41 protein-coding genes (1 of these 41 running past the window's edge) are annotated in these 57,671 nt (G+C 60.1%); 20 read left to right on the top strand and 21 right to left on the bottom strand.

Annotated elements, in window-relative coordinates; translation table 11 throughout:
* The 11 genes from BKD70_RS21265 to BKD70_RS21215 form a co-directional block, all read right to left on the bottom strand.
* Window positions 1–555, bottom strand: partial view of a glycosyltransferase family 39 protein gene (locus BKD70_RS21265; RefSeq protein ID WP_047274364.1) — the start only. 1,053 nt of this gene lie to the left of the window's left edge; the window shows 555 of its 1,608 coding nt (coding positions 1–555); the start codon lies at window positions 553–555; its stop codon lies beyond the left edge, outside the window.
* A gap of 75 nt (window positions 556–630) precedes the next feature.
* Window positions 631–2,007, bottom strand: a complete 1,377-nt coding sequence (locus BKD70_RS21260; protein ID WP_047274366.1) for a UDP-glucose/GDP-mannose dehydrogenase family protein — start codon at window positions 2,005–2,007, stop codon at window positions 631–633.
* Window positions 2,004–2,411, bottom strand: coding sequence for a 4-amino-4-deoxy-L-arabinose-phosphoundecaprenol flippase subunit ArnF (gene arnF / locus BKD70_RS21255; protein WP_047274368.1), 408 nt, complete (start codon window positions 2,409–2,411; stop codon window positions 2,004–2,006). The genes BKD70_RS21260 and arnF overlap by 4 nt, the downstream gene beginning before the upstream one ends.
* Window positions 2,408–2,752, bottom strand: coding sequence for a 4-amino-4-deoxy-L-arabinose-phosphoundecaprenol flippase subunit ArnE (arnE, locus tag BKD70_RS21250; protein ID WP_047274370.1), 345 nt, complete (start codon window positions 2,750–2,752; stop codon window positions 2,408–2,410). The genes arnF and arnE overlap by 4 nt, the downstream gene beginning before the upstream one ends.
* A complete protein-coding gene (gene arnT / locus BKD70_RS21245) occupies window positions 2,749–4,401 on the bottom strand; it encodes a lipid IV(A) 4-amino-4-deoxy-L-arabinosyltransferase (protein WP_047274372.1) in 1,653 nt (550 codons plus the stop codon). Before arnT ends, arnE begins: the two co-directional genes overlap by 4 nt.
* The gene (gene arnD / locus BKD70_RS21240; protein ID WP_047274373.1) at window positions 4,398–5,282 is read right to left on the bottom strand and encodes a 4-deoxy-4-formamido-L-arabinose-phosphoundecaprenol deformylase; all 885 of its coding nucleotides are present in this window, start codon (window positions 5,280–5,282) and stop codon (window positions 4,398–4,400) included. Before arnD ends, arnT begins: the two co-directional genes overlap by 4 nt.
* Window positions 5,282–7,273 (bottom strand): bifunctional UDP-4-amino-4-deoxy-L-arabinose formyltransferase/UDP-glucuronic acid oxidase ArnA, encoded by a 1,992-nt coding sequence (arnA, locus tag BKD70_RS21235; RefSeq protein ID WP_047274374.1) that lies wholly within the window; start codon window positions 7,271–7,273, stop codon window positions 5,282–5,284. The genes arnD and arnA overlap by 1 nt, the downstream gene beginning before the upstream one ends.
* Window positions 7,270–8,283, bottom strand: coding sequence for an undecaprenyl-phosphate 4-deoxy-4-formamido-L-arabinose transferase (arnC, locus tag BKD70_RS21230; RefSeq protein WP_047274376.1), 1,014 nt, complete (start codon window positions 8,281–8,283; stop codon window positions 7,270–7,272). Before arnC ends, arnA begins: the two co-directional genes overlap by 4 nt.
* A 614-nt stretch (window positions 8,284–8,897) precedes the next feature.
* On the bottom strand, window positions 8,898–11,027 hold the full coding sequence (locus BKD70_RS21225; RefSeq protein WP_047274378.1) for an FAD-dependent oxidoreductase: 2,130 nt from the start codon (window positions 11,025–11,027) through the stop codon (window positions 8,898–8,900).
* Window positions 11,028–11,053: 26 nt separating this feature from the next.
* On the bottom strand, window positions 11,054–11,881 hold the full coding sequence (locus BKD70_RS21220) for an alpha/beta fold hydrolase (protein WP_047274380.1): 828 nt from the start codon (window positions 11,879–11,881) through the stop codon (window positions 11,054–11,056).
* A gap of 17 nt (window positions 11,882–11,898) precedes the next feature.
* On the bottom strand, window positions 11,899–13,230 hold the full coding sequence (locus BKD70_RS21215) for an MFS transporter (RefSeq protein WP_047274382.1): 1,332 nt from the start codon (window positions 13,228–13,230) through the stop codon (window positions 11,899–11,901).
* A gap of 310 nt (window positions 13,231–13,540) precedes the next feature.
* On the opposite strand from BKD70_RS21215, the gene BKD70_RS21210 reads away from it, so the two are divergent.
* From BKD70_RS21210 to BKD70_RS21145, 14 genes are all read left to right on the top strand, one after another.
* Entirely contained in the window at window positions 13,541–14,275 is a 735-nt protein-coding gene (locus BKD70_RS21210; protein ID WP_047274384.1) for an SDR family NAD(P)-dependent oxidoreductase, read from the top strand.
* 21 nt (window positions 14,276–14,296) lie between these two features.
* Entirely contained in the window at window positions 14,297–15,070 is a 774-nt protein-coding gene (locus tag BKD70_RS21205; protein WP_047274386.1) for an SDR family NAD(P)-dependent oxidoreductase, read from the top strand.
* Window positions 15,071–15,116: 46 nt separating this feature from the next.
* On the top strand, window positions 15,117–15,746 hold the full coding sequence (locus BKD70_RS21200; protein ID WP_047274388.1) for a nuclear transport factor 2 family protein: 630 nt from the start codon (window positions 15,117–15,119) through the stop codon (window positions 15,744–15,746).
* A gap of 9 nt (window positions 15,747–15,755) precedes the next feature.
* On the top strand, window positions 15,756–16,829 hold the full coding sequence (locus BKD70_RS21195; RefSeq protein WP_047274390.1) for an alkene reductase: 1,074 nt from the start codon (window positions 15,756–15,758) through the stop codon (window positions 16,827–16,829).
* Window positions 16,826–18,688: a long-chain-acyl-CoA synthetase gene (locus BKD70_RS21190; RefSeq protein WP_047274392.1), complete on the top strand. Its 1,863-nt coding sequence runs from the start codon at window positions 16,826–16,828 to the stop codon at window positions 18,686–18,688. Before BKD70_RS21195 ends, BKD70_RS21190 begins: the two co-directional genes overlap by 4 nt.
* Window positions 18,681–19,766, top strand: coding sequence for an MBL fold metallo-hydrolase (locus BKD70_RS21185; protein WP_047274396.1), 1,086 nt, complete (start codon window positions 18,681–18,683; stop codon window positions 19,764–19,766). Before BKD70_RS21190 ends, BKD70_RS21185 begins: the two co-directional genes overlap by 8 nt.
* Window positions 19,767–19,846: 80 nt before the next feature.
* On the top strand, window positions 19,847–21,517 hold the full coding sequence (locus BKD70_RS21180; RefSeq protein ID WP_047274398.1) for a DUF1302 domain-containing protein: 1,671 nt from the start codon (window positions 19,847–19,849) through the stop codon (window positions 21,515–21,517).
* A gap of 73 nt (window positions 21,518–21,590) precedes the next feature.
* Window positions 21,591–22,802 (top strand): thiolase family protein, encoded by a 1,212-nt coding sequence (locus BKD70_RS21175; RefSeq protein WP_047274400.1) that lies wholly within the window; start codon window positions 21,591–21,593, stop codon window positions 22,800–22,802.
* A gap of 5 nt (window positions 22,803–22,807) precedes the next feature.
* On the top strand, window positions 22,808–23,752 hold the full coding sequence (locus BKD70_RS21170; protein WP_047274402.1) for an OB-fold domain-containing protein: 945 nt from the start codon (window positions 22,808–22,810) through the stop codon (window positions 23,750–23,752).
* Window positions 23,753–23,904: 152 nt separating this feature from the next.
* Window positions 23,905–24,795, top strand: coding sequence for a VOC family protein (locus tag BKD70_RS21165; protein ID WP_047274404.1), 891 nt, complete (start codon window positions 23,905–23,907; stop codon window positions 24,793–24,795).
* A 10-nt stretch (window positions 24,796–24,805) separates the two neighbouring features.
* On the top strand, window positions 24,806–25,681 hold the full coding sequence (locus BKD70_RS21160) for a CoA transferase subunit A (protein ID WP_047274406.1): 876 nt from the start codon (window positions 24,806–24,808) through the stop codon (window positions 25,679–25,681).
* Window positions 25,682–25,692: 11 nt separating this feature from the next.
* Complete coding sequence (locus BKD70_RS21155) at window positions 25,693–26,490, top strand: CoA-transferase subunit beta (RefSeq protein WP_047274408.1); 798 nt, start codon at window positions 25,693–25,695, stop codon at window positions 26,488–26,490.
* A 17-nt stretch (window positions 26,491–26,507) separates the two neighbouring features.
* Window positions 26,508–27,413 carry an enoyl-CoA hydratase gene (locus BKD70_RS21150; RefSeq protein WP_047274410.1) on the top strand — a complete coding sequence of 302 codons (906 nt, stop codon included), beginning with the start codon at window positions 26,508–26,510 and terminating at the stop codon, window positions 27,411–27,413.
* Window positions 27,410–28,483 (top strand): nitronate monooxygenase family protein, encoded by a 1,074-nt coding sequence (locus tag BKD70_RS21145; protein ID WP_047274412.1) that lies wholly within the window; start codon window positions 27,410–27,412, stop codon window positions 28,481–28,483. Before BKD70_RS21150 ends, BKD70_RS21145 begins: the two co-directional genes overlap by 4 nt.
* Here the strand turns inward: BKD70_RS21145 and BKD70_RS21140 are convergent.
* From BKD70_RS21140 to BKD70_RS21120, 5 genes are all read right to left on the bottom strand, one after another.
* Window positions 28,480–29,589: a Gfo/Idh/MocA family protein gene (locus BKD70_RS21140; RefSeq protein WP_047274414.1), complete on the bottom strand. Its 1,110-nt coding sequence runs from the start codon at window positions 29,587–29,589 to the stop codon at window positions 28,480–28,482. The genes BKD70_RS21145 and BKD70_RS21140 overlap by 4 nt on opposite strands.
* A gap of 93 nt (window positions 29,590–29,682) precedes the next feature.
* Window positions 29,683–30,450, bottom strand: a complete 768-nt coding sequence (locus BKD70_RS21135) for an SDR family oxidoreductase (RefSeq protein WP_047274416.1) — start codon at window positions 30,448–30,450, stop codon at window positions 29,683–29,685.
* Between the two features lie 24 nt (window positions 30,451–30,474).
* The gene (locus BKD70_RS21130) at window positions 30,475–31,542 is read right to left on the bottom strand and encodes a phosphotransferase family protein (RefSeq protein WP_047274418.1); all 1,068 of its coding nucleotides are present in this window, start codon (window positions 31,540–31,542) and stop codon (window positions 30,475–30,477) included.
* Window positions 31,543–31,743: 201 nt separating this feature from the next.
* Window positions 31,744–32,058: an SCP2 sterol-binding domain-containing protein gene (locus BKD70_RS21125; protein ID WP_047274420.1), complete on the bottom strand. Its 315-nt coding sequence runs from the start codon at window positions 32,056–32,058 to the stop codon at window positions 31,744–31,746.
* Window positions 32,059–32,113: 55 nt separating this feature from the next.
* Entirely contained in the window at window positions 32,114–32,827 is a 714-nt protein-coding gene (locus tag BKD70_RS21120; protein ID WP_047274422.1) for a histidine phosphatase family protein, read from the bottom strand.
* A 206-nt stretch (window positions 32,828–33,033) separates the two neighbouring features.
* On the opposite strand from BKD70_RS21120, the gene sohB reads away from it, so the two are divergent.
* Window positions 33,034–34,056 carry a protease SohB gene (gene sohB, locus BKD70_RS21115; RefSeq protein ID WP_047274424.1) on the top strand — a complete coding sequence of 341 codons (1,023 nt, stop codon included), beginning with the start codon at window positions 33,034–33,036 and terminating at the stop codon, window positions 34,054–34,056.
* A 162-nt stretch (window positions 34,057–34,218) separates the two neighbouring features.
* On the top strand, window positions 34,219–39,333 hold the full coding sequence (locus BKD70_RS21110) for an NEL-type E3 ubiquitin ligase domain-containing protein (RefSeq protein ID WP_047274426.1): 5,115 nt from the start codon (window positions 34,219–34,221) through the stop codon (window positions 39,331–39,333).
* 57 nt (window positions 39,334–39,390) lie between these two features.
* Here the strand turns inward: BKD70_RS21110 and BKD70_RS21105 are convergent, their stop codons facing one another.
* Together BKD70_RS21105 and BKD70_RS21100 are read right to left on the bottom strand one after the other, a co-directional pair.
* Window positions 39,391–39,885, bottom strand: coding sequence for a DUF934 domain-containing protein (locus BKD70_RS21105; RefSeq protein ID WP_047274429.1), 495 nt, complete (start codon window positions 39,883–39,885; stop codon window positions 39,391–39,393).
* Window positions 39,869–41,527, bottom strand: coding sequence for a nitrite/sulfite reductase (locus BKD70_RS21100; RefSeq protein ID WP_047274431.1), 1,659 nt, complete (start codon window positions 41,525–41,527; stop codon window positions 39,869–39,871). Before BKD70_RS21100 ends, BKD70_RS21105 begins: the two co-directional genes overlap by 17 nt.
* 483 nt (window positions 41,528–42,010) lie before the next feature.
* Here BKD70_RS21100 and BKD70_RS21095 point away from each other — a divergent pair, with 483 nt between their 5' ends.
* Window positions 42,011–43,117, top strand: coding sequence for an ABC transporter substrate-binding protein (locus tag BKD70_RS21095; protein WP_047274433.1), 1,107 nt, complete (start codon window positions 42,011–42,013; stop codon window positions 43,115–43,117).
* Here the strand turns inward: BKD70_RS21095 and BKD70_RS21090 are convergent.
* The gene (locus BKD70_RS21090; protein WP_047274435.1) at window positions 43,099–43,311 is read right to left on the bottom strand and encodes a DUF2970 domain-containing protein; all 213 of its coding nucleotides are present in this window, start codon (window positions 43,309–43,311) and stop codon (window positions 43,099–43,101) included. The two genes, BKD70_RS21095 and BKD70_RS21090, sit on opposite strands and share 19 nt — an antisense overlap.
* 137 nt (window positions 43,312–43,448) lie before the next feature.
* Here BKD70_RS21090 and BKD70_RS21085 point away from each other — a divergent pair, with 137 nt between their 5' ends.
* Window positions 43,449–49,856 (top strand): dermonecrotic toxin domain-containing protein, encoded by a 6,408-nt coding sequence (locus BKD70_RS21085; RefSeq protein WP_047274437.1) that lies wholly within the window; start codon window positions 43,449–43,451, stop codon window positions 49,854–49,856.
* A 91-nt stretch (window positions 49,857–49,947) separates the two neighbouring features.
* Here the strand turns inward: BKD70_RS21085 and metH are convergent, their stop codons facing one another.
* A complete protein-coding gene (metH, locus tag BKD70_RS21080) occupies window positions 49,948–53,658 on the bottom strand; it encodes a methionine synthase (RefSeq protein WP_047274439.1) in 3,711 nt (1,236 codons plus the stop codon).
* Window positions 53,659–53,810: 152 nt separating this feature from the next.
* Between metH and BKD70_RS21075 the strand changes: the two genes are divergently transcribed.
* A complete protein-coding gene (locus tag BKD70_RS21075) occupies window positions 53,811–56,108 on the top strand; it encodes a fatty acid cis/trans isomerase (protein ID WP_047274441.1) in 2,298 nt (765 codons plus the stop codon).
* Between the two features lie 110 nt (window positions 56,109–56,218).
* Window positions 56,219–56,803 (top strand): Fe-S biogenesis protein NfuA, encoded by a 585-nt coding sequence (nfuA, locus tag BKD70_RS21070; protein ID WP_047274443.1) that lies wholly within the window; start codon window positions 56,219–56,221, stop codon window positions 56,801–56,803.
* Between the two features lie 94 nt (window positions 56,804–56,897).
* Here the strand turns inward: nfuA and cobM are convergent, their stop codons facing one another.
* Entirely contained in the window at window positions 56,898–57,644 is a 747-nt protein-coding gene (cobM, locus tag BKD70_RS21065) for a precorrin-4 C(11)-methyltransferase (RefSeq protein WP_047274445.1), read from the bottom strand.
* Between the last annotated feature and the right edge of the window lie 27 nt (window positions 57,645–57,671).

Here is a 57,671-nt window from a genome sequence, read left to right as displayed (position 1 = left end):
GGGGCCGCGCAAGGCAAACCCCAGCACCAGTAAGGCCAGCACACCGGCGTGTCGGCGCGGCGCACCCAAATGGTCGTGGGCGTAGGCCAGGTAAAAAACACCGAGGCTGACCGCCGCCAGCATCTGGTCCAGTGACACGGCGCGGGTTTCGGTGATGAACGTCATGCTCAGTAACAATAACGCTACGCTCATCACCGCCCACTGCCGCGAATGCGGGGCGACCAGGCGCCAGGTCAGGGTCACGATTGTCGCGCAGGCAATCGCAGTCGGCAGCCAGGCCGTCAGCCGGGTGACTTCATCGAACGGCACGGAGAGTAGCCAGATCAAAAACGTCGACGTGGCGCTGTAGTCGGGGTACGGCTGGCCATAGGTGGTGGGAAAGACGCTGGGGCCGTGACGCAGCATTTCTTGGGCAAATAGCACAAAGCGCGAGTCAAAGCCGATGGTCGCCTGAGTGTGCTCACCCAGCACAAACAGCAGCAACGCCAGCGCTCCGGCTATCAGGGACTGCCTGCGCTGAATGTGTAACGCCGGACGGGAGCTATGGGCAGGCATATTGAGTTTCCTTGACCCTGAAAAAGTGCACAAAAAAACGCCGCCACTGTTGCCAATGGCGGCGTTGCAGGCGCCTTAAAGGCGTACAGCCGACGGCATGGCGCCGGGCGAAACCGGCAAGTTGCAGGATTCGCCGCGCCCCATCGGGAAATACTGCAACCCGGCTTTGGCCAACCGCTCACCGTCGTACAGGTTGCGCCCGTCGAAAATCACCGGGGTTTTGAGGCGCTGTTTGATCAGCTCAACGTCCGGTGCTTTGAACTGCTGCCACTCGGTGCACACGATCAGTGCGTCGGCCCCGGTCAGGGTGGACTCCGGCGTGCCCATCAGGCTCAGGCGCGGCTCGTCCCCATACAGCCGCTGGGTTTCTTGCATGGCTTCCGGGTCGAAAGCGCGAACATGCGCGCCCGCAGCCCACAATGCCTCCATCAGCACGCGGCTTGGCGCGTCACGCATGTCGTCGGTGTTGGGTTTGAACGCAAGGCCCCACAAGGCAAACGTCTTTCCGGCCAGATCACCGTTGAAGAAGGCGCGGATGCGCTCGAACAGCTTGTGCTTTTGCCGCTCGTTGATGGCTTCGACGGCTTGCAACAAGTCGCTGGAGCAGTTGGCTTGCTTGGCGCTCTGGATCAGCGCCCGCATGTCTTTGGGAAAGCATGAGCCGCCGTAGCCGCAGCCGGGGTAGATAAAGTGATATCCGATGCGTGTATCGGCCCCGATGCCCAGGCGCACAGCCTCGATGTCGGCCCCCAAGTGTTCGGCCAGCTCGGCGATCTGGTTAATGAAACTGATCTTGGTGGCCAGCATGCAGTTGGCGGCGTATTTGGTCAGCTCGGCACTGCGCAGGTCCATAAACATGATGCGGTCATGGTTGCGGTTGAACGGGGCATACAGGTCACGCATGACCTCGCGCACCTCTTCGCGTTCGCAGCCAATGATGATGCGGTCCGGGCGGCGGCAATCGGAAACGGCTGAGCCTTCCTTGAGAAACTCGGGGTTGGACACCACGTCAAATGGCAGCGTGCGGCCACTCTGTTTCAAGGCGTTATTGATGTGCAGGGTCAGCGCGTCGCCGGTGCCCACGGGGACGGTGGATTTCTCCACCAGAATCACCGGCTCTTCGCGGTGACGGGCCACGGCATCGCCCACGCAAAACACCGCGCTCAGGTCAGCCGAACCGTCTTCGCTGGGCGGGGTGCCGACGGCAATGAACAGCACCTGACCGTGCTCCACGGCCAGCTTTTCATCACTGGTGAACCGCAGGCGCTTGCTGTCGAGGTTCTCGCGCACCAGGGCGCTGAGCCCCGGTTCAAAGATGCTGACGTGGCCTTGCTGCAACAACTCGACCTTGTGTTGATCGATGTCCATGCAGATCACATCGTGACCGACTTCCGCCAACACCGTCGCCTGCACCAGGCCTACATAACCACTACCGAATACACTGATTTTCATGCGCAGTTCCTGGAACTTGGGGGACGTCGAGAGTTGATGGTGAGCACGCCGAGAATGACCAGCGTCACGCCCAGGGTTTTTGAAAGCGTGAAACTTTCATGGAACATCGGCAGGCTGGCGGCCAGCAGGTACACCAGGGCATAGCTGATGCTCAGTAACGAATACGCGCGACCCAGCGGCAGGTCGCGCAACGCCAGCAACCAGCACAGCATCGACAGCGCGTACGCCACGATGGCGCCACTGACCACGGCCACTGCGGCCAGCGAGACCTCGCCATGACGCAGCGCGTCCAGCCAGTGGGTCGGCTCCGGCAAACGCGTCATGCTCCAGCGCATGCCCAATTGGGCGCTGCTGACCAGTACTACACTGGCGCTGGCAAAGGTGAATCCACGGCGCAGGCTCATGCGTGTTGCCCCAGCAGTGCCACACCGGCGATCACCAGCCCCACGCCACACCAGTGGCGCAGGTCGATGTGTTCCTTGAACAGGTAATGCGCCACCAGGGTAATCAGCACAAAGTTCAGGCTGAGCATCGGGTAGGCCACCCCGACCTCCAGCCGTTGCAGGACCAACAACCACACCAGCAGGCCCAGCCCGAGGCACAGCAACGCCAGCCACAACCAGGGCGAACGCAGCTTGGCGGCAATGCCTGCGTCCACCCGGCGCCAGCCTTCGACTGCATATTTCTGGGCGATCTGGCCCGCGCAGGTCAGCACACAGGCCATGAGCAACAACACAAGGGTCATGGCGCGCTCTGCGGGAAGATCAGAATCACCATGTTGCCTTCGTCATAGCGCTTGGCATCGTTGGGCAGCATGTCCATTTCATGGCTTTCATCGCTGTTTTTTACCCGCATTACCACACCTACGGGGCCTTTGAGGCGGGCGGCACTGAGCCATGGACCGACCTCGGCCAGGCCGATGCTTTTGCCTTGGGCGTCGTCGTAGGTCAGGCCGTATTTCACTTCGCCCTGGGTGTTGTACAACGTCACATCCGGACGGCGCAGGCGCCAGGCCAGCGCCGAGGCCGCGCCCAGGTCGTTGCTGAGCAATGAAGTGGCCGGCGTCAGTTCCTCGATGTGTTCCAGCACGAACTGGTCGGGCATTTTGTTGTGTACCACGCTGCTGGGCATGGCCGCCGGCAGCAACAGAACCAGCGCGCCCATGCTCAGGGCCGGCGCCGCCCACAGCGAGAGCGGGCGCCACAGTTGCACGGCACCGGCGACGATCCAGGTCAGCAGCACGATCACCAGCAGGGTCATGTGCAGCGGTTCGTTGTCGTAGAAGGGCTTTTTGATTTGGAAGTAGATCAACGCCACCAGACCCACCCCTGCCAGCAACAGGTTGACCAGTGCATTGGTGCGCAAGGCGCCGGTTTGCGCATGCTCCACGCGTTGCATCAGTGCGTGACCCAGCAGCAATGCCAGCGGCAGCATGCACGGCAGGATGTAGGTCGGCAGTTTGCCTTTGCTCAGGCTGAACAGGGCCAGCGGCAGCAGCATCCACAGCAGTACAAACACCACCTTGGCGTTGCGCCTGTTGTGCCAGGCATCCTTGAAGGTCACGGGCAGCAAAGCGGCCCACGGCAAGCTGGATACCACCAGCAGCGGCAGGTAGAACCACCACGGACGGCCATGCTGCGCATCCTCACCGGCAAAACGGCGAATGTGTTCATGCCAAAAGAAAAAACGCCAGTAGTCCGGTTCCTGGGCATGCACCGCCAGCACCCAGGGCAGCGACACCAGCGCCGCCACCAGCATGGCCAGCAGGCCGAACTTGACCATTTCGACAAAGCGTTTCTGCCAGATCATGTAGGGCAGGGCGATCAGCACCGGCAGCAAAAACGCCAGAAAACCCTTGGTCATGAAGCCCATGCCGCACGCAAAGCCCAACACGGCCCAGCTGATGACGCGCTCGCGCCCGCTGCGGCTGTCCACGGCAAACCACAGCGCCACCAGGCTCAGGTTGACCCAGAAGGTGAATTGCGGATCGAGGTTGGCGTAGCCCGCTTGCCCCGCGATCAAGCCGAACGTCATGTAGATCAACGCGCAGGCCACGCTCTTGCGTGGGTCGTTCCACAGGCGCCGTGCCACACAGTAGGCCAGCAACACGCTGAGGCCGGTGGCCAGCGCCGACGCAATGCGCACGCCAAACAGGTTTTCGCCAAAAATGGCCTGCCCGAGGGCGATCATCCAGTAACCGGCGATGGGCTTTTCGAAGTAGCGCAAGTCCATGAAATGCGGCGTGACCCAATTGCCATCAATCAGGATCTGCTGACCGATTTGCGCATAGCGGGATTCGTCCGGGATCCACAGGCCGTGGGTGCCCAGCGGCACTAGATAGAACGCGACAAACGCCAGTATCAGCAACGGGATTGCCCAGCGATTGAGGGTCATGGTTGCTGCACTCCCAGCCAGCCTTCACGGCCTTCCAGCACGCCACGGCTCAATTGCCCGGCGGGGATGCTGTCGGGATTGGCCGGTAACAGCGCGCGCAAGGGCTGGAAATGAATGTCGCGGGCGCGTGCCTGCGCCAGCAGTTGCCGGAAGTCGTTTGCCATAAGAATCCCTTCTACTTCTGCATGGATGGTGTAGGCATTCAGCGTGTGCGGGCTGAAGCGATCAAGAATGTAGGCGTTGAAGTCGGCCGCGCTCAGGTGCGGCCCCACGACTTCATCGAAGGTCGGTAAGTCCACAGGGATTTGCGGCGTGCCCAACTGGCCATCGGCCAGACGAGGCCGGAACAGGCTGTGACCGCGGCAATCACTGTTGTAACGAAAGCCAAAGGCCTGCTTGGCCTCAACCACGCGTTCATCGGCGCGCCAGCCCGCGGCGGCCGAACACTCGACCGCCTGGCCGGTGATGTCACTCAGGGTGTCGACACCCCGGCGGATCTGCTCGATCAATTGCGCCTGCGACCAACGCCCGGCGTTGGCTTGCCAGCCGTGGTGATCCCACGCGTGCAAGCCCACTTCATGGCCCGCGGCCAGGGTCTGGCGCATCAGGTGCCCCAGCTCCTGGCCAATCGGTTTGCCCGGCCAGGCGGTGCCCGCCAGCAAAATGTCCCAGCCATACAGGCTGGCGGCTTTGGAACGCAGCATTTTCCAGAAGAACTGGGGCTTGATCAGCCGCCACAGATGGCGTCCCATGTTGTCCGGCCCCACGCTGAAGAAAAACGTGGCTTTGATCTGAGCTTCATCCAGCAATTCGAGCAGTTGCGGAACCCCTTCTCGGGTTCCGCGGTACGTGTCGACGTCGATACGCAGGCCTGCTTGCATTAGCGTTTTTCCGCGATTTCTACCATGGCTTCACGCAGGAAGAAGTCCAGAGTCTTGCCAATGGTTTCGCTCAGTTCGGTGGTCGGTGTCCAGTCGATCAGGCGACGGGCGTTTTCAACGCTCGGTTTGCGGTGACTGACGTCCTGATAACCGGTGCCGTAGAACGACTGGCTCTCAACGTCGCGGAAACCGGCGAACGGGGGGAAGTTGTCGCGCAGCGGGTGGGCTTCGAACTGACGCAGTAACTCTTCGCCCAGTTGACGGATGCTGGCTTCGTTTTCCGGGTTGCCGATGTTGATGATCTGGCCGTCGCACTTGCCGTCGCGGTTCTCGATGATGCGCGCCAGTGCTTCGATGCCGTCGGCCACGTCGGTGAAGCAACGCTTTTGCTCACCGCCATCCACCAGACGGATCGGCGTGCCTTCCACCAGATGCAGAATCAGTTGGGTAATGGCGCGCGAGCTGCCCACCCGTGCCGAATCCAGACGGTCCAGACGCGGGCCCATCCAGTTGAACGGACGGAACAGGGTGAATTTCAGGCCTTTCTGGCCGTAAGCCCAAATCACTCGGTCGAGCAACTGCTTGGACACCGAGTAGATCCAGCGCTGCTTGTTGATCGGGCCGACGATCAGGTTGGAGGTGTCTTCGTCGAAATTCTTGTCCTGGCACATGCCATACACTTCGGACGTCGACGGGAAAATCACCCGCTTGTTGTATTTGACGCAGTAGCGCACGAGCTTGAGGTTTTCCTCGAAGTCGAGCTCGAACACCCGCAGCGGGTTACGGGTGTACTCGATCGGCGTGGCGATGGCCACCAGCGGCAAGACCACGTCGCATTTTTTGATGTGGTACTCGATCCACTCGGTGTGGATGCTGATGTCGCCTTCCACAAAGTGGAAGTTCGGGTGGCTGCGCAGGCGGTCAATGGCGTCGGAGCCGATGTCCAGGCCATACACTTCGTAGCGGTCGTCTTGCAGCAGGCGCTCGGACAGGTGGTTACCGATAAACCCGTTGACCCCGAGGATCAGCACGCGGGTGCGGCGGGCAGGGCGCCCGGATTCACTGCCGCGCAGGCGCGAGCCGTCCACCAGACCCAGTTCGCGGGCCAGTTGCGGGCCGCTCAGGTACAGGCCGTCGGCGTTGCGTTGACCGGCGGTGATGACAAGCGAGTCTTTGCCGCAGGCAATGCGCAGGGGCTCACAGCTGATGACGTGGCCCGGCGCCAGCCCTGCATTGCCCGGCATCACCTCGGCGGCCCAGACAATCAGTTTGTGCTCGCCCACGGCGCAGAACGCGCCCGGATACGGTTGAGTCACCGCCCGCACCAGATTGAACAATTCTTCAGCCGGACGCGCCCATTGCAGCAGGCCATCAGCGGCGGTGCGACGCCCGAAGTACGTGGCTTTGGATTCGTCTTGCGGGGTTTCGGTCAGCTTGCCTTCCGGCAGCAGGGGCAAAGTTTCGGCCAACAAGGCTGCCGCGCTTTCGCGCAGCTTGGCGTGCAGGCTCAGCGCGGTGTCGCTGCGTTCGATGCTGACCCGCTGCTGGGCCAGAATGGCACCGGCATCCGCGCGTTTGACCATGCGGTGCAGGGTGACGCCGGTCTCGGTTTCACCGTTGACCAGCACCCAGTTGGCCGGGGCGCGGCCACGGTAGCGCGGCAGCAACGAGCCATGCAGGTTGAAGGCGCCCTGGCTGACGCTGGCGAGCAGTTCTTCGCCCAGCAAATGGCGGTAGTAGAACGAGAAGAGGTAATCGGCGTTCAGTTTGCGAATGCGCTCGACCCACAACGGGTGGTTGGCGTCTTCCGGGGCATGCACCGGGATGCCTTTGCGCGCGCACAGCTGCGCAACCGAACCGTAAAAGTTGTTTTCCTTCGGGTCGTCAGCATGGGTGAACACCGCTGCGATTTCATACCCGGCGTTGAGCAAAGCATCGATGCCGGTGCAGCCAATATCGTGATAGGCGAAAACTACGGCTTTCAAACTCATGATTGGACCTGTGTCGAGGTGGAAATAGAAGAAGGGGTCGTCGAAACGTCAGCCTTGGCCGGCTCGGCGCGCACGATTTTTTCGATAAAGAAGCGTGGCCGGGCCCGCACATCGCTGTACATGCGGCCCAGGTATTCACCCAGCAGGCCCATGCCAATGAACTGTCCGCCGGTGAACACAAACAGCACCGCAAACAGGACGAACGTGCCGTCACCGGCCCAGGTCGCCCCAAAGATCAGGCGCAACACGATCAACAGGATGGCGAACAGCCCGCCCAACAAAGCCATGCTGAAGCCGATGATGCTCAGCAGGCGCAACGGCGTGGTGGTCATGCAGGTGACCAGATCGAACATCAGGTTGATCAGGCGCATCGGGCTGTACTTGGAATCGCCGTGCTCGCGCTCGGCATGTTCGACCAGCACTTCAGTGGTGTGCCGCGCGAAGCTGTTGGCCAGAATCGGAATGAACGTGCTGCGTTCGCGGCACGCCAGCATGGCGTCGACGATGGTACGGCGATAGGCGCGCAACATGCAGCCGTAGTCACTCATGGCAACCCCGGTGGAGCGCTGCACGGCCAGGTTGATCAGGCGTGACGGCCAGCGGCGCCAGGCTGAGTCCTGACGGTTGTTGCGCACGGTGCCGACCACGTCGTAGCCCAGCGCGGCCTGAGCCACCAGGCGCGGGATTTCTTCGGGCGGGTTTTGCAGGTCGGCGTCCAGCGTGATAACGACATCACCTCTGGAATGTTCGAAACCGGCCATGATTGCGGCGTGCTGGCCATAGTTGCGGTTCAAAATCACCGCCACCACGGGGCTGCCTTCGCGCTCGGCCGCTTCCTGGAGAATGCTGGCCGATTCATCGCGGCTGCCGTCATCCACCAGCACAATTTCATAGGGTTGCGACAGTTGCGCACACGCCGCTTCAGTACGACGCAACAACTCAGGCAAACTTTGTTCTTCGTTGTAGACCGGAATGACGATAGACACACACTGGATGGGGTAGGGTTTCAAAGTATTCGTTCCAGTCAGTTTCAATGGCACAAGACGGCAAGTCTTAACTCAACACGCACACACGGGCACTGCACATAACACCCACAGGGATTAAAGCCTATTGCGGACAAAGGTAAAGCCCTCAACGGCGTTATCTACATGATTTGCCTACGAACTCTTGGCGCGGTTGGGTTCGGGTAGCGCATACGGTAAACGCACTTTTGTGAAAAACCTATGAAAGACAGATCAACAGAACCTGTTTCCATCAGGCAGACAGGTGCTATTCAGGAAAGTAATTATCGCGTGCGAAGTTAGCGTGGGGTGTTTGATTTTTAGGCGCTTAAAAGTCGGGCGTGTTCATGAGGGATTTAAATGCCCGGCACGCTAAGTCAGTTAACAACGTTTAAGACGGCATTAACGGTTTTTAAAAAACAGCGTCCACCTGCGGGTATGTGAATCGGATCACATGGATGGACGCTGTGGGCAGGGGTTAGTTCAAACCCCTCCAGCCGTGGGCCTTGGAAAGCGCCACTGAGCGCTGTCGGGGGCGTGGTGGCGAGCATCCGTGCTCAGGGGCCGCTGCTTGATGGGCAGGTCAGCCCATGGCGCAGCGAAAAAACACGCCCGTGTCAGTTTCAGGCATCCCGTCCGGCTTGATGCCCGGCACGGATGGCCCCTTCGATATAACCAATATTCTGGCAGTCGCCGATGCTGCGCGCCGGCAACCCGGCATGGGTCAATGCGTCGAGCAGGCGGGTGTCGGGTTGCGCGCCAATGGCCAGGACCACCGAGTCGGCGGGGCTTGTGCCAGGTTGGCCATCCGCCAATTGATAGTGGACCGCCCCTCCGTCGATCGACGTCACGCTGGCCCCGGTGATCAGCTCACCGCCATGGGCGCGGATTTCATGCAGCACACGCCAGCGCCGCACAATGGCCAGTTCCCGGCCCAAGTGGCTGCCGCTTTCGAGTACGCAGACCTGACGGCCGCGGGCGATCAGGAACTCCGCCAGCTCCAGCCCCACCAGCCCGCCGCCGATGATGGTCACGCGCTTGCCCAGCGGCATCCAGACCCTGGACAGTTTCTGCATCGCCTCGCTGCTGTCGGTCACGCCCGCCAGGCTGCCGGCTTTCATCAGGGTGCGTTGGGCGAACGACAGTTTGCGCCGGGCAATCTCCTCAGCCCGGTCGCCGGTCATCAGCCGACGCAACTCATCGCCGCTCCATACGTGGTCCTGATCGGCGCCGGGAATCGACGGTGCGGCGCGCTCGGCCCCCACGGCCACCAGCACCTGATCGGCTGCCAGATCCCGCAACAGCGCCGGGGACGCTTGGGTATTGAGGCGAATATCCACCGCCGAACGTTCGAGCTGCGCACGCAGGTTGTCCAGCAAACGGGCGTTTTCGGCATACGCCAGCCCCGCGAAAAACAGCGTGCCACCGAGGCGGTCGCTGCGTTCCAGCAAGGTCACGCGGTGCCCCCGGGCACTGGCCACCCGCGCCGCCTCCATACCGGCCGGGCCAGCGCCGACCACCACGATATGTTTGGGCTGCTCGCACGGCGTGATGACGTACTCGAACTCGTGCCCGGTCATGGGGTTGACCGCGCATTTGACCCGCGCGTTGACGAAAATCTGGCTCACGCACACGTAGCAGTAAATGCACGGGCGGATGGTGTTTTGTTGGTTGTTGAGCAGCTTGTTGGGCAAGTCGGGGTCGGCCAGCAGTTTGCGGGCCATGGCGATGAAATCGCAGTCGCCACGCTTCAAGGCGGCCTCTGCGGCCTCGGGTTCGATGCGCCCGACGGCAATCACCGGCACGTCCACGCTGCGCTTGAGGGCCGCGGTCCACTCCATAAAGCCGCTTGGCTGATGCACCAGCGGCGCTTCGGTGAACACTTCGCCGCTGGTGATGCGGGCGCTGGCCGACACACTCACCGCGTCCACGCCTGCCGCTTGGGCCATGCGCGCCACCGCTTTGGCGTCCTCCAGATCAATGCCGCCGGGGGTGTGCAGCTCCTGGGCATCGAGCCGCAGCCACAGCGCGAACTCGGCGCCGACCCTGGCACGCACCGCTGCGATGATCTCCAGCAGCAAGCGGGCGCGGTTTTGCAGCGTGCCGCCGTACTCGTCGTCGCGTTTGTTGTAATACCCCGACAGGAACCCGGCAATGATGTAGCCATGGGCGGCATGCAGTTCCACGCCGTCAAAACCCGCGCGTTTGGCGCGCTCGGCGGCGCTGGCGAACCAGTCGGTCATTTGTGCGATGTCGGCACGGTCCATGACCCGGATCGGTGAGCCTTCAGCGCGACGCTTCATCGAGCTGACAAAGTTGGCCAGTTCTTCGGGGGTCAGGGCGGCCATCATGTCGCTGTGCAACACCGGCGGCACCGAGGGCACCCACAGCTGGCGACCTTCGGCCATGTCCCGCACCGAGGTCTTGCCCGCGTGTTGCAACTGCATGGCGATCTTGGCGCCGTGTTGGTGGACCCGTTCGGCCAGCCGGCTCAGCCCCGGCAAGAACGCATCGCTGGACACGCCCACCTGATAAGGCTCGGCGGTGCCAGCAGGGAAGGCCACCGAACACACGCCCATGATCAGCAGCCCGGCGCCGCCACGGGCACGCGCTTCGTAATAGGCCTGAATGCGTTCGCCGCAATGGCCATCGGCTTCTGCGAAATTGGAGCCCATGGGCGCCATGATGATGCGGTTGCGCAACGTCAGTGAACCGATGCGACCGGGTGCCAGCAACTGAGGGAATGTTGTCATTGTCAGGTCAGTCCAAGCAGGTGGGTTTATTCGTTCAAAAACGCCAGGCACGTTTTATTGAACAGTTCCCGGTGTTCAACCTGCACCCAATGGCCACAGCGATTGAGCAGGGTGAAGCGCGCATTCGGCGCATGTTGCAGCACCTTCAAGGCCCCGCTCGCCGGGTTGAAGTTATCGTCGGTGCCCCAGAACCCCAGAATCGGGGCCTGTATGGCTTCAAGTTGCTGGGTCATGTTCGGCACCATCATCGTGCTGAACAGGTTGCGCGGCTGGTGCGCGGCCACGGCCACGCGTTCGGCCAGCAGCTTGTCGTCCAGCTGCGAGCTGTCAAACAGTTGCAGGCTCATGATTCGGCGCATGTGCTCGATGTCCAGCGGGCCTGCGTTGTACAGCTCGACCATGCGCTGGATGCCGATCATCTCGAAGTAGGTTTCCCGCTCTTCAACGCCGCCGGGTGCCATCAGGATCAGCTTTTCAACGCGGTGCGGTTCAGCCAGCGCCAGGCCCAGGGCAATCGCGCCGCCTAACGAGTTGCCGAGCACGGTGGCGCGGGTGACCCCGACCGCCTTGAGAAACCCCGACAGGGCGGTGACGAAAAAATCCAGGTTGTACTGCACGTCTTCCGGCTTGTCGGAGCGGCCGAAGCCCGGCAAGTCCACCACCAGATTGCGAAAGCCAGCGGCTGCGAACGCCGGGTAATTGCCTTTGAAGTTGCTGAAACCGCTGGCTCCCGGGCCGCTGCCATGCAACCACAGCACCACCGGGCCGCTGCCTTCATCCAGAAAGTGCAGGCGCAGGCCACTGTCCAGCGTGACGAAATGCCCAATCGGCAGGGGCAGGTCTTGTTCGGTCATGACTCAATCTCCAAAAATCAGGCTGTGACCGCTTTGGCCAAAGGCGCGGCGGCAGGGGTCGGATGGATCAATTGATTGCGGTAGCGGGGCAAGGCCAGGGCCAGGAACACCGACGCCAGGACCAGCAACGACACGCATGAGGCGAGGGCATAACGCAGTCCTTCGTTGCCCAGACGGTGTGCAAAACCGTCACTGAGCATGCCGATCAGCAACGGCCCGACACCGACCCCCAACAGGGTCATGGCCATCACAAAAATCGAGGTCGCCTGTGCCAGTCGCGTGGCCGGGAACAAGTGCGAAATGGCGCCCAGGCACGGAGTTGCCCACCATGTGCCGAAGAAGCTGAACACCGAATAAAACAAAAACGCGGTGGGCACGGGGGTGTTGCCGACATAAAACGCCGTGCCGGTGGGCCACAGGAAATACGCCAGTGCGAAGGGAATGCTGATGAGTGTGCCCAGCAGCGGCACCCCGATTTGCCAGCCCTTGTCGCGGCGTGCCAGGCGGTCGCACAACACCCCGCAGGTCAGGGTGCCGAGCGTGGCGCCCGCACCGCCCGCCACCCCGGCCAGCAAACCGGCGTCTTGCAGGCTCAGGCCATGGGAGCGAATCAAAAAGCTTGGGCTCCAGGTGCCGATGGCGTAACCCGCGATGGCCGCCGAGCCGCCCGTGAGCACAATCCACACGAACGAGGGTACTTCAAACAACTGGCGTAGGGTCACGGCCCAATGGTCCTGAACCACATCGGCCGGTTTGACCAGCTGTGCGGGTTTAGGCGCCCGCACGGTGAGCAACAGCAGCAAGCCGAGAAACACCCCCGGTGCGCCGATGATCACAAAGGCATTGCGCCACCCGTAATGCTGAGCGATCCAGCCACCGAGCCCGAGGCCGAAAATCGCCCCGAGGCTGGAACCGAGCATCAGCACCGAGAGGGCGGTTGAACGACGCTCCGGGGGGTACAAGTCCGACACCATGGCCATCGACGGCGCCGTGCCCCCGGCCTCACCGATGGCCACGCCGATACGCGCGACCACCAGCATGCTGAAGCTGGCCGCCAGGCCGCAGAACATCGTCATCACGCTCCAGGCGATGCAGCTGAAGGCAATCACCGATTTACGTCCGACCCGGTCGGACAGGCGCCCGAGGGGGAAGCCGAACAGGGTGTAGAACACCGCAAATGTGACGCCCGACAACAGGCCAATGCCGGTGTCGGAAATGCCGAATTCGGCCTTCACCGGTTCGATCAGAATCGCCATCAGCAAGCGGTCGATGTAGTTGAAGACGTAAATGGCGGCCAGTACGCCTAATGCGTAATGCGTTCGCCAGGTGGGGCGCAAGGGTGTGCTCACGGCGGGTTCTCCCGGTTTTTGTTCTAGTGGGAAGGGTTATTTCACAGGCGGGTCGAAAACAGCATCGTCCGTTCAGACCACCTTCGGCACGCAGGCTGTTTGCGCGTCTGTGCGGCCTGCCATGCCAGCTTGCCCGGAGTCGATGCCCGAGGCTGCGAACCCCGTCACGGCGTTGTGAGCCCGCCGAACTCGGGGTTAGTCCCATCGGACGATGTTGCGCGCTGGCCTGCAGTCAATGATTGCTCCCCAATCCCGCCGTCAGCCGTTCCGCGCTGCAGTCGGGCAGCACTCTGGCAAGCGGGAGAAACGTATGAAGCTGATCAATAAAGTGGCATTTGTAACCGGCGCAGGCCAAGGCATGGGGCGCGCCATCGTGCGCCACTTTGCCGAACAGGGCGCCCATGTGGTGGCCGCCGACATCAACCTTGAGGCAGCGCGCCAGACCATCGAAGGGCTGGGCGACAACGCCATGGCCGTGGACTGCAACGTGGCAGACAGCGACTCGGTCGCCACCGCCATGGCGGCGGTGTATGCCCGCTTCGGGCGTTTTGATGTGCTGGTGAACAACGCCGGTATCGGCTCCATCGATGCTTTCGCTGACACCCCTGACGAACATTGGCAGCGTGTCATCGGCGTCAACCTGACCGGCCCGTTTTTTTGCAGCCGCGAGGCGGTGAAGCTGATGCTCAAGGCCGCAACGCCGGGCGTGGTGATCAACATTTCCAGCACCGCCGCCATCACCGGCGAAGGGCCTAGCCATTACTGCGCGGCCAAGGCCGGGGTAATGGGCCTGACCCGCAGCATGGCCCGTGAACTGGCAGGCCAGGGTATTCGCGTGAACACCATCGTCCCCGGCCCGACCAACACGCCAATGATGGCGGACATCCCGGACGACTGGATGCACAGCATGCTCAAGGCCATCCCGCTGGGGCGCATGGGTGAAACCGAAGAAATTGCCCGGGTCGCCGCATTTTTGGCCAGCGATGACGCCAGTTTCATCACCGGGCAAAACCTCGCGGTTAACGGCGGCATGGCGTTCATCTAACAGCGGATTAAGGAGCAGGTCATGGGCAGTCGTTTACAAGGCAAAGTTGCATTGATCACTGGCGCCGGTTCAGGCATTGGCGCGGCCACCGCGTTGCGGTTTGCCGAGGAGGGCGCGCTGGTCGTGCTTTGCGGGCGCCGGATCGAACCGCTTGAAGCCGTCGCCGCGCAGGTGCGCGATGCCGGCGGTCGAGCCGAATGTGCCGTGGCGGATGTGAGTCAGGAAGCCGCCTTTGTGGCGGCCATTGAGGCCGCGGCCGCGCGCAATGGGCGGTTAGACATTCTGGTCAACAACGCGATGGCCTACAGCTGGGGTGCGATTGACAGCACCTCGACCGCTGACTGGCACTCCAACTTTTCCACCACCGTGGACGGTACGTTCTGGGGCACACGCACCGCCATGGGCCTGATGCGTGCGCAGGGCAGCGGTTCGATCATCAATATTGCGTCGATCTGCGGGGTGTTCGGCACGCCGTGGATGGCCGGTTATTCAGCGGCCAAGGCGGCGGTGATCAACTTCAGCCGCGCGGCGGCCAGTGAAGGGGCCAGCCACAACATCCGCTGCAACGTGGTGATTCCGGGCGTGGTGGAAACACCAGCCACCGGCGGCATGCTCACCGACGACAAGACCCGCCACAACACCGAAAAACTCATTCCGCTCAAACGTGTCGGCCAACCCCGCGAGGTGGCCAACGCCATTTTGTTCCTGGCCAGCGACGAGGCGTCGTACATCACCGGCGCGAGTCTGCCGGTCGATGGCGGGCGCAGCAGCGAGCTGTACACGGTTCTGGAATAGCCCCACCGGGCAACCGTTTTTAAAGATCGTTTGAAGGACACCGCTTATGGAACAGAACGCCTTGCTCGCCCGTCTCGACCGGCTGGAGTCGATCGAAGAAATTCGCCAGTTGGCCGGCAAATATTCGTTGTCGCTGGACATGCGCGACCTTGATGCGCACGTCAATCTGTTTGCCGAAGACATTCGCGTCGGGCGCGAGAAAACCGGGCGGGCGCACCTCAAAGCGTGGGTCGACGACACGCTGCGCCATCAGTTTCAGGGCACCTCCCACCATCTGGGCCAGCACCTGATTGAATTCACCGACGCCGATCATGCCATTGGCGTGGTGTATTCCAAGAACGAGCATGAAACCGGCCCCGAGTGGGTGACCATGCAAATGCTGTATTGGGATGACTACGAACGCATGCAGGGGCGCTGGTATTTCCGCCGTCGCCTGCCGTGCTACTGGTACGCCAGCGATTTGAACAAGCCGCCGATCGGCTCGCAAAAAATGCGCTGGCCGGGGCGCGAACCCTACGCCGGCACCTTCCATGATTTGTTTCCGTCCTGGAACGACTTTTGGGCCAACCGCCCGGACAAGGATCAGTTGCCCGAAGTGGCCGCTGCCGCGCCCCTGGAACACTTTCTTGCCACCCTGCGCCGTGGGGCTGGCGCACCGTCGATTCGCGTGCGCTGAGGAGCTGCCATGAGCATTTTGTTTGAGCCTGTGCGTTTGGGTGAGTTGCAGTTGGCCAACCGCATCGTGATGGCGCCGATGACCCGCAGCCGCGCCGATGCCAACGCGGTGCCAACGCCTGAGATGGTCGAGTATTACCGCCAGCGCGCGTCTGCCGGGCTGATCATTGCCGAAGGCACCGCGCCGTCGGCCAGTGGCCTGGGCTATTGCCGCACCCCGGCGATTTACACCGCGCAACAGATTGCCGCCTGGAAAGCCGTGACCGAGGCCGTGCACGCCGAGGGCGGCCTGATCGTGTTGCAACTGATGCACGTGGGCCGGGCCGCGAGCGCGCACAACAAACCCGCCGGGGCGGCCACCGTCGCGCCTTCGGCGTTGCGGGCCCGCACCCAGTTGTTCACCGACGTGGCGGGGCTGGTCGATACCGACGAACCGCAAGCGTTGTCGTTGCAGGACATCGCCCAGGTGATCGAGGAATACCGGCAGGCCGCCCTGAATGCCCGCGCAGCCGGGTTTGACGGCGTTGAGTTGCATTGCACCAGTGGTTACCTGCCGATGCAGTTCATGGCATCGGGCAGCAACCGGCGTGAAGACCGCTACGGCGGCTGCGTGGAAAACCGCGTGCGGTTCCCGGCCGAGGTGCTGGCGGCCATGGCGTCGGCGATCGGTGCCGGGCGCGTCGGGCTGCGCTTGTGCCCGGGCAACCCGTTCAACGACATCAGCGATGACGACCCCTTGGCCACGGCCGAGGCCTTGTGCAGCGCCGCCGAGCCGCTGGACCTGGCCTATGTGCACATCATGCGCTCGCCCTTGCCGACCCTGGATGCCTTTGCCCTGGCGCAACGCTATTGCAGCAGCGGGCTGATCCTCAATGACGGCTTTGACGGCCCGCGCGCAGAAGCTGCCTTGCACGCCGGGCAGGGCGAAGCGGTGTCGTTTGCGCGGCACTTCATCGCCAACCCGGACTTGGTGCATCGCCTGCGCCACGGCTTGGCGCTGGCACCGTTCGAGCGCAAGACCCTGTATTCCCCAGGCCCCGAAGGCTATAGCGATTACCCGTGTGCAGAGGCGGTGGCGCCATGAACGACATGACCCATATCCATACGCCCCTGGCCACCTTGCAACCGCCGGTGCCGCGCGAACACACCCAGGCCCTGCTGGACCGGCGTGCGGCCGCCAGCGCGCAGATCAAACCATCGGACCTCTACACCCTGGCCGACCGCCTTGAAGCGCAGGCGCTGCGTTTTGCAGAGCGCCCGTTTTTGATTTACGGGGGCCAGACCTACACCTATGCCCAGGTCGATGCCCAGGCCAATCGCATGGCCCACGTGTTTTATGACAACGGTTTGCGCCCCGGCGATGTGTGTGCGATTGCCATGGAAAACCGTCCGGCGTTTTTCTTCAGCTGGTTCGGGCTGGTCAAGCTCGGCGCAGTGGCCGCGTTCATCAACACCCAGGTCAGCGGCAAACCGTTGGTGCACGCCCTGGAATCCACCGCCGCCAAGGCCGTGGTCGTGGGTGAAGAATGCCTGGGCAATGTCTTGAGCACCGACGGCTTGCCTGACGTGCCGTGGTGGTTGATCCTCGACCCGGAAAACCCCAGCGACGCGGCATTACCGGCCTGTGTTGACGAGAGCCTGGCCGTGCAGCTGGAGCGCGCACCGGCCACGGCGTTCCCCCGTGACGGGCGCGCCAGCATCCCGGCCGAAAGCACCACCTTGCTGATTTTTACGTCGGGCACCACCGGGCTGCCGAAGGCGGCGCGTTACAGCCATATGCGCTGGCTGTCGTCGGGTGATGTGATGAAAGTGACCCTCGGCGCCACCTGTGAGGACGTGTTCTATTGCTGCCTGCCGCTGTACCACGGCGCCGCGGCCACCTCGGTCACCTCCACCGCTTTGCGGGCCGGGGCGAGCATTGTGGTGCGGCGCAGATTCAGCGTCCGTGAGTTCTGGCACGACGTGCGTCAGCACGGCATCACCACCTTTCAGTACATCGGAGAAATCTGCCGTTACTTGCTTAACCGGCCGGTGGTCGCAGGCGAGCGTGAGCACAGCTTGCGCTACATGCTCGGCGCGGGGCTGACGCCTGACTCCTGGCAACGCTGGATCGAGCGCTTCGGGCCGATTCAGGTGTTCGAGGGCTGGGGCTCCACCGAAGCCAACGCCAACCTGATCAACGTCGACAACTACGTCGGCTCGTGCGGCCGGGTGCCGGACTGGAGCCGCACCAATCTGCGACTGGTGCGCTATGACATCGAAAACGACATCCACCCGCGTGACGCACAAGGGTTTTACCAACTGTGCCAGCCGGGCGAAGTGGGCGAGGCGATGGGGTTTATCGTCAACCATCCGCAGGTCGGCGGTGGACGCTTTGAGGGCTACACCTGCGCGCACGCCACCGAAAGCAAGATCCGTCGCGATGTGTTTGAGCCGGGGGACGCGTACTGGAGCTCGGGCGATCTGTTGCGTTATGACGACGACGGTTACTTCTATTTCGTTGACCGCATCGGCGACACGTTCCGCTGGAAGAGTGAAAACGTGTCCACGCTGGAAGTGGCCGACACCCTGAGCGATTTGCCGGGGCTTGAGTTGATCAACGTCTACGGCGTGCAAGTGCCCGAGCACGAAGGGCGGGCCGGGATGGCCGCCATTCTGATGCAAGACGGGCATTGTTTTGATCCGCAGGCGTTTTACGACCTGACCGAAGCCCGTTTGCCGCGCTATGCGGCGCCCGTCTTTGTGCGGGTTTCGGCAGCGGCCGACCTGACCAGCACTTTCAAATTGCGCAAGGTGGATTTGCAGCGTCAGGGCTATGCGCCGTGCCTGTTTGCCGACCCTTTGTTTGTGCGTGACGACAGCAGCGGCACCTACCAGCCGTATTCATTGCAGGTGCTGGCGCGCGCGGGATTGCCGCCGTTCGTGAGCAGCGACCATGAATGACGTCGACGCCCTGGGGCATGAATGGCGCGACGGGCTGAGCTACCCGTGGCCGCACCCGCCTGCCAACGGTCAGGTGCAGACGGTGGCCGAAGGCGTGCTGTGGCTGCGCATGCCGCTGCCGTTCGGGCTGGACCATATCAACCTGTATTTGCTGCGCCATGGCGAGGGCTGGGTGGCGGTGGACACCGGTCTCAACACCCCGCAATGCCGTGAGGTGTGGGCGCAGGTGTTTGCCGGGGCGATGGCGGGCCTGCCGCTCAAGGCGGTGATCTGCACGCATTTTCACAGCGATCACACGGGCGTGGTGGGGTGGCTGGCCGAGCGCTTCCGCTGCCCGGTGTTGATGACCCTGGGGGAGTTCGACGCGTTGCACCACGGCCCGCCCAGGGCCACGACCCCGGACTGGGCGTTTCTCGATTTCTACCAAAAGGCCGGTTTCAGTGCCGCGCAAACGGCCGCGCTGCTGCCGTTGATTCAGAGCGAGCATTTTCGCCCGCAGCTCGCGGCCGGTTTCGTCCGGTTGCAGCACGGCAGCGAACTGCGCATTGGCGGGCGCAACTGGCAAGTGGTGATGGGCAACGGCCATTCACCGGAGCATGCCTGCCTGTACAGCGCCGAGGACGGGTTGCTGATTTCCGGCGATCAGGTGTTGCCGCGCATTACCTCGACCGTGGCGGTGCACGTCACGGAACCGGCTGCCAACCCGTTGCAGGACTGGCTCGACTCCATCGAGCGGCTGCGGGTGATTCCCGACAGCGTGCTGGTGCTGCCTGCCCATGAGCGGCCGTTTTTCAACCTGCATGCGCGGCTCGATCAGTTGCGCGAACACCACCACAACCATTTGCAACAGCTGCTCGATGCCTGCGCTCAGCCGTGTTCGGGGCTGGAGATGATGGGCGTGCTGTTCAAAAAACTGTCGGGCCGTTTTGACGAGTTGATGGCCCTGGGCGAGACGCTGGCGCACGCCAACTACCTGATGGCCCAGGGCAAGCTTGTACGTGAAGAACAAGGAGGATTGCACCGTTACCGGCGTGCCCGGACAGGAGATTCGACGTTCAACCCGCTCGCGCTGCACTGAGCGGGGCCGTATGCGCCAACCCACGCAATGACGCTTGAACCCATCGATGCGGCCGCGTGTCGCGAATCAGGAGAGGCAGTGTGATTAATAAAAACAACAATAAATGTCCGGGGCTGCGCCCGCACACGGTTCAGGTCACAGGCCTGGCCGCCGCCGTCGCGTTGTTCGCCAGCCCGTTGTGGGCCGGTGAGACCATCGAGTTTGACAATGGCGCGACCCTGGATTGGACGGTGACCACCAGTTATGGCATCGGCATGCGCCTGGGCGCCCCCAGCGATCGCTTGATGGGCATCAACGCGGATGACCCGAACCGCAACTTCGACCAGCACAGCCTGACCACCAACCGGATCGGCGCGCTGGGCGAGATGATCCTGCGCAAAGACAACTACGGTGCCGTGGTGCGGGCCAGTACTTTCTATGACGATGTGTACCACCGCCACAACGACAACGACTCCCCGAGTACCGTCAACAAATACGGCAGCAATGACACGTTCACCAGCGACACCCGCACTTACAGCGGCGGGCGCACGCGGCTGCTGGACGCCTACGTGTTTGGCGGCTGGCGGTTTGAGAACGACACCATGCTCGACGTCAAGGCCGGGCGGCATATCGAATCCTGGGGCGAGAGCCTGTATTACCCCGGCGTGAATGGCGTGCAGAACCCGTCCGACGCGGTCAAGGCCGCGCAACCGGGGGTGGAGGTCAAGGAAGTGCTGCTGCCGGTCGGGCAGGTGTCGGCCTCGTACCGCATCAACCCCGTGCTGACCCTCGGCGGCTATGTGCAGTACGAGTGGAAAGGCACCGAACTGCCACCGGTGGGCAGCTACCTGTCGACTTCCGACGTGATCGGGCCGGGCCGTGAGTTTTTGTACGGCGCCGGGGGCGCCAAGGTGCCTTACAACGGCACCGACGATCCGCGCGACAGTGGCCAGTGGGGCGCGCAGATCCGTTTCCGGCCGCTGCCCGAGCTGGAAATGTCGCTGTTCCATGTGGTGTACCACGATAAAAACCCGGCCACGGCGCTGATCGGCTATGACCCGCTGCCGATCAACAACGGCCAGTACGCGTACACCAGCAACGGCTACCGGATCAAATACTTTGAAGACATCAAACTGACCGGGATCAGCGCCACCACCAAAATCGGCGATACCCAGGTCGGCGCCGAGTGGTCGTACCGCGACGGCGCGCCGGTGATGGTCAACACCGGGCTGGGGCCGGTGCCGACCCGTGGCAAGGGCCAGCAACTGCAAGTGTCGGCCATGCGCATTCTCGGAGACCGGCCGTGGGCCAGCCAGACCACCCTGACCGGGGAAATCGTCACCGTGCGTGTGGATGACGTGGACGATGTGTCCGGTGCGCCGAACCTGCTGGGTTTACCGCTGGACCCGCGCTATGCCGGGGCCGTGCAGCCGTCCAATGACTACACCTACAAAACTGGTTCGGCCTGGCGCACACGCTCCTCCAGCGCATACACCGTGGGCGCCTCGTTCAGCTACCCGGGCGTGTTCAATGGTTGGGACCTGGAAGTGCCGTTCACCTACTCCGATGTGTTCAGCGGCGCGGCGCCGATGTCCGGCACCATCGCCGGGGTGGCAGGGGATCGACGCCTGAGCGCGGGCACCACGTTCAAATACTTGAGCAATCTGGAAGTGGCCTTCAAGTACATCGCGTACCTGGGTGAGCCGGACCCGATCAAGCGGCCGCTGGCCGACCGCGATTACGCGACGTTCTCGATGAAATACACGTTCTGAGCCCTTCGTCCCTGTCCTCGCTGCATCGCGCAGCGTGGGCAGGACCCAGCATTCGACATAAAGAGAGAAACCCATGGGTCTTAAAGGTCATGCGGCCATTGTCGGCAGCGCGCAGTACAAACCGGAAAAATACGCCACGGCCCCACGCATGTTCCACCTGGAGCAAGTGGCGGACCTGGCGGCCCAGGCCTTGCGGGACGCAGGGCTACAGGCCAGTGACCTCGACGGGCTGGTGATCAACGGCCCGCAGTTTCATGAGGCGTCGGTGTTCGTGCCCGCCATGGCGGCCGAATACCTGGGGCTCAAACTGAACTTCGCTGAAGTGGTGGACCTGGGCGGCTGCACCTCGGTGGGCATGGTGTGGCGCGCCGCCGCGGCCATTGAGTTGGGGCTGTGTCAGGCGGTGTTGTGCGTGCTGCCAGCGCGCATGGCGCCCATGGGGCCGGACGAAGACCCAAGCTGGATGGCCCGGGCCATGCGCTTTGGCGGCCACAGCACGGCATTTGGTGCGCCCGAAGCAGAGTTCGATTTGCCCTATGGCCACATGGGTCAAAACACCGGTTACGCCATGATCGCCCAGCGCTATGGCGCGCAATACGGGTACGACCCGCGGGCGTTGGCCAAGATCGCGGTGGACCAACGCACCAATGCGCAATACAACCCGCAGGCGATGTTTTATGGCCAGCCGCTGACCATCGAGCAGGTGCTGGCGAGCAAGAAGGTTGCCGATCCGCTGCACGTGCTGGAGATCGTCATGCCGGTGGCCGGTGGCGCCGCGATGATTATTGCCTCCAAAGAAGTCGCGGCCCGGGCTCGCAAGCGGCCCTCGTTTATCACCGGGTTCGGTGAACACTTGGCATTCAAATCGCCGTCCTACGCCCAGGACATGGTCCACACCCCGATCGGCCCGGCGTCGCAGCGGGCGTTCAACATGGCCGGACTCAAACCCGGGGACGTGGACGCCGCGCAAATCTACGACTGCTACACCATCACCGCGCTGTTGACCCTCGAAGATGCCGGTTTCTGCGGCAAGGGCGAGGGCATGAACTTTGTGCGCGAACATGATTTGACCTGGCGCGGCGACTTCCCCATGAACACCCATGGCGGCCAGTTGAGTTTCGGTCAGGCCGGGTCGGCGGGCGGCATGAGCCAGGTGATCGAGGCCGTCACGCAAATCGCCGGGGCGGCGGGCGAGCGACAACTCAAACGCTGTGACACCGTCTACGTCTCAGGCACCGGCGGTGTGATGAGCGAGCAGGGCGCGTTGATACTTCAGGGAGCATGAATCCAATGTCCAATAACAAACCAATGCCCGTGCCGACCGAAATCTCCGCGCCGTTCTGGGAAGGTCTCAAAGCCGAGCGCGTGCTGATACAACAGTGCAACCCGTGCGGCCAGTGGGTGTTTTACCCGCGTCGGCATTGCCCGGCGTGCCTGGCCCACGACCTGAGCTGGCGCGAAGTCAGCGGCGAGGCCACCCTCTACAGCTTTACCGTGACCCGCATCCCGACGTTGCCGGATTTCGCTGACGAAATGCCGCAGATGCTGGCCGTGGTCGAGCTGGATCAGGGCGTACGCATGAACACCAACCTGGTGGGGCTGGAGGCGTCTGAAGTCAGCATCGGCATGCGCCTGCAGCCGGTGTTTGCAGAAGTGGACGCCCAGGGCAATCGCCTGCTGCGCTTTACCGGCGTGGACAAGGACGCGGCCGGGCACAGGCAACGGCCTGGCGTCGAGCAGCCTGCGCCTGTTGAACCGGCCCGTGCCGCGGTGCGCCAGATCGCGCTGAGCGATGACGCGGCCTTGCAGGGCTTGGTCAGCGAAACGTTCAGCCCGTGGAGCAATCGGGTGATTGTCGATCAGGCGCTGATTGACGCCTTTGCGCAGTTGTCCGGCGATGATTACTGGATTCACACCGACCCGGAACGGGCGCGCAAACAGAGCCCGTTCGGCGGCACCATTGCCCACGGCGCGCTGGTGCAGATCCTGCAATCGCGGATGCAGCTGAATCTGGGTTACGAGATCACCGGGTTCAGCAATATGGTCAATTATGGATCGGACCGCTTGCGCTTCCCGTCGCCGGTGCCCGCCGGGGCCACCATTCATGCGCGGGCGCGGGTCAAGAAGGTGGAGAAGGTCAAAAGTGGCACCCAACTCACCCTTGAACTCAATACCCATGTACTGGGCAACGAGCGGCCTTCGGTCATCAACGAGCTGGTGATCCTGTACATGTAAACCCTTTGCACCTCGTCATTGCCCGGCGCGCAGCCTGTGTGCCGGGCAACGACGACCCCCTCGGCGCCCGTTAGTCTCAACGGACGATGATCCCCGCTCCCTTCCTTCCCATACTCCCCTCAGCCACTACAGACAGGCGTTGAGGAGCAGGCATGATCGACATTCGCGGTTTGAGCTACTTCGTTGCACAGTCCCCCGATCCCGTTGCGTGGCAGCGTTATGCCGAGGATGTGCTGGGCATGATGGTGACGCCAGCCCCCACGGGCGGGCTGTACGTGAAGATGGACGAGCGTCCGTTTCGCATGCTGATCGTGCCCGGTGACGAGGCGCGTTATGTGGCGTCCGGCTGGGAGCTGGGCAACGAAGCGGCGTTCAACGCCGCCATCGCCACCCTCAATCAGGCCGATGTCAGCTGGCGTCAGGGCAGTGCCGAGCAGTGCGAACAACGGGGCGTGCAAGCGCTGGTCCACGTCACCGACCCATCAGGCAATCGCCACGAGTTGAGCTGGGGCCATCGTTCCGATTGCCAGCCTTTTGTGTCGCCTCAAGGCGTGCCGCGCTTTATCACCGGTGACATGGGCCTGGGCCACACCGTGCTGCCCGCGCCGAACTTCGACGCGACCCTGGCCTTTGCCAAGGACGTGCTCGGGTTTGAGCTGTCGGACATCTTCAACTTCCGGCCCGACCCTTCGGCGCCGCCGATCCGGATTCACTTTCTGCATTGCAAAAACAGCCGCCATCACAGTTTGGCGCTGGCGGAGTACCCGGTGCCCTCGGGCTGTGTGCACGTCATGGTCGAGGTCGACAACATGACCGAAGTCGGCCGCGCCCACGACCGGCGCCTGGCCCATGAGGTGCCGTTGTCGGCCACGCTGGGCCAGCACCTGAATGACCGGATGACCTCTTTTTACATGAAAACCCCGTCGGGTTTTGACCTTGAGTACGGCTATGGCGGCCTGCTGGTGGACTGGCAGGCGCACAGCGCCTTCGAATTCACCCGGGTCAGCCTCTGGGGGCACGACTTTTCAGTCGGCCAGCAGTAAGGAGCGTGAGATGAACAAGCAAATGACAGCGGCCGATGTGGTCGGCCAATTACGCGATGGCATGACCATCGGCTTCGGCGGTTGGGGCCCACGGCGCAAGCCGATGGCCATCGTGCGTGAAATCCTGCGCTCGGACGTCAAGGACCTGACCGTGGTCGCCTATGGTGGCCCCGAAGTCGGGATGCTCTGCGCCGCGGGCAAGGTCAAGAAACTGGTGTTTGGCTTTGCCACCCTGGACGCCATCCCGCTGGAAGCCCACTTTCGCAAGGCGCGCGAAGCGGGCGGGTTGCAACTGATGGAACTTGACGAGGGCATGTTGCAATGGGGGCTGCGGGCAGCGGGCATGCGCCTGCCGTTCTTGCCGACCCGCTGCGGCCTGGCCACCGATGTCACGCGGCTCAACCCCGAGATCAAACAGGTGCAATCGCCCTATGACGATGGCGAAGTGATGCTGGCCATGCCCGCCCTGAACCTCGACATCGCGTTCTTGCACGTCAACGTGGCCGACCGCCTGGGCAACACCCTGGTGACCGGGCCTGACCCGTACTTCGACCACTTGTATGCGCGTGCCGCCAAACAGTGTTTTGTCTCGTGCGAACGGCTCGAAGAGCGCCTGAGCCTGGACGCGCAGCAGGCGCGGTTCAACACCTTTGAACGTTACCTGGTGACGGGTGTGGTGCACGCGCCCTTTGGTGCGCACCCGACCTCGTGCCCGTCCGATTACGGCTGGGACTTGAGTCACTTGAAGCGCTACAGCGCCAGCGCGGCCCAAGACGGTGGCTGGGCCGCCTATGTGGCCGAGTTCGTGACCCCCGGCGAAAGCGCTTATCAGGCCAGCAATGGCGGTGTCGATCGGCTGAGCGCATTGCCGCTGCCCGTGTTTTAAGGAGCATGAATATGTCTGCTGATTGCGAATTTTCCCTGGCTGAACTGCTGATTGTGGCCGCCTCTGAAGCCTGGCGTGGCAACGGCGAAGTGATTGCCTCGGGGCTCGGGGTGATCCCGCGTCTGGCGGCCAGCCTGGCCAAAATGACCCACAGCCCTGAACTGTTGATGACCGACAGTGAGGCGTTTCTGGTGGAAGAACCGATCCCGTTGGGCCCTCGCGGTGACGATGAGCCGCGCTATTCGGGTTACCTGTCATTTGAGCGGGTGTTCGAATGCGTCTGGGGCGGTCGTCGCCATGCCATGATCGGCCCGACGCAAGTGGACCGCTGGGGCCAGACCAACCTGTCGTGCATCGGTGATTACCACACACCCAAAGTGGCGATGCTGGGCGTGCGCGGCTTGCCCGGCAACAGCATCAATCACCTCAACTCGTTCTTCATCCCGGCCCACAACACCCGGGCGTTTGTCGGGGCCGAGGTGGACATGGTGTCGGGCGTGGGGTTTAACGACGCGCGTTGGGAACCGGGCATGCGCCGCGACCTGATGGATATCCGCCTGATCGTGACCGACCTGTGCGTCATGGATTTCGGTGGGCCACAGCGGGCCGCGCAGGTGCGTTCGCTGCACCCGGGCGTGCGTTTCGAACAGGTGCAAGAAAACACCGGCTTCCCGCTGCTCAAGGCGGCCGACCTGCACCCCACCGTGGCCCCGACCGCCGAGCAGTTGGCGTTGATCCGCCGGCTCGACCCCCATGACTACCGCGCTGCTGCGCTCAAGGGCAATCCGCCCGGCATCCGTCAGGCCTGACGCCAAGGATCACTCTTATGAGCATCGACAGTGAATTTGTGCAGCGCGCTGACAGCGCTGTGTATGAAACCGATGAGCCGGTGTTGTACGCGGTGGTCGAGGGCGTGGCCAGTGTGACGCTGAACCGGCCGACGGTGAACAACGCGCAGAACTCGCAAATGACCTATGCACTGGACGATGCGTTCAGGCGTGCGGTCAACGATGACGCGGTCAAAGTCATCGTGCTGCGGGCCAATGGCAAGCACTTTTCGGCCGGGCACGACATTGGCACGCCGGGGCGCGACATCAACAAGCCGTTCGAGCGTGCCCACCTGTGGTGGGATCACACCAACAAGCCCGGCGGGGAGTATTTGTATGCCCGCGAGCAGGAGGTTTACCTGGGCATGTGTCGGCGCTGGCGCGAGGTGCCCAAACCGACCATCGCCATGGTGCAGGGCGCGTGTATTGCGGGTGGGCTGATGCTGGCCTGGGTGTGCGATTTGATCGTGGCCAGTGACGATGCTTTTTTCCAGGACCCAGTGGTGCGCATGGGGATTCCGGGGGTGGAGTATTTCGCTCATCCGTACGAACTCAACCCGCGCATTGCCAAGGAATTTCTGTTCACCGGAGACCGGATGAGCGCCGAGCGTGCTTATCAAATGGGCATGGTCAATCGTCTGTTCAGCCGAGAGGATCTGGAGGCCGGGACCTACGCGCTGGCCGCAGCCATCGCCCGGCAGCCGCGCATGGGGCTGGCCCTGACCAAGCAGGCGATCAACCACGTCGAAGACTTACAGGGCAAGCGCACGGCGATGGACGCGGTGTTCGCGTGGCATCACTTCGCCCATAGCCACAACGAACTGCTGTCCGGTGACAAACTGGGCGGTTTCGATGCCAAGGCCATGGCCGACGCCAACAAGGCCGCTGCGGGGGAACGCCGATGAGTGACTACCTGAACACGGCGTTGACCCAAGCGCTGGGCTGCCGTTATCCGATTGTGCAAACCGCCATGGGCTGGGTGGCGGACGCTCATCTGGTGATCGCCAGCACCCAGGCGGGAGCCTTTGGTTTTTTGGCCGGGGCGACGATCGCTGCCGATCAACTGGAGGGCGAAATCCAACGGGTGATCGAGGCCACGGGTGGTAGCAACTTCGGTCTTAACTTTCATATGTTTCAGGACAATGCCGCGCAGTGCGTGGACCTGGCCATTGAATACCGCCTGCGTGCGGTGAGTTATGGGCGCGGGCCCGACCGGCAGACCATTGACCGTTTCAAACGCGCCGGGGTGTTGTGCATTCCCACGGTGGGCGCACTCAAGCATGCGATCAAGGCCGTGGAACTGGGCGCTGACATGGTCACCGTGCAGGGCGGCGAGGGCGGCGGCCACACCGGCGGCGTACCGAGCACCATCTTGCTGCCACAGGTGCTGGATGCGGTGCAGGTGCCGGTGATTGCCGCGGGCGGCTATTCCACCGGGCGCGGCCTGGCCAGTGCGCTGGCGTGCGGTGCGGCGGGGGTAGCCATGGGCACGCGGTTTCTCATGACCCGTGAATCCCCCACGCCGGTGGCGACCCTGGAGCGTTACCTCAAGGTCAACGACCCGCAGCAGATTCGGGTCACCACTGCCGTGGACGGCATGCGTCACCGGATGATTGAAAATGCCTTTATCAACCGCCTGGAGCGTGCCACTGCGTTTGGCCGTTTGCGCATTGCGCTGGGCAGCGCCTGGCAATGGAAGCAACAGACCGGCATGAGCGTGCGGCACATGCTCGGGGTGTTTGCCCAGTCGGTCAAAGAAGACCCCGGCGCGCTGTCGCAAACCGTGATGGCCGCCAACCAGCCGGTGCTCTTACAGCGCTCGATGGTCGACGGCGTGCCGGATGAAGGCATATTGCCCAGCGGTCAGGTGGCGGCCGCGATTGGCGAGCTGAAAAGCTGCCAGCAGGTGATTGAGGAGATGGCGCAGGAGGCTGAGCGGTGTTTGCGGGCCGTCAGCACGCCGTATACCCGTTAATCGAGGCTGACCCAGCGCTGCTCCTGTGCAGCGCGGCGGATGGCGGCGGCCAGGCGCTCCACTTGCCAGGCTTCTTCGAAATCCGGGCCGGGGGCGGGCACGCCGGCGCAGGCTTGAATCACGGCGTGGACTTCGAGGGTTTTCAGCTCGTTGTAACCCAGTTGATGCCCCGCCGCCGGGCTGAAGGCGGCATAGCCCGGCCAGTCGGGGCCGGACAGCCGGCGCTCGAAACCTGATTGTCCTTGCAGGCACACGTGCAGTTCGTTCAGGCGTTCCTGATCGAACCTGAGCGTGCCCAGGGTGCCGCTGATTTCGACGCTCAGGTGGTTTTTGTAGCCGTGTTTGAGCCAACTGCTGCTGACGCTGCCGCGGGCGCCATTGCGAAAGCGCAACAACGCGTGGGTCTGGTCGTCCACGTGGATCGGTGTGTCCCGCGGGTCGGTATGACTGGCGGGTCGCAGCGGGTGGACAGTCTGGCTGTCGGCGCACACCGCCTCGACGTCGCCCATCAGGTAGCGGGCGAGGGCCAGCACGTGACTGCCCAGATCTGCCAACGCTCCCCCGGCATGCTCGGCTTCGCAGCGCCATGACCAGGGCAAGGCCGGGTCGGCCATGAAGTCTTCGCTGAACTCCCCCGCAAAGCTGATGAGCCGCCCTAGCTCGCCTCGCGCGATCATTTCGCGTGCCTGCACCAGCACCGGATTGTGCTGGTAGTTGTAACCGACCCGCGTGACCACGCCTGCAGCCCGGGCGGCCTGACGCATGTCATCGGCCTGTTGCAGGCTGACCGCCAGGGGCTTCTCGCAGTACACGGCCTTGCCCGCCGCGATGGCGGCCATGGCCATGGGGAAATGCAGGTGGTTGGGGGTGGTGATGGCCACCAGGTCGACCTTGGGATCGCTGATTAACTGCTGCCAGTCGCTGTGGGCGCGTTCAAACCCCCAGGCCGAAGCGCACTGTTGCGCCCGTTCGGCTTCTGCATCGGCCACGGCAGCCAGGCGCAGGTGCACCGGCAGTTCGAATGCTGCGCTGACATTGCGGAACGCCAGCGCATGGGCGCGCCCCATAAAGCCGGTGCCGATCAGACCTATTCCCAGTGAACGCATGGCAACTTCCTTTGGATGTTTTATTGTAAGGAAGTACCTTTATGGAATTAAATTTCCGAAAATGCAATCGGTGGAATTAAATTATCGGATTGTTCAGGACAAGAACCCACCGTCCACATTCAACGAAACGCCCGTGGTGTAGGTGGAGGCATCGCTGGCCAGGTACAGCACGGCGCCTGCCATTTCTTCAGGATTGGCCACGCGGTTGAGCGGGATCTGTTGCAAGACGCCCTTGAGAATCGCGTCGTTCTTGACCAGCGCCGAGGCGAATTTGGTGTCCGTCAGGCCGGGCAGCAAGGCGTTGCAACGAATGCCCAACGGCGCGCATTCCTTGGCAAACACTTTGGTCATGTTGATGACCGCGGCTTTGGTCATCGAGTACACGCCCTGAAAGGCGCCCGGCGACACGCCATTGATGGAGGCGACATTGATGATGCTGCCGCCGCCGTGTTCGCGCATCAGTTTGCCGGCTTCGACCGACATGAAGAAATAGCCGCGAATGTTCACGTCGACGGTTTTCTGGAAGGCGCTCGGGTCGGTGTCCAACACATGGCAAAACTGCGGATTGGTGGCGGCGTTGTTGACCAGAATGTCGAGGCGGCCGAAATCGTCGCGGATGCGCGCGAAGGCGTGTTGTATTTGCTCCAGTTCACCGATGTGGCAGGCCATGGCGGTGGCGTTGCCCCCGGCGGCGATGATCGCGTCGGCCACAGGTTGGCAGTTCTCCCGTGTGCGGCTGGAGACGATGACATGCGCGCCCTGGCGGGCCAGCAAGTGGGCAATGGCCTCACCGATACCGCGGCTGGCGCCGGACACGAAAGCGATTTTGCCATCAAGGTCAAACAAGTGAGTGCGGGTCATGCTGAATCCTTCGTGTTCGGGGGCTTAGAGGCTGGAGCGCTCGATGACCTTGAGGCTCATGTGCTCCAGCAAGGCGTTCATGTGGACGAACTGGGCGAAGCGTTTGTCCTGCGTTTGGCCGTGGTAGAAGCGGTAGTAGATCTGCTGCACGATGCCTGCCAGACGGAATAGCCCGTAGGTGTAGTAGAAGTCGTAGTTATCGATCTGAATCCCGGCGCGTTCTGCGTAGTAATCGACGAATTCGCGGCGGGTCAACATCCCCGGCGCATGGCTCGGTTGGCGCCGCATCCGCTGCACCTCCGGCGGGTCATTGGCCTCAATCCAGTAGGCAAGGGTGTTGCCCAAGTCCATCAGCGGGTCGCCGAGGGTGGTGAGTTCCCAGTCCAGTACGCCAATGATCTGCCTGGGGTTGTGCGGGTCGAGGATGACGTTGTCGAAGCGGTAATCGTTGTGAACGATGGCAGGCGTTGGGTGATCGGGCGGCAGGTGCGCATTGAGCCACGCCTTGACGGTTTCCCAGTGCGGCGCATCCGGGGTCAGCGCCTTTTCGTAACGGTCGCACCAGCCGCTGATCTGGCGTTGCACATAACCTTCAGGCTTGCCCAGGTCGGCCAGGCCGCACGCGGTGTAATCCACCTTGTGCAGCTCGACCAGGGTGTCGATAAAGCTGCGGCACAGGGCGCCGGTGTTGTCGGCCGTGAGGTTGAGTTCCGCGGGCAATTCCGAGCGCAAGATGATCCCTTTGACCCGTTGCATGACATAGAACTCGCTGCCGATCAGCGACGGGTCGGTGCAATGGGCATAGGCCTTGGGGCAGTAGGGGAAGGCGTCCTTAAGGTGATTGAGAATGCGGTACTCACGGCCCATGTCATGGGCAGACTTGGCTTTATGGCCAAACGGTGGGCGACGCAGCACCAGTTCGTGGCCGGGGTACTCGATCAGGTACGTGAGGTTGGATGCGCCACCGGGGAACTGGCTGATGCGGGGCTCACCGCCAAGCCCCGGGATGTGGGCCTTCAGGTACGGGTCAATCTGGCTGGCGTCGAGTTCTTCGCCAGAGCGGATACGGGTAGACGAGTCGGTGAGCGCCATGGCTATCTCTTCTGCTTATTTTTGAGGCCGGACAACATTCGCTAATCTAATGGGCCGCCCCGTCGACAACAAGCCGCGGGCGGCCTTAATAGACGCGGGTGTTAATGGCCGATCAGCGTGTCTGATAGCAAGGCGCCCAATGTGAAGCGCAAAAAAAAACCGAAGCTGCGTGGGCTTCGGTTTTTTTGTCGTGCGCGAAACTTAGCTTGGGAACAGTTCGCTCAGTTTCATCGCCAGCATCATGTCGCCTTCAGCGCGCAGTTTGCCGCCCATGAACGCTTGCATGCCGTCGGTTTCACCGCTGACGATGCCTTCCAGGGTTTCGCCGTCCATCACCAGAGTGACTTGTGCGTCCGGGTTTTCGCCTTCCTTCAGTTCGCAGGTGCTGTCTTTGACGATCAGCGAAAAGTTCTTGGTGTCATCAATGCGAAAGCCGAATACCAGGTCCAGGCCGGCAGCAGCGGCTGGGTTGAATTTGGCTTTCATTGCTTGAACGGCATCAGCTACAGACGTCATGGTTCGATCCTTTTGTGGTGGGGTACGGCGACCCGTGGGTCGCGGTTGCCGGCGCTCAACGATAGGTGATGAGTGACGGCGTCTTCAACAGTTGCAAATGCAGGTGACTGTTAAAGGAAGCCAGTGTGACCTCGCGGCCTTGAAACGAGAGGCGGCTGAGCGAGGTGTTCGCAATGTGCCAGGTGAGCTTGAAGGCTTCGCTGGCGGGAATTCGGGTCAACAGGTGGAGCAGGGCGGTGATGGTGCCGCCGGAGGTGAACACGGCGATGGTGTGCTGGCTGGCCTGGGCGTGATCCAGCAACCGGTTGAGCCCGCCTTGGACGCGTTCGACAAAGGCCAGCCAGCTTTCGAGTTCAGGGGTGTCCCAGGTGCCGCTGACCCAGCGCGCCACAATCAGGTCAAATATCCGCTGGAATTCGGCCGGGTCATGGGCTGCATGGGTCAAGGCGGCCACGGCATTGGGCTCATCTGGCAACAAACCGGGCAGCAGCGCGCTGAGCACGCCGAACGCATCGAATTCATTAAAGGCCGGATCAACTTCCAGAGCGGGGGTGGCGAGCCCGGCTACGCTGAACTGCTGCAGGGCGTGGCGGGCGGTGTCTTGCTGGCGGGAAAGATCGCCGGACAGGCAACGGTCAAAGCGCAGGCCGAGGTCCACCAGATGCTGGCCGACGATTTGCGCCTGGCGCACACCCAGTGGCGACAGCACGTCGTAGTTCTCAGCGCCGAAAGAGGCTTGGCCATGTCTTATTAGATAGATGCTGCCCACGTCCGCTTTGCCCCGGTACGTTGAAAGTCAGGCGAGGTTAGGAGCAAGGCGGGGAGCTGTCAATGAAAAAACATACGCTTGTTTGAATTGCGCCCGGCACGTGTCGACGCAGCGTTTCACGGCTGGCAGCCGCCGATTGGCGCCGGTATGCTGAGCCCCATTACGCCACCCGGACGTCCGGGGTGGCCTTGTTTGAAGGAGTGTCTGTGGAATTTCTTGCCGATTACGCCAGTTTTTTGGCGAAAACAGTGACGATAGTGGTTGCGATCCTGGTGGTGCTGGTCACGCTGGCTGTCGTGCGCGGCAAAGGGCGCCGACGTTCGACGGGGCAACTGCACGTCACCAAATTGAATGACTTTTACAAAGGTTTGCGCGAGCGTCTGCAACAGTCACTGCTGACCAAGGATCAGTTGAAGACCTTGCGCAAAGACAGCAGCAAGGCTGAAAAGAAGCTGAAGAAACAGCCTGATGAGAAGCCGCGCGTGTTTGTCCTCGATTTCGATGGCGATATCAAGGCCTCTGCCACTGAAAGCCTGCGTCACGAGATCACCGCCTTGCTAACCCTGGCCACCCCGGCCGATGAAGTGGTTCTGCGACTGGAAAGCGGCGGCGGCATGGTACACAGCTATGGTCTGGCCTCGTCGCAGTTGGCGCGAATTCGTCAGGCGGGCATTCCGCTGACGGTGTGTATCGATAAAGTGGCCGCCAGTGGTGGCTACATGATGGCTTGCATTGGGGCCAAAATCATCAGCGCGCCTTTCGCCATCCTCGGTTCGATCGGTGTGGTCGCGCAGTTGCCTAACGTCAATCGACTGTTGAAAAAGCATGACATTGATTACGAAGTACTGACCGCTGGCGAGTACAAGCGCACGTTGACCGTGTTTGGCGAAAACACTGAAAAGGGGCGTGAGAAGTTTCAGCAGGACCTGGACATCACGCATCAACTGTTCAAGAACTTCGTCGCGCAATACCGCCCACAATTGGCCATCGATGAAGTTGCCACGGGCGAGGTATGGCTGGGGGTGGCGGCGGTTGAAAAACGGCTGGTGGATGAATTGAAAACCAGCGATGAGTATTTGTCGGAGCGTGCCAAGACTGCGCAGCTTTATCATCTGCACTTTGCCCAGCGTAAAAGCCTGCAAGAGCGTGTGGGGCTGGCCGCCAGTTCTTCCGTCGAGCGTGTCGTGGATTCGCTCTGGGCGCGTTTGACCCAGAACCGTTTCTGGTAACCCACCGTGGCCTGCCGTGCCTGTGGGTACAGCGGGCCGTGTCAACCTCAGTGGTCGGCGCTGAGGCGTCAGAGCCCGAGTGGGGGGCCCCTAACTATCTAACTCATGGCCGCAAAAGCCTGTGCTTAAGCTGAATGTCTTATTAGAAGACAGGCTTTGGTAATGGCAACGATCAATGGCTATACCCCTTCCAACGCAGTCAGGCAGATGACGCAAACGTCAAAACGTCTGTTGCAGGCACCCGCCGAAAATAAATACGAAACCCTTGTCTCAACCTTGTTACCCGGCTGGTTCGTCAACGCGCCGGAGTCCGTTCGCCAGTCCCTGAAAAGGAGCCTGCAGCTCAGGCATGAGACACAGCAGATAACATCCGGGATTCTGGCCGCCATCAAACCCATCGAACAATTCTGCGAACCCCTGCTGAAACTGGCGCTGTCGGTGTATGGGTGGCGTGATCTGGATGTAAAGACCCATGCGTTAAAACAAGTGCACCTGGTCAACAACTTGCTGGTTTTTATCGCGCGCCATCAGGTCAAGTTGGTCGATACGGCTGCACGATCCTTAATGCCGGACGCACTGATTCCTGAGTCGCTGGAATTGAACCTGGTGTCCAGTATTTCGCACCACAGTCTGTTGCAGGCTGCGATGCAGAACTTTGATGTGTCGGAAACACGTGCCGGTGGCTTCGATCCCGGCTCTTATATCTACGGCATTGCCAGCAATAAGTCGGAGGTGATTAACCCCGATCTGACACCGGAGAAATTTGCACAAATCAGCCGTGATCTGAATTTGGGGTTTCAATACCAACTGCATCTGGATCAGCAGTTCAGGCCTGTAGAAAACCAATGGCCCATGACGGACCCTCGCTCCAAGGCTTTTAAAAACATGCAGGCCTTTAGTGACAATGCGCGCCATGAGTTTGCCTGTGCGTTGCATATGGAGTTCATGAAGGGCCTTGTGAGCCCCGGCATCTACACCCTCATTGAGCGTTTGCTGACGGCACAGCCCTCTGTTTTCACGAGCGGGCCGGCCATGTGTGGAACCTTCCAGATACTCGATTTCGAGGTCACGGGGGTCATCATCGTGTTGCCGTTGCGCAAAGCCAGCAACGTCGTCCAGCCGTGCGTGGTGTATCTGCCCCAGGCGCCCGAACGTTGCTTCTACGAGTTTGAAACGTTTAATGCCTTCCAGATTCACTTGCGCGAATGGTTAAAAAACCCTGAATTTGCCGAGTACTTCATAAAACGCGTGCCGTTACGCCATCGTGCCGAGTTTGTGCGCCGTACGCATATCAGGCATGCCACGTGGGATTCGTTGTTGCTGCGACGCCCACCCATCATTTACGAACCGGCGTTATTTACCCACTCACACTACAACCTTAAAAGCGAAAACCCCTTTGAAGTGGCATGGCAGCAGCAACTGGCTCAAATCAAAGACGACGCCAGTGTATTGGTCGTGCCGACCGAAGACGAAGACCAGCGTGCGCGCGTCGAGCGTCAGGCCATGTATTTGAACATCGGGATCAGTTTGTTTGGGTTGGCACTGGGGTTTGTTCCGGTACTGGGTCAGGTGCTGTTGGCTGTCAGCGTCATTGAACTGGGGGAAGAAGTCTTTGCGGGCATTCAGGCGTGGGAAAGAGATGACACGTACACGGCGATCACTTACCTCTTCGATGTGGCCCAAAACGTGGCGTTACTGGCGGGAACAGCGGGGGTCGCCAAAGCCTTGCAGGCCCCTGCGCATGTAGATGCGATGGTGCCTGTCAGGATTGAACGGGGAGTCAGTAAGTTATGGAAACCTGACCTTGCCGGCTACGCAGTTAAAAAAATTTCCCTGGAGGGCATAAAAGCGGATGCGCGCGGTATTTACACGGTCAATGAACACACCTATATCAAGTTGGATGACCGGGTATATAGGGTTGCAACGGAGCCCGGCGCCGGCAGTTTCTACTTGAAACATCCTTCGGATGGGCGTGCGTATAAGGTCAAGTTACGTCATAACCATGAAGGCATCTGGACGCACGAACTGGACGATCCCTTGTATTGGGACCGCGCTCAATTATTCCGGCGCATGGGGGAGGACGCCCAAGCCTTATCGACCACCACGCTTGATAAGGTGATGACGATCTCGAATCTGTCTGATGCAACCTTAAGGCATGTGGTGCTTGAACAACTGCCAGCCCCCGCCTTGTGGGTGGACAGTCTGAAACGCGCCGCGCTGGTCGAGAAAATCGAGACCTTTGTCTCCAGAATGAAAAACGGCGCTGGCCGTCTGGCAGCGGACGCCGATCTTCAGTTGCGGCTGATTACCCAACTGCCGGGATGGCCAGCCGATCGGGTGCTGCGCGTGGTCGAAAATGATGGCGTGCTATTTCGTGAGTATGGCAATGACCTGGTCTCCCGAATCCCGAGGGTGCAAGTGACTGAAGCGCAGATTGCACACAGGGACCTGCTGAAAGTGACCCTCGACTGTTTGTCCCAGACACAGGTCACCCAGTTACTGGGACGTGAAATCGCTGGCGAACAGCAGCAGGTGCAGGCACTGGCGCAACGCTTGGGGGCCTTTGCGCAAGCCACTGAGAAAGCATTGTTCTTGAGTCTGTACAACGAAACAGAAGCGACGTCTTCCATCGGCGCCCTGATACAACAAGAATTTTCCAGCTTGCCCGCTGCCGTGGTCGAGGAGTTGGTCGAACACCTGTCACCTGAGCAGGTGGCGCTGATCCGCAGCGAAGGGCGGCTACCGCTGGTGGTGCTGGAAGAAGCGCGGCACTACGTTCAAGCCGTGCGCATTAGCCGTGCCATTGAAGGGTTGCTGTTTGACGTGCTCACAAGCGACGACAGTTTAAACGTGGCCCGCAAAATTCTGCCTTCTGTCCCGGGCTGGCCCAGGCATTTGCGCCTTGTTGTACGGGACAAAACCACCGGGCACGTGATTGAAACGTTTGGAAACCCGTTAGTCACCTCTGCACGAGAGGTGTTCAAGAGCGGTGATCACTACGAGTATTTTGGGTTTGCCGAGGGCGAAACATACACGCATACGTCGCTGCTCAGGTGCATTTTTGAAACACTTTCAAAAGAAGAGCGCACGGGATTGATGCTGCCTGCCACTGATCCCTATGGCGCGTTCACCCTCAAGGTTGCGGCGGTCGCCAACCGCCATCGTTCCCTAAGTGCCCAAGCCTTGGGCCTACACACGATAAAGCCGTGGATCAAGTCGCCTTTGCGATTGGCGGATGGCCGTCTGGGCTACCCGCTGGGCGGCCGCTCCGGGCGTTTACTGCCTCAAGAACGGCCGCAATTGCTCAAAGATCAGTTACTTGAGCTTTACCCCTCAATGAGCGAGGCTCAGGCGGGTCAGTTCATGTATCGCTTGAACCTCAGTCCCGCTCAAATTACCCGCACGCTGGTCCGTCTCAGGGGCGAGTTACAAAGCCTGCGCGTGGATCTCGACAGTTGGGTGGCGTCCGAGGTGTGGAGCGCGCCTCACAACGCGCCGCGATTCAAAGTGTCGGTTCACGTCAAGAAGTCGATGCGCCGGGCCTTGATACAGGCTTGGCGGCGCCAGACGCCGCATAACCAGATAGGGGGCCACTTGGGCTACGAGCTGGATCTGGATGCCTGGCCCGTGGATTGTCTGCCTGAGCTATCTGCGGATTTTTCTCACATCAATGCCCTGAATGTGAGCCACTCACCCTCAGGCCACTTTCCTGCGTCATTTTTGGGCAAGTTCAAACAACTGCGCGCATTGACCTTGAAGAACAGCGAATTGGTCGAGTTACCCGCTGCCATTGCAGACATGAGTGAGCTGACGGTGCTCAACCTTCAGGGCAACCACATCATGTTGAACGCGTCCGCCCATGAAACACTTGCCAGCCTGACCCGTTTAAAAGCCCTCAATCTGACCGGCAATGGTTTGGGCATGAGGTTGTCAGTCGCTCGGTTGTCCGACCTTGAACACTTGCAGCTGCGTTATACCGGCCTTGATCAATGGCCCGAAGGCATTGAAGGTCTTCAACACCTGCAAGTGGTTGATTTGCGCGATAACGCGATCAGCCATGTGCCTTCCGAGGTGCTGTCGCCAGCGCGCAATGCCGTCAACCGCGTGACGTTTTTACACGACAACCCTTTGAGCGCGGACTCTCTGCGCCGTCTCTATATTTATCGGCTGGAGCAACACATCAACTTCGGTATCTGGATCTCCCGCCAGCATGTGCCGTCCCCTCGGGGTATCCAGCGATGGGCGCAGCCGCCGAGCGATGAGCAGTTGGCGGTGTGGAATGCCTTATGGGCCGAAGACAATGGTCGTGATTTTTTTCGGATACTCGAGGATTTAAGCGCGTCCGCCCAGTTTTCCCGTAATTACGGGGATTTAAGTCAGCGCGTATGGTCATTGCTTAACGCTATGCACCAGAACATGGGGCTGCGTAGAGGGTTGTTTGATATCAGCAGCCAACCCAGAACCTGCGTCGACGGCATTGCCATGGTGTTTGCTGATCTTGAACTGCAACTGCACATCTATTTGGCTGAGCACGGCCTTAACACCGAAGAACAATTGCTGGATTTAACCCGGGGTTTGTTCCGTATTGAGTCGCTTAATCAGCATGTGGACACGATCATTGCTCAGCGTATTGCTCAAATCAGTGCTCGACCGATTAGTGCCGTGCAACGTTTGCAGCAGTTGATTGATGAGGTCAGCCCTGACTTTGCCGACCAGCCCTTGAGTGAAATGTCGGCGCAAGAGTGTCAGGGCGTAGCGTATCGGCTGGGTACGCCAGAAGCGCTGCAATTGGCCGAGATACTGAGCCCGCGCTGGCTGCAAGACCGCATTGCGCAAATTGATCCGCTGGAAGTGCAAATGTATTACCAAGTACACCTGGCACAAGACCTGGACTTGCCCGCCCGGCCACGCAGCATGGTCTTCGAAAATGTGGCGAGTGTGACATCGGCCGAGCTGGAAGAGGCCAAGGCCTATGTCATGAATAAGGAGTCCCCTGAGACCTTGAAAGCCTCGCTCATCGCCCGCGATTACTGGCAAAACTTTCTCAGGCTTAAATATCAGGAAACGTTCTTTCGCTCGGACGATGCGCAAGATGAGCGGATGGCGGCGCTTTTCGCCGCGCGCGAGGGCATGTCCAGCAGCGACTACGTTACGCAGTCACAGGAAATCGTTGGGGAGAGGGAAAGTGCACGGCTGGCGTTGGTGAAGCGATTGACCGAACAGGAGATTGCTGAAAACCCGCGGTTAATGGCGGTGTTGCACCCCCCGGAGCGGTAAGCGTTTGACGCTGGCTTCCAGGCGTTCAATGCCCGGAGCCAGCGTTTTGCTCACGGCTTAACGACGCCGGAACAGCGGTTGAGGCTCATCCGTTGACGCTTGATAGGTCACGCTGAAGTCCTTCAGGCCTTCGAGCGCTTCGTAGGGGTCTTTGTCGGCACGAATGGCAAACGCATCAAAGCCACAACGATGCAGGTAGAAAAGCTGATCGCGCAGTACATCACCAATGGCGCGCAATTCGCCTTTATAGCGGTAGCGATCACGCAGCAAGCGCGCATTCGAGTAGCTGCGGCCATCGGTGAAGGCGGGGAAATTCAGGGCAATGACCTGAAAATTGTCCACGTCTTCGCCGATTTCTTCGGCTTCTTCATCGCTGTCCAGCCATACGCCCAAACCGCCATCGCGGGCTTTAAGTGCATGAGCATGCTCGCGCCACAGGGCCAGCGGCACGATCAGATCATCGCAATTGGGGATGGCGTCGAAGCTCGCGTCCTTGGGCAGCAAGTGCCAGGTTTCATCGATCACTTCGTTGTTCTTAATGATTCGCTGCATAGACGCGCTCCTTGAAGGGATCGATGCCAATACGTTGGTAGGTGTCGATGAAGCGCTCGTCTTCGGTACGTTTTTCAACATAGACGTCGATCAGCTTTTCAATCACATCCGGCATGTCGTCCTGGGCGAACGAGGGGCCGAGGATTTTCCCCAGGCTGGCATCACGGCTGGCACTGCCGCCCAGCGAGACCTGATAGAACTCGGCGCCTTTTTTATCTACGCCCAAGATGCCGATATGACCGACGTGGTGGTGGCCACAGGCGTTCATGCAGCCGGAAATGTTCAGGTCCAGTTCACCGATGTCGAACAGATAGTCCAGGTCTTCAAAGCGGCGCTGGATGGATTCGGCAATCGGGATGGATTTGGCGTTGGCCAGCGAGCAGAAATCGCCGCCGGGGCAGCAAATCATGTCGGTCAGCAGGCCGATGTTCGGTGTGGCGAAACCGTGCTCGCGCAACTCGCCCCACATGGTGAACAACTGGCTTTCTTCGACATCGGCCAGGATGATGTTCTGTTCGTGAGAGGTGCGCAGTTGGCCGAAGCTGTAGCGGTCGGCCATGTCGGCAATCGCGTCCCACTGCTTGTCGGTCACATCACCCGGCGCGACGCCGGTGGGCTTGAGCGACAGCGTCACGGCCACATAGCCCGGCTTCTTGTGCGCCAGGGTATTGCGGGTGCGCCAGCGGGCGAAACCGGGGTGTTGTTTGTCGAGTTCAGCCAGCTCGGCGCTGAAATCGGGCAAGTCTTTGTACTCCGGATCCACGAAATGCTTGGCGATCCGTTGCACTTCGGCTTCGGTCAGGGTGGTTGACCCCCCGCGCAAGTGCACCATTTCGGCTTCAACGCGTTGCGCGAAGACTTCAGGGGTCAGCGCCTTGACCAGAATCTTAATACGCGCCTTGTACTTGTTGTCGCGGCGACCATAGCGGTTGTAAACCCGCAGGATGGACTCGAGATAGCTCAGCAAGTCTTGCCACGGCAAGAACTCATTGATGAACGCACCGACCACCGGTGTACGGCCCAAACCGCCGCCTACCAGTACACGGAAGCCCAATTCACCGGCCTCATTGAACACCGGTTCCAACCCGATATCGTGCACTTCAATGGCGGCGCGGTCAGAGGCCGAGCCATTGATGGCGATCTTGAATTTGCGCGGTAAATAGGCGAATTCCGGGTGGAACGTCGTCCACTGACGCACGATTTCACACCACGGGCGGGAGTCGATCAGTTCGTCGGCGGCAACGCCGGCAAACTGGTCGGTGGTGACGTTGCGCAGGCAGTTGCCGCTGGTCTGAATGGCGTGCATCTGCACAGTGGCCAGTTCTTCCAGAATGTCCGGCACGTCTTCCAGCGCAGGCCAGTTGAACTGCACGTTCTGGCGAGTACTGATATGGGCGTAGCCCTTGTCATAGTCGCGGGCAATCTTGGCCATCATCCGCGCCTGGCGCGAGGTCAGTTGCCCATAGGGCACGGCGACCCGCAACATGGGTGCAAAACGCTGAACATACAGGCCATTTTGCAGGCGCAGAGGGCGGAATTCTTCTTCGCTCAGCTCACCTGCCAGGTAGCGTCGGGTCTGATCACGGAACTGCTTGACGCGGTCCTCGATGATCCGCTGATCGTACTCGTCATATACGTACATATAGGTCCTGTTCTCAGGCTGCTAACAGCTTATCTGCGCGCACGGCCGCGCACTCCCCACGGAGCGAGGCACGATACCAGTTTGCAGTTATGCGCAAAAGTGATGTTTAAGCATATGGAAAGAACCAAAAAGACTATAAGAGGCTGATTCTCAATCACTTACTTGTCTTGTGGGGATTGCTGGACTTAACTGACAGGACGTCTTCTAGCATTCACCCATAACATTTCAAAAAGGCGATGCGATGAGCACTCCAGTCAAGGCACGTAAAAGTGACAGCAAGGTCGATGCGTGGGCCATTCTGTTCATGATTATTCTGGTGGTGGCAACGGCGGTGTTTTGGGTCAGCCACCAATAAGTTGTCCGCCCTGCGTATTCTCCGGTAGCCCTTGGCGCTGCTGACTGTCGCGTCATACGATGGTCACCCGCGTGTCTGATGGTATTGTGCCAGTTATTATGTGGCTCAATTTCCGGGGGCGGGTTTCAATGCGAAAGGTTTTCAACCATTGCCTGGTGTTGCTGTGCTTGCCGTTTTCGATGGCGGTGCAGGGCGCCACGGTGCTTTTCCTGAACCCCGGCTACACGGATGAGACCTTCTGGGTCAGTTATTCGACGTTCATGCAGGCGGCTGCTCGCGATTTAGGCATGCAGCTTGAGGTGCAATATTCCCAACGCTCCCCCGAGCGCGCGATCGAACAGGCGCGCACGGCCTTGCAGGGCCAGCACCGCCCTGACTATCTGATCTTCGTCAACGAACAATACATTGCCCCGCAAATTTTGCGCCTGTCTCAAGGCAGCGGCGTGAAGCTGTTCATGGTCAACAATGGCTTGACCCGTGAGCAGGCGCAGTTGATCTGTCCGGATGATGCCCAGTACGCCGGCTGGCTCGGGAGTATGGTGACCAATGATGAAGAGGGCGGTTACCTGATGCTCAAGGAGTTGATTCGTCAACGCGGGCCCATTGAGCCGGGGCACACCCTGGACCTCTTGGCCTTCTCAGGGGTAAAAAACACCCCGGCTTCACGCTGGCGCGAAAAAGGCATGAAGCGGGCCCTGAGCGAACACCCTCAGGTGCGTTTGCGGCAGATGGTCTATGGCGAATGGAACCAGCAGCGGGCGTACGAACAGGCCCGGCAGTTGTTCAAGCGTTACCCCGACACAGCGCTGGTGTGGTCGGCCAATGATGAAATGGCCTTCGGCGCCATGCGCGCGGCGCAGGAAGCCGGGTACACCCCGGGCAGCGATGTTCTGTTCAGCGCGGTCAACAGCTCCATTTCTGCCCTTGAATCGCGGATCAGCGGGCGACTCAGTGCGCTGGTGGCAGGGCATTTCACCCTCGGTGGCTGGGCGATGGTGTTGTTGAACGACGACAGCAAAGGCGTTGATTTCAAACGCTTCGGTGGGCGAGACCGGCAGGTTCCGGTGTTGCAGTTGCTCAATGCCGAACAGGCGGCCACTTTACTCAAAGTCATACGCAGCCAGGCGTTCAACCTGCGGTTCACGTCGTTCTCCGCGCAGGGCAAACCCGCGAATTATCGCTACCCGTTTACGCTCGATAGCCTGCTGCATATGCCTCAGACCCCGGCAAAGTGAAGCACCAGTTTGACGATTGCGAACAGCGTTAACGCAAATACCCCGGTAAACAGCAAGCCCAGCAGCAAGAACTGACCGGGTTTGCCGTGAGTGAAATCACGCGTTCTGTTTTTGCCACTTTGCACGCCGAACGCAGCGGCCATCACGCTGTGCAGCACTTGCCAAAAGGTGGGCGGTTTTTCGGGGCTTTCCATAAGGACCTCGCAGGCCGGAGTGGAGTGTCTCCCTAGATGATAGTCAACCCCGCAAAAGGGGTAGCCCGTTACCACCGTCAGCACTGAGGCTTTGTATCTACTGATGCTCTATTTGATGAGTTATCAGGAGAGACTCAGTGACAGACATTTCAACGGCTAATGGACTCGGTCTTCACGCAGCGTTTATTGAAGAAAAACTGCCTGCCTGGATAAAGCACAGCCACCGCAAGGATTTAGTACGTCTGCGTACGGGCGCTGTTCTGGGGCACGAGCCTTTACCCGACACTCATTTGGCCGATGCGCCACGTTGGTTGCGTGAGGCTTTGCAAAGCAGTCAGGTGCGTAGCCGGCAGGCAACGCTGCGTTTGGCTCAGCAGTTGAAAACACTTAAGGGCATCACAGAGTTTGCCGAGCCACGTCTTCAATTGGCCCTTAAGAGTCACCACACAACGGGCCGGGCGCTGGATGTCAACAAAGACTGTTTGTTTTACCTGCAGCGTGACCAACCCGTGCAGGAGCAGAGCTTGTTACAGGCCGCGCTGCTCAATTTTGAAGGCAACGAAGACTTCACACGGTTGGTGCGTGGTCGAACCAGCGCGATAGCACCTTCAGGGTCGTTGCCGGCCATGCCCGAAAAAAATGAAAGCGGCATTCCTTATTCGATGCTCGCAGACGCTCTGGTTAAGGGGAGTGGTTTTGGGGTGGCCAGGATTGAAGACGAACTGAAAAATCTTCATGCCCCCGACGGTTTTAGCTATCGCGAAACGCTGCCTATGAAACCGCAAACCTTCTCGAATTTGTGTAGGGCGCTGGACCTCGGGCAGCAATACCAGGATCACTTGAGCGAAGTGTTTGACAGCCCGCAGGACGGATCAAAACTGCGCGCGCAAATGGTTCAGGCGCAAAAAGACCTGCTTGAAGTGCGGTTGCATGCGGCCTTGATCCAGAAACACATCAGTGAAGACGCGTATCGATGCGTGTCGGATGTCGTGCAGGGGCTGCCTGTCCCCCTGCTCGGTGGCAAGCCTGTGGTGTTTAGCCAACTGAGTCTGTTTGGCTTCACCATCGCCGATGTGCTGCTGATAGGGCCCTATCGGTCCTGGCTGCCCGAGACGCAAATAGTGAGCACGCCCATAGGGGTAGACTTACCTGTGTTTGCAACGTCGAAAATCGAACCGCTGGTGGTTTACATGCCGGGCGCTGCGACGGATCAACTCATGGAGTATGCGTCCCTTGAAGCCTTTGAACATGCCCTGGCGGTTAATCTGCGAACCCCGGCCTATCAGCAGTTGTTTGCGAATTTGGTGCCGCAAGGTGATGCCCAGGCTTTTCTGAAACGGCTTAACTACCAGCTGTATAGCAAAGCGCCAGATCCGCAAGGAAAAGAACCGCCGGTTTACAGTGATGACGTCAGTCTTCGCATGGGCCAAACCTATATAAGCAGCACCCCGGCCAATCTGTTCTTTGCGTTAAACGCGCTGCATGTGGCACGCATCAAAGCCAACGCGCGGGTGCTGGCGGTGCCCACCGCGGATGCTGACAACAAATTACTGCGCGAACGCCTGGAGTATTACGCCGGCTTGGGGATGGACGTACTCAATGCGGCGGCGTTTTTTATTCCGGGCGTGGGTGAGGTCATGATGGCCGTGATGGCCTTGCAGATCGGCCTTGAGGTCTATCACGGCTTGGAGGCGTTCAGCGTCGGGGATATGGACGGCGCATGGGCGCATCTGGAATCCGTGGCCATCAACGTTGGGGTTGGCGTCGCCATTGCCGGAGCCGGGTATGGCATCAGCAAGATCCCGTCCGGCGCGTTGAGCAGGTGGACTGAAAGTGTCACCGCGATTGTCTCCCCGCAAGGTAAAACCCGTTTGTGGAAGCCGGAGCTGGCCCCTTATCAGGGCGAGTTGACGCTGGGTGTGGAGCAACCCAATGCATTGGGTCAATACACGATCAACGGCAAAACCTGGGTCCAGATTGATCAGCATTTTTATGAGCAAGTTTTCGATCAGGAACTCAACACATGGCGGGTCAAACATCCCGCGGACAGTGAGGCCTATCAACCTGTACTCAAGCACAACCATGACGGAGCCTGGCGTTTTGCGCATGAGCGCCCTTTAACGTGGGACCGCCAGAGCTTATTGCGGCGACTGGGCTACAAAGTCCGACTGTTTGATGACGAAACTCTTGCCCGTTTAGGTGAAATCAGCGGTGTGAGCGACGATGCCCTGCGCAAAATGTACCTTGACGACTTACCGGTTCCGGCAGCATTGGCTGATGTGCTTGACCTGTTCACGGTGGGTCCCGTCGTTGAACCCGGTGCGCCGTCGTCCCCCGAAGTGAAGTTACTGCTTCAACGATTCAAAAGCCTGAACCTGTCCGAGTCATCGGCCCGTGAAATCGTCATGTCCGCAGGCGCGCGCGACCTGTCCAGTCTTCGCAAGGGGCGCTCTACATGGCGTATCGATGACCAGTGTCGACGTTACGCCCAGACAGGCCGCCTGAATCGGGCGCTGGCAGGTATATATCAGGCCGGGCCGATCAGTGCAGACACTGCCCGAATAAAGAACTATGTCCTGACGAAGGTGCCGGAAAGTGCGGGTATGGAAGGTGTCGAACAGACCAACGCCATAGGCCGATATGCGACGTCGCATCGAGCTGAGATGGAGGATGTCCTGCAGACCGTTTCTCCCCGGACACAACCCTCGAAAAGAAGTGGGCGTAGCGGTTTTGGTTACAGCTTATCCGGCAGAGGAGGGCATTTGAGTGTCGAGAACTCGTTGGTGGTCAGGCTGCGGGAGGTCTATCCGAATGTTGACGATGAGTTGGCCCTTGATTTCATTCAGGAACGATTGCGAGGAGGCCACACCGATCAGCAGGTATTTCACTTTCTGAACACTCGAGCGCGTGAATCGGATGCATTAGCGGCGACATTGGCACGTTGGGCGGAGGTGCCCGGCAGTTCCGGGCAAGCGTTGGCGCGAAGATCGGTCATGGAAAAGGTCATCCATTGCTGGCGCCAAGGTTTTTTCCGGGCTCAAGAACCCTACGCGACCCTTGATTTAGGTGATGTGGACGCGTTACCGGAACTGACGGCAGACTTTTCACATGTACGCACCCTCAAAGGCACAGGTTCACTGTTGCTCGCCAATTCGGGTGAAACAATTATCAGGATGTTTCCCGGTATCAAGGGTCTTGAACTGGGCCTGGAGCTCGAAGAGCGCGACATGATGACGGTCATCCATAAAATTGCAGCATTACCCCAACTCAAAGCGCTTTCCGTCTCAAGTTTGGAAAGTGCATTCTCGCCGGAGTTTATGCGTCAACTGACCTCCATGAATCAACTTCAACGCCTGACGGTGCGGGGTAGCCTGGAATCACTGGACGTCAGCAGTCTGCATGAACTGCGTGAATTGCAGGTTGCAAGTCAACAGTATTCAAGTTGGCCCCATGGTGTGTTGGACTTACCGCATCTTGAACAGCTGGACATGCATGCTTGCACACTGCGTGACGTACCGGTGGAGTTGTATTCGGGTCACGAACGGTTGTGGCGCGGCCTGCGTTTGAACTGGTCACGGATTGAAGAACAATCCGTTCTTAAAGCCTATGGGTACTTGCAAGGCAATGCTTTTCATGTGGCTGATATGCAACAGTGGGTCGATCTTTACACGCTGGATTGTTTCAAACGCATGATGCCGGAGTACAACGGTTCTTTTCTTAACAACCTGTTGTCCCAATTCCGGAGGCGGCAAGTTCCTCTGCACGAGCAATTTATAACGGTGTTGGGCGTTAATAAGGAATTTGCGGTCTTAACGCAGGGCCTTGATACCTGGACGATTGGAAATCAGATTCCTGCGGATTCAGGCGTCGCCGCAAACCTGCGACGAGCCTGGAAAGATGGCGTTTACCATCGCTTTGCAGGCGAGGGGCAGGCCGGGATTGGTACGGTTAACCCGCACTTAAGTCTTAATGGCGGTCATGAAATAAGCAGTCTTGCTCGTATACCTCGCAGCGGGTTTGAGCATATTCAGCACCTGACAATTACAGGTCACGTTGCCCCCGGCGAGTCACTGGATCACCTGCTTGAGTCGTTCACTCATGTCAAAACGTTAAACCTGAGCCGTAACCGGATACACCGTTTACCGTCTTGCCTTGCCGAGTTTACCCAGCTTGAACACCTCGATTTATCGAATAACGAGCTGACGGTCACGCCTTACGCGCAGTCACGTCTGGATCGATTGCGCCAACTACGCGTATTACGTTTGCGCGGCAATCGGGTGGATACGTTAAATGTCAGCATGATGGAGCAGCTCGAAGAGCTTGACTTGAGCCAGACGGCGATCAGGGCGTGGCCTCAGGGTGCGCTCGATTTGCCTCGCCTGCACAAGCTTGATTTGTCCCGCAGTGGGATTACCGATGTGCCGCAGGCTGCACTTAACGGGCATGACAGGTTAATGACCAACACCCGGCTTGAGGGATGTGCGCTGAGCCGCGACAGTTGTCTGGACTTGCTGGGGTATGCACACCGAACAAACAGCGTGAGTGCCGGGTGGATACCCCGAGGCTTGTTGATGGAAGGTAAAACAGGCGGTGAGCCTGAGTATTTCCCTCTGGAGGTCTCGCAAAATCCGGACATGCTATTGCCTTCTGTTCCTGATCTCGCTGAGAGCGATACCTCACTTACGCCTGCCGCCAGGCTGCAAAGAATTGATCCTGAGTTAAGTTTGCGCGATGCGGTTAACTGCATTGACCGCTGGATGAGCAGCGGTGAGGGTGCATTAGACATTCACGCCCGACTCGACAGTTGGCATCGTCAGTACAACGCGATGACCCGGCAGCTCAACCGCTGGATTGATAGGCAGAGCTACAGAGTCGAAGCCCAATGGGTAAGTGCTCTGGATCGCAGAAGAGCCTCGGATCGGCTCATGCGTGCCTGGCGTCAAATGCTCACCGCCGAGACACCTGAGGGCGCGAGTCATGCAAGAGTCATCGATTTTTCGGACTTGTGTGTGGGGGACCTGCCTCAATTGCCTGTTGTGTTAGAACACATCACCTCTATTGATTTGAGCGGTGTGAGGATAACGGCGCACGGTTCAAATGATTTCCTGCGTTCTTTGCCTCAATTGCGTACGTTGCGTATCAACAACAATGCCCTGGCAGAACTGCCTGATGCTGTAGAGGGGCTTGATAATCTCACCCGCCTGGAGGCCGCTCATAACCGCCTGGTGAACACCGAAATGCTGCAGAGCCAGTTGCGCTCTTTGGCCCATCTGGAATGGCTGGATTTAAGCACGAACGCCCTGGAAAGTTTTGATGCGGGGGATTTGCCTGCATTGCGTACGCTTAATCTCAGCGGTAATGCCCTGACACGCTGGCCTGGGGGGGTAATGAATCTCTCTGAGCTGTCCGAACTGGACCTCAGTAATAATCGAATCCATCGCATACCCGATCAACTCTATGACCGCACCTACAACAACCTGATGGCCGGTACGGATGTAACGGATAATCCATTGGAGTATGACGACCTTGAAGCGCTGTATGACTATCAGCAGTCAACCGGCAACGGACTGGGCTTCACGGCAGAAGAACTGGAAAGGGGATTGCGTCACTCTGATGACTCTGCAAGTGATTCCGAACCAGAAGCCGATGAGGATCTGGATGCAGGCATCCACGAGTCGCCGTCGGTTCAAAAAGCGCGCTGGTTTAACGAGGTGCCAGCTGATTCGCCGAAGCATCGTATATGGGACGTGGTGTCGGGCCGCCAGGGCAGTGACGGGTTGTTTCATCTGCTCACCGAGTTAAAAAATACCCGGGACTTCATTGAAGGCAAGGCACTCCTGACGGCGAGGGTGTGGGACGTGCTTGAGGCTGCTTATAACAATGAGGCCTTGGGCAGCGAGCTTTTCGTTCAGGCACGCTCACCCTATACCTGTGGTGACGGACGCATTCTGTTATTCAGTGATCTGGAAGTGAAGGTCCATGAGTTCAACGTCCTTAAGGGCGTCACTCCCAGTGAGGCCGGTTCAGTTCTGCTGGGCTTGTACAAAAGTTTGTATCGTTTGGAGCGGGTGGAAGAAATTGCCCGGGAATTCATGGTTCAGTACCCGACGATAGACCCTGCTGAGGTGCGACTGGATTTTCGCATCAGTCTGGCCGAGCGCCTGCAATTGCCCAAACAGCCCAAAGGCATGATTTACCGCAATCTGGTTGAACACCCTTCAGTGGAACTGGATGAACCGTTTAACGTGACACTTCAAAAAGCCTACGAGCGAGTCATTGCGACCGATAATTCTCCCGAGTTCAGCCAGTATTTATTGTCCTCGGAGAAATGGATCAATTATTTAAAGGCGCAATACCCTGATGAGTGCCAGGCGCTGGAGTTGCAGCTAAAAACAGAAGCAGACCAGTTGGAAGATCGCTATCCGGTTATAAATGAGTCTTACAACGCGGCAATAACAGCGTTAGGCAGCAAGAAAAAAAGAGAGTTTGAAACGCTTTACGAACGCTTGTCCCATCTTGAGCGCGCCAAACTGAACGGTCAGTAACACAACGGTTTTCACCGTAATCGGGCAAAAAAAAGCCTGTGTGCTGCCGCTTGTTCAGCGACAGCACGCAGGCCGCACGGGTGCTGGAGCCTTAGTTGTCGTAACCCAAGTTCGGCGCCAGCCAGCGCTCGGTCACGGCCAGGTCCTGGCCTTTGCGGGCGGTGTAGCTGTCGATCTGGTCCTTGTCGACTTTACCGACGGCAAAGTACTGGGCCTGCGGGTGCGCAAAGTACCAGCCGCTGACGGCGGCAGCCGGGAACATGGCGTAGTGCTCGGTCAGGAAGACGCCGCTTTTGCCCGCCCGCATTTCTTCGGCTTCAGGGTCGAGCAGGGTGAACAACGTGGCCTTTTCAGTGTGATCCGGGCACGCCGGGTAGCCTGGGGCAGGGCGGATGCCGCTGTATTGCTCTTTGATCAGCGCGTCATTGCTCAGTTGCTCGTCCTTGGCGTAACCCCAGTAATGGGTCCGCACCTGTTGGTGCAGCCATTCGGCGCAGGCTTCGGCCAGGCGATCGGCCAGGGCCTTGACCATGATCGAGTTGTAATCGTCGCCCGCGTCCTGATAGGCCTTGGCCACTTCTTCTGCGCCAATCCCGGCTGTGGTGATGAATCCGCCCACGTAGTCGGTCACGCCACTGTCTTTAGGCGCAACGAAGTCGGCCAGCGAGAAGTTGGGCTTGCCATCGGTCTTGATGATTTGCTGGCGCAGGTGATGCAACCTGGCCAAGGGTTGGCCGTTCTCGTCATACAGCTCGAGGTCGTCATCGTTCACCTGATTGGCAGGCCAGAAGCCGAAGACGGCGCGGGCGCTGATGAGCTTCTCGTCGATCAGTTTCTTGAGCATTTCCTGAGCGTCGGCGTACAGCGCGGTGGCGGCTTCGCCCACCACTTCGTCCGTCAGAATGCGCGGGAATTTGCCTGCCAGGTCCCAGGAAATAAAGAACGGGGTCCAGTCGATGTACTCGGCCAGTACGTTGAGGTCAATGTTGTCCAGCACCTTGGCCCCGGTGAACGTCGGTTTTACCGGCTGATAATGGGCCCAGTCGAACTGCGGTTTTTTGGCGATGGACGCGGCGTAGCTCAGGCGCTCGGTGCGCGCACTGCGGTTGGCGGTGCGCTCGCGGACCTCGATGTACTCGTCGCGGGTCTTGTTGACGAAACCGGCTTTGAGCTCTTTGGACAGCAATTGTGTGGCCACGCCCACGGCACGGGAGGCGTCGGTCACGTAAATCACGGCGTCGTTCTGGTACTTGGGTTCGATCTTGACCGCCGTGTGCGCCTTGGATGTGGTCGCCCCACCGATCATCAGCGGCAGGTGAAAGTCCTGACGCTGCATTTCACGGGCCACGTGGACCATTTCGTCCAGCGACGGTGTGATCAGGCCGGACAAGCCGATGATGTCGCACTTCTGCTCCTTGGCCACTTGCAGGATCTTCTCCGCAGGCACCATGACGCCCAGGTCAACGATGTCATAGCCGTTGCAGCCGAGCACCACGCCGACGATGTTCTTGCCGATGTCGTGTACGTCGCCCTTGACCGTGGCCATCAGGATCTTGCCCTTGGCTTCGGGCTTGTCGCCTTTTTCCAGTTCAATGAACGGAATCAGGTGCGCCACGGCCTGCTTCATGACGCGGGCCGATTTAACTACCTGCGGCAGGAACATTTTGCCCGCGCCGAACAGGTCACCCACGATATTCATGCCCGACATCAACGGGCCTTCGATGACTTCAATCGGACGCTTGAACGACAGGCGCGACTCTTCGGTGTCCTCGACAATGTGAGTGGTGATGCCTTTGACCAGCGCGTGCTCCAGCCGCTTGTTGACGTCCCAGCCGCGCCATTCTTCGGTTTCGGCTTCTTTGACGCTGCCGTCGCCTTTGTACTTGTCGGCAATGGCCAACAGGTTATCGGTCGCGTCGGGCGTGCGATTGAGCACCACGTCTTCCACTGCGTCACGCAGTTCGGTCGGGATCTGGTCGTAGATCTCCAGTTGCCCGGCGTTGACGATGCCCATGGTCAGGCCCGCGCGGATCGCATACAGCAGGAACACCGAGTGGATCGCCTCGCGCACCGGGTTGTTGCCACGGAACGAGAAGGACACGTTGGACACGCCGCCCGACGTCAGGGCGTACGGCAGTTCGTCGCGGATATAGGCGCAGGCGTTGATGAAGTCCACCGCGTAGTTGTTGTGCTCTTCAATACCGGTGGCCACGGCGAAGATGTTCGGGTCAAAGATGATGTCTTCCGGCGGGAAGCCGACTTCATTGACCAGAATGTCGTAGGAGCGTTTGCAGATTTCTTTTTTGCGGGCTTCGGTGTCGGCCTGACCGGCTTCATCGAACGCCATCACCACCACGGCCGCGCCATAGCGCTTGCACAGTTTGGCGTGATGGATGAACTGCTCGACGCCTTCTTTCATGCTGATCGAGTTGACGATGCCCTTGCCCTGGATGCACTTGAGGCCCGCCTCGATCACTTCCCATTTGGAGGAGTCGATCATGATCGGCACCCGGGAAATGTCCGGCTCGCCCGCGATCAGGTTGAGGAAGGTCACCATGGCCTTCTTGGAGTCCAACATGCCTTCGTCCATGTTGATGTCGATGATTTGCGCACCGGCTTCAACTTGTTGCAGGGCCACTTCCAGGGCTTCGGTGTAGTTGTCTTCACGAATCAGGCGGGCAAAGCGCGCCGAGCCGGTGATGTTGGTGCGTTCGCCCACGTTGACGAACAGCGAGCTGCGGTCGATGGTGAATGGCTCAAGCCCTGACAGGCGGCAGGCCTTGGGGATGTCCGGGATCTGGCGTGGCGCATAACCGGCAACCGCTTTGGCGATGGCCTCGATATGGCCCGGCGTGGTGCCGCAGCAGCCGCCGACGATGTTCAAAAAGCCGCTTTGGGCGAACTCTTCAATCACCTTGGCCGTTTGTGCAGGCAACTCGTCGTATTCCCCGAACTCATTCGGCAAACCGGCGTTCGGGTGTGCCGACACGTAGGTACTGGCTTTGTTCGACAGTTCTTCAAGGTAAGGGCGCAGCTCGCTGGCACCCAGCGCGCAGTTCAAGCCCACCGAAATCGGCTTGGCATGGCTCACCGAGTTCCAGAACGCTTCAGTGGTCTGGCCGGACAGGGTGCGGCCGGAGGCGTCGGTGATGGTGCCGGAGATCATGATTGGCAACTCAATGCCCAAGGTTTCAAAAACGCCTTGTACGGCAAAGATCGCAGCCTTGGCGTTCAGGGTGTCGAAAATGGTCTCGATCAGGATCAGGTCTGCGCCACCTTCGATCAGGCCCCGGGTGGCCTCGGTGTAGTTGTCCACCAGTTCATCGAATGTGACGTTGCGGTAACCGGGGTTGTTGACGTCCGGTGACAGCGAGCAGGTGCGGCTGGTCGGGCCCAGAACCCCTGCCACAAAGCGCGGTTTGTCGGGGGTCTCAAGGGTCTTGGCATCGGCCACCTTGCGCGCCAGTCGGGCGCCTTCTACGTTTAGCTCGTAGGCCAGCGCCTGCATGCCGTAATCGGCCTGGGAAACTTGAGTGGCGTTGAAGGTGTTGGTTTCGAGAATGTCGGCACCGGCATCCAGGTACGCTTTTTCAATCGAACCAATGACATCCGGGCGGGTGATGACCAACAGGTCGTTGTTACCCTTGACGTCGCTCGGCCAGTCGGCAAAGCGAGTGCCACGATAGTCGTGTTCCTCAAGACGGTAGCTTTGGATCATAGTGCCCATGCCGCCATCGAGAATCAGAATGCGCTCTTTGAGGGCGTGCTGAAGTGCTTGGAGACGAGCGCTGCGGTCAGACATAGGACTACCTGTTAGAGCCATGCAAAAGAGGGCAAATCATAACAAACCTGCGTGGGATTTGATCGTTCGCCGTTTTTCATGAATTTCATTCATGTTGAGGCGGGCCTTCGATGGGTAGAATCGCGACATTTTTAATATCAGGACAATGGCACATGTTTTTTCGCCTCCTCACCGGCGCCGTGACGCTGGTGGTGTGCAGTACAGCGTTGGGCCAAACCCCGCTGGTTAGTCCGGCTATTTCGTACACCCGAGATATCCAGCCGATCCTTACCGAAAAGTGTGTTGCCTGCCACGCCTGCAACGATGCGGCCTGCCAGCTCAATCTCGGGAGCGCGGAGGGCGCGACCCGGGGTGCCAGCAAGGTGCCCGTGTATCAGGGCGATCGAACCACAGCGGTTGCGCCGACGCGGATTTTCTATGACGCCAAAGGTCAACAAGAGTGGCGCAACAAAGGTTTCTATTCGGTGCTGGATGCACAAGGGGCACAAGCGGCGCTCATGGCGCGCATGCTCGAACTGGGACACAGCGCCCCCTTGACCCCGAATGCCAAATTGCCTGAAGGCATTGTGCTGGGCCTCAACCGTGAAAACAGTTGCCCGGCCCCCGGCGAATTTAACGACTACGCACAGAAACACCCCAACGAAGGCATGCCGTTGGCCGTGACCGGCCTGACGGATCAGCAATACATCACGGTGCAAACCTGGCTGGCGCAGGGCGCCCCGGTCGATCAAAACGCCATTAAGCCGACCGCCATCGAGGCGAGTCAGATTGCCGAATGGGAAGAGTTGCTCAATCGCCCGGGGTCGACTGAGGCGCTGGTGGCCCGTTGGCTGTATGAGCATTTGTTCCTGGCCCACGCCTTTTTCGACAATGGCGTGCCGGGTCACTATTTCCAGTGGGTGCGCTCGCGCACGCCCAGTGGGCAACCGATTGACCTGATCGCTACCCGGCGACCCAACGACGACCCGGGCACCACCTTTTATTACCGGATCATGCCGGTGCAGGGCGTGATCGTTCATAAAACCCACATCACATACCCGATGGGTCAGCGCAAGCTGGAACGGGTCAAGCAACTGTTTTATAGCGGCGACTGGCATGCCGCCAAGCTGCCGGGGTATGGACCACGAGGGCGCGCCAATCCGTTTGAAACCTTTGAAGCGATCCCGGCGGTGGCCCGTTATCAGTTCATGCTGGATAACGCCGAATACTTCGTGCGCACCTTTATTCGCGGCCCTGTGTGCCGCGGGCAAATTGCTACTGACGTGATCCGCGACAACTTCTGGGCGGTGTTCCAGGAGCCCGCCCGCGACCGTTACGTGACCGATGCGGCGTACCGTGGCAAAGCCACGCCGTTGCTGGCGATGCCGGGACAGATCGACGATGTGGGCAGCGTTATTTCGCTGTGGCACAACTACCGGAACAAGCGCAACGAGTATGAAGACCTGCGCCAGGCGGCGTACGCCGACATGCCGCCGCCGAGCTGGTCGACCCTGTGGGCAGGCAATGACAACGCGCTGCTGACCATCTTTCGGCATTTCGACAGTGCCAGTGTCAGCAAGGGGCTGGTGGGTGAAATCCCGCAGACCTTGTGGCTGTTCGATTACCCGTTGCTGGAGCGCACCTACTATCAACTGGCGGTTAACTTCGATGTGTTCGGCAACGTCTCGCATCAGGCCCAGACGCGTCTCTACTTCGATTTGATTCGCAACGGCGCCGAGGTCAACTTTCTACGTTTGATGCCTGCCGACGCGCGGGCCGCCATTTTGGGCGACTGGTATCAAAATAGCGGCAAGCTGAAGATGTGGATGGACTATCAGAAGATCGACACGGACACCCCAACTGGTATGAAGCTGGACCCGGCCGACCCGAAACGCGATTTTGCCCTCAAGTTGATTGAGCGCACCGGCACCCTGAATGCGCGGCCGGACCCGATCAATCGCTGTACGGGCGCTTATTGTTCACGGCCGAACATCCCGCGTGCCTTCCAATATGCCGAGCAATCGCTGAGCCGCCTGACCTCGCGTCCTGCCGCCGGCTTACCGGTCATCAACCAATTGCCCGAAGCCACCATGCTGCGTATCGAGAGTGCCGACGGCAAACGTGAGATGTACAGCCTGTTGCGCAACCGCGCGCATACCAACGTGGCCTTTATGCTGGGCGAGGAATACCGCCTGCAGCCGGGGCTGGACACGCTGACCATTTACCCGGGCGTGCTCAGCTGTTACCCGAACTTTATGTTCAACATTCCGGCCGAAGAGGTAGAGGCTTTTGTCGAGGCGATGGAGGCGAGCCAGGATCAAGCCGCGTTTGAGGCCATCGTCCAGCGCTGGGGAATTCGCCGCAGCCACCCGCAGTTTTGGCAGTACTTCCATGACATTGGCGAATACATTAACCAAACCGACCCTGTAGAGGCGGGCGTGCTGGACATGAACCGCTACGAGAACCTGTAAAGGTCATTTGTTTCACCCACGTGGGGTGCGGCTTTCCTGACAAAAATACTAGGACTTTGTCAGGCGCGCCGATTGGCGTAAACTGCGCCCCATGTCTGCGAGGAGATTCCATGAGCGCCATAACGATTACCGACGCCGCACACGATTACCTGGCTGATCTGCTGTCCAAGCAGAACACCTCGGGTATCGGCATCCGCGTGTTTATCACCCAGCCCGGCACCCAGTACGCTGAAACCTGTATTGCGTATTGCAAGCCTGGTGAAGAAAAACCAGAAGATACCGCGCTGGGCCTGAAAAGCTTCACCGCCTGGATCGACGCGGTCAGCGAGCCGTTTCTTGAAGACGCCGTTGTGGATTACGCGACCGATCGCATGGGCGGGCAACTGACCATCAAGGCGCCTAACGCCAAAGTGCCCATGGTCAACGCCGACAGCCCGATCAACGAGCGCATCAATTACTACCTGCAAACCGAGATCAATCCCGGTCTGGCCAGTCACGGCGGTCAGGTCAGCTTGATCGAAGTGGTAGAAGACGGCATTGCGGTCCTCAAGTTCGGCGGTGGCTGCCAGGGTTGCGGTCAGGCCGACGTGACCTTGCGTGAAGGGATCGAGCGCACCTTGTTGGAGCGTATTCCCGAGCTCAAAGGCGTGCGTGACGTGACCGACCACTCGCAGAAAGAAAACGCCTACTACTGAGTCATCAGTCCCAAGGTGTTCGCTGCGCGTTCTATAAAAAAACGGTGCCCCGTGAGCACCGTTTTTTTATGCCTGCCGATTGGGCCAAAGACCGCTACGGGCGATACAGATGTGCGTGACCAGCGCGGTACAGCGACGATTCGCTGAAGCTGTCGTTGGCCAGCACGCGACCGACCAGGATCAACGCCGTGCGTCTGAACCCTTTGGCCTGAACCTTCTCGACAATGTCAGCCAGGGTGCCGGTGGCGGCGTCTTGATCCGGCCAACTGGCACGGTGGATGACGGCTATCGGGCAATCGCTGCCGTAGTGGGGTGTCAGTTCGTCCACGATCGAGGCAAGGTTCTTGACCCCCAAATGAATGGCCATGGTCGCTTGATGACGGGCCAGACTGGCCAGTTCTTCGCCTGCGGGCATCACGGTCTTTTCCGCGTAGCGGGTCAGGATCACCGTTTGCGAAATATCAGGCAGGGTCAGCTCCGCTTCGAGCAGTGCGGCGCACGCGGCGGTCGCCGTGACCCCGGGGATGATCTCAAACGCAATGCCCAGCGCCCGCAGGCAGCGGATTTGCTCACCGATGGCGCCATACAGGCTAGGGTCGCCAGAATGGACGCGGGCCACGTCCTGACCTTGAGCGTCGGCCGACTGCATCAGCTCGATGATTTGCTCCAGATGCAATGGGGCGCTATTGATCACCTGCTCGGCCTGATGACCCTCCAGCACGGCGGCGGGCACCAGTGAGCCGGCGTAGATGATGACGGGGCAGCTGCGGATCAGACGCTGGCCTTTGACGGTGATCAGCTCTGGATCGCCGGGGCCGGCACCGATGAAATACACAGTCATGGCAGTCTCTTGAACGATGCGAAATAG

This window comes from Pseudomonas sp. BS-2016 (assembly GCF_001806145.1).
In the GTDB taxonomy this organism is placed as follows: domain Bacteria; phylum Pseudomonadota; class Gammaproteobacteria; order Pseudomonadales; family Pseudomonadaceae; genus Aquipseudomonas; species Aquipseudomonas lundensis.
The sequence above is the reverse complement of the archived record's forward strand: the minus strand, read 5'-3'. Positions and strand labels throughout refer to the sequence as shown.

Excerpts from the sequence above, each read along its gene's own strand:
- BKD70_RS21260 (WP_047274366.1), bottom strand. The coding sequence starts at position 2,007 with ATGAAAATCAGTGTATTCGGTAGTGGTTATGTAGGCCTGGTGCAGGCG.
- arnF (WP_047274368.1), bottom strand. The coding sequence starts at position 2,411 with ATGAGCCTGCGCCGTGGATTCACCTTTGCCAGCGCCAGTGTAGTACTG.
- arnE (WP_047274370.1), bottom strand. The coding sequence starts at position 2,752 with ATGACCCTTGTGTTGTTGCTCATGGCCTGTGTGCTGACCTGCGCGGGC.
- arnT (WP_047274372.1), bottom strand. The coding sequence starts at position 4,401 with ATGACCCTCAATCGCTGGGCAATCCCGTTGCTGATACTGGCGTTTGTC.
- arnD (WP_047274373.1), bottom strand. The coding sequence starts at position 5,282 with ATGCAAGCAGGCCTGCGTATCGACGTCGACACGTACCGCGGAACCCGA.
- arnA (WP_047274374.1), bottom strand. The coding sequence starts at position 7,273 with ATGAGTTTGAAAGCCGTAGTTTTCGCCTATCACGATATTGGCTGCACC.
- BKD70_RS21225 (WP_047274378.1), bottom strand. The coding sequence starts at position 11,027 with ATGACAACATTCCCTCAGTTGCTGGCACCCGGTCGCATCGGTTCACTG.
- BKD70_RS21220 (WP_047274380.1), bottom strand. The coding sequence starts at position 11,881 with ATGACCGAACAAGACCTGCCCCTGCCGATTGGGCATTTCGTCACGCTG.
- BKD70_RS21210 (WP_047274384.1), top strand. The coding sequence starts at position 13,541 with ATGAAGCTGATCAATAAAGTGGCATTTGTAACCGGCGCAGGCCAAGGC.
- BKD70_RS21205 (WP_047274386.1), top strand. The coding sequence starts at position 14,297 with ATGGGCAGTCGTTTACAAGGCAAAGTTGCATTGATCACTGGCGCCGGT.
- BKD70_RS21200 (WP_047274388.1), top strand. The coding sequence starts at position 15,117 with ATGGAACAGAACGCCTTGCTCGCCCGTCTCGACCGGCTGGAGTCGATC.
- BKD70_RS21195 (WP_047274390.1), top strand. The coding sequence starts at position 15,756 with ATGAGCATTTTGTTTGAGCCTGTGCGTTTGGGTGAGTTGCAGTTGGCC.
- BKD70_RS21190 (WP_047274392.1), top strand. The coding sequence starts at position 16,826 with ATGAACGACATGACCCATATCCATACGCCCCTGGCCACCTTGCAACCG.
- BKD70_RS21185 (WP_047274396.1), top strand. The coding sequence starts at position 18,681 with ATGAATGACGTCGACGCCCTGGGGCATGAATGGCGCGACGGGCTGAGC.
- BKD70_RS21175 (WP_047274400.1), top strand. The coding sequence starts at position 21,591 with ATGGGTCTTAAAGGTCATGCGGCCATTGTCGGCAGCGCGCAGTACAAA.
- BKD70_RS21170 (WP_047274402.1), top strand. The coding sequence starts at position 22,808 with ATGTCCAATAACAAACCAATGCCCGTGCCGACCGAAATCTCCGCGCCG.
- BKD70_RS21165 (WP_047274404.1), top strand. The coding sequence starts at position 23,905 with ATGATCGACATTCGCGGTTTGAGCTACTTCGTTGCACAGTCCCCCGAT.
- BKD70_RS21160 (WP_047274406.1), top strand. The coding sequence starts at position 24,806 with ATGAACAAGCAAATGACAGCGGCCGATGTGGTCGGCCAATTACGCGAT.
- BKD70_RS21155 (WP_047274408.1), top strand. The coding sequence starts at position 25,693 with ATGTCTGCTGATTGCGAATTTTCCCTGGCTGAACTGCTGATTGTGGCC.
- BKD70_RS21150 (WP_047274410.1), top strand. The coding sequence starts at position 26,508 with ATGAGCATCGACAGTGAATTTGTGCAGCGCGCTGACAGCGCTGTGTAT.
- BKD70_RS21145 (WP_047274412.1), top strand. The coding sequence starts at position 27,410 with ATGAGTGACTACCTGAACACGGCGTTGACCCAAGCGCTGGGCTGCCGT.
- BKD70_RS21140 (WP_047274414.1), bottom strand. The coding sequence starts at position 29,589 with ATGCGTTCACTGGGAATAGGTCTGATCGGCACCGGCTTTATGGGGCGC.
- BKD70_RS21135 (WP_047274416.1), bottom strand. The coding sequence starts at position 30,450 with ATGACCCGCACTCACTTGTTTGACCTTGATGGCAAAATCGCTTTCGTG.
- BKD70_RS21130 (WP_047274418.1), bottom strand. The coding sequence starts at position 31,542 with ATGGCGCTCACCGACTCGTCTACCCGTATCCGCTCTGGCGAAGAACTC.
- BKD70_RS21125 (WP_047274420.1), bottom strand. The coding sequence starts at position 32,058 with ATGACGTCTGTAGCTGATGCCGTTCAAGCAATGAAAGCCAAATTCAAC.
- BKD70_RS21110 (WP_047274426.1), top strand. The coding sequence starts at position 34,219 with ATGGCAACGATCAATGGCTATACCCCTTCCAACGCAGTCAGGCAGATG.
- BKD70_RS21105 (WP_047274429.1), bottom strand. The coding sequence starts at position 39,885 with ATGCAGCGAATCATTAAGAACAACGAAGTGATCGATGAAACCTGGCAC.
- BKD70_RS21100 (WP_047274431.1), bottom strand. The coding sequence starts at position 41,527 with ATGTACGTATATGACGAGTACGATCAGCGGATCATCGAGGACCGCGTC.
- BKD70_RS21095 (WP_047274433.1), top strand. The coding sequence starts at position 42,011 with ATGCGAAAGGTTTTCAACCATTGCCTGGTGTTGCTGTGCTTGCCGTTT.
- BKD70_RS21090 (WP_047274435.1), bottom strand. The coding sequence starts at position 43,311 with ATGGAAAGCCCCGAAAAACCGCCCACCTTTTGGCAAGTGCTGCACAGC.
- metH (WP_047274439.1), bottom strand. The coding sequence starts at position 53,658 with ATGTCTGACCGCAGCGCTCGTCTCCAAGCACTTCAGCACGCCCTCAAA.
- BKD70_RS21075 (WP_047274441.1), top strand. The coding sequence starts at position 53,811 with ATGTTTTTTCGCCTCCTCACCGGCGCCGTGACGCTGGTGGTGTGCAGT.
- nfuA (WP_047274443.1), top strand. The coding sequence starts at position 56,219 with ATGAGCGCCATAACGATTACCGACGCCGCACACGATTACCTGGCTGAT.
- cobM (WP_047274445.1), bottom strand. The coding sequence starts at position 57,644 with ATGACTGTGTATTTCATCGGTGCCGGCCCCGGCGATCCAGAGCTGATC.